At 66.1% G+C, this 57,671-nt stretch carries 49 protein-coding genes (1 of these 49 running past the window's edge); 24 read left to right on the top strand and 25 right to left on the bottom strand.

Annotation, left to right across the window (positions count from 1 at the left end; translation table 11 throughout):
* From AB4Y63_RS08035 to AB4Y63_RS08025, 3 genes are all read right to left on the bottom strand, one after another.
* A protein-coding gene (locus tag AB4Y63_RS08035; protein ID WP_441790531.1) for a glycosyltransferase 87 family protein crosses the window boundary here: on the bottom strand, positions 1-242 show its beginning. Its footprint begins 1,066 nt before the window's first position; the window shows 242 of its 1,308 coding nt (coding positions 1-242); the start codon lies at positions 240-242; the stop codon falls past the left edge of the window.
* 270 nt (positions 243-512) lie between these two features.
* Complete coding sequence (locus tag AB4Y63_RS08030) at positions 513-4,193, bottom strand: DEAD/DEAH box helicase (RefSeq protein ID WP_441790530.1); 3,681 nt, start codon at positions 4,191-4,193, stop codon at positions 513-515.
* 84 nt (positions 4,194-4,277) lie between these two features.
* Positions 4,278-5,303, bottom strand: coding sequence for an acyltransferase family protein (locus AB4Y63_RS08025; protein ID WP_441790529.1), 1,026 nt, complete (start codon positions 5,301-5,303; stop codon positions 4,278-4,280).
* Positions 5,304-5,406: 103 nt separating this feature from the next.
* On the opposite strand from AB4Y63_RS08025, the gene AB4Y63_RS08020 reads away from it, so the two are divergent.
* Positions 5,407-6,051, top strand: a complete 645-nt coding sequence (locus tag AB4Y63_RS08020; RefSeq protein ID WP_441790528.1) for a VOC family protein — start codon at positions 5,407-5,409, stop codon at positions 6,049-6,051.
* A gap of 54 nt (positions 6,052-6,105) precedes the next feature.
* A complete protein-coding gene (locus AB4Y63_RS08015; RefSeq protein ID WP_441790527.1) occupies positions 6,106-8,289 on the top strand; it encodes an ATP-dependent Clp protease ATP-binding subunit in 2,184 nt (727 codons plus the stop codon).
* A 12-nt stretch (positions 8,290-8,301) separates the two neighbouring features.
* On the opposite strand, the gene AB4Y63_RS08010 is transcribed toward AB4Y63_RS08015, so the two are convergent.
* From AB4Y63_RS08010 to AB4Y63_RS07985, 6 genes are read right to left on the bottom strand one after another with little or no spacing between them, the layout of a single operon-like run.
* Positions 8,302-8,844, bottom strand: a complete 543-nt coding sequence (locus AB4Y63_RS08010) for a phage tail protein (RefSeq protein WP_441790526.1) — start codon at positions 8,842-8,844, stop codon at positions 8,302-8,304.
* 36 nt (positions 8,845-8,880) lie between these two features.
* Positions 8,881-9,378, bottom strand: a complete 498-nt coding sequence (locus tag AB4Y63_RS08005) for a phage tail protein (RefSeq protein WP_441790525.1) — start codon at positions 9,376-9,378, stop codon at positions 8,881-8,883.
* A gap of 35 nt (positions 9,379-9,413) precedes the next feature.
* A complete protein-coding gene (locus AB4Y63_RS08000) occupies positions 9,414-9,938 on the bottom strand; it encodes a phage tail protein (protein WP_441790524.1) in 525 nt (174 codons plus the stop codon).
* A gap of 5 nt (positions 9,939-9,943) precedes the next feature.
* Positions 9,944-10,252, bottom strand: a complete 309-nt coding sequence (locus AB4Y63_RS07995; protein WP_441790523.1) for a DUF6916 family protein — start codon at positions 10,250-10,252, stop codon at positions 9,944-9,946.
* Positions 10,249-10,755: a GNAT family N-acetyltransferase gene (locus tag AB4Y63_RS07990; protein WP_441790522.1), complete on the bottom strand. Its 507-nt coding sequence runs from the start codon at positions 10,753-10,755 to the stop codon at positions 10,249-10,251. The genes AB4Y63_RS07995 and AB4Y63_RS07990 overlap by 4 nt, the downstream gene beginning before the upstream one ends.
* Positions 10,755-11,183 (bottom strand): DUF6916 family protein, encoded by a 429-nt coding sequence (locus AB4Y63_RS07985; protein WP_441790521.1) that lies wholly within the window; start codon positions 11,181-11,183, stop codon positions 10,755-10,757. Before AB4Y63_RS07985 ends, AB4Y63_RS07990 begins: the two co-directional genes overlap by 1 nt.
* Positions 11,184-11,312: 129 nt before the next feature.
* On the opposite strand from AB4Y63_RS07985, the gene AB4Y63_RS07980 reads away from it, so the two are divergent.
* Positions 11,313-16,892, top strand: a complete 5,580-nt coding sequence (locus tag AB4Y63_RS07980) for a beta strand repeat-containing protein (RefSeq protein WP_441790520.1) — start codon at positions 11,313-11,315, stop codon at positions 16,890-16,892.
* Positions 16,893-17,072: 180 nt separating this feature from the next.
* Positions 17,073-18,122: a zinc-dependent alcohol dehydrogenase family protein gene (locus tag AB4Y63_RS07975; protein ID WP_441790519.1), complete on the top strand. Its 1,050-nt coding sequence runs from the start codon at positions 17,073-17,075 to the stop codon at positions 18,120-18,122.
* A gap of 216 nt (positions 18,123-18,338) precedes the next feature.
* Here AB4Y63_RS07975 and AB4Y63_RS07970 read toward each other — a convergent pair whose 3' ends face one another.
* Positions 18,339-18,932, bottom strand: coding sequence for a nitroreductase family protein (locus tag AB4Y63_RS07970; protein ID WP_441790518.1), 594 nt, complete (start codon positions 18,930-18,932; stop codon positions 18,339-18,341).
* A gap of 239 nt (positions 18,933-19,171) precedes the next feature.
* On the opposite strand from AB4Y63_RS07970, the gene AB4Y63_RS07965 reads away from it, so the two are divergent.
* The gene (locus AB4Y63_RS07965; protein ID WP_441790517.1) at positions 19,172-19,741 is read left to right on the top strand and encodes a hypothetical protein; all 570 of its coding nucleotides are present in this window, start codon (positions 19,172-19,174) and stop codon (positions 19,739-19,741) included.
* A 153-nt stretch (positions 19,742-19,894) separates the two neighbouring features.
* Here the strand turns inward: AB4Y63_RS07965 and AB4Y63_RS07960 are convergent, their stop codons facing one another.
* From AB4Y63_RS07960 to AB4Y63_RS07945, 4 genes are all read right to left on the bottom strand, one after another.
* Complete coding sequence (locus AB4Y63_RS07960; protein ID WP_441790516.1) at positions 19,895-21,592, bottom strand: long-chain-fatty-acid--CoA ligase; 1,698 nt, start codon at positions 21,590-21,592, stop codon at positions 19,895-19,897.
* A gap of 121 nt (positions 21,593-21,713) precedes the next feature.
* Positions 21,714-22,784 (bottom strand): threonine aldolase family protein, encoded by a 1,071-nt coding sequence (locus AB4Y63_RS07955; RefSeq protein ID WP_441790515.1) that lies wholly within the window; start codon positions 22,782-22,784, stop codon positions 21,714-21,716.
* 119 nt (positions 22,785-22,903) lie between these two features.
* Positions 22,904-24,088 carry an ABC transporter permease gene (locus tag AB4Y63_RS07950; RefSeq protein WP_441790514.1) on the bottom strand — a complete coding sequence of 395 codons (1,185 nt, stop codon included), beginning with the start codon at positions 24,086-24,088 and terminating at the stop codon, positions 22,904-22,906.
* Positions 24,085-24,981 (bottom strand): ABC transporter ATP-binding protein, encoded by an 897-nt coding sequence (locus tag AB4Y63_RS07945; protein WP_441790513.1) that lies wholly within the window; start codon positions 24,979-24,981, stop codon positions 24,085-24,087. The genes AB4Y63_RS07950 and AB4Y63_RS07945 overlap by 4 nt, the downstream gene beginning before the upstream one ends.
* 237 nt (positions 24,982-25,218) lie before the next feature.
* On the opposite strand from AB4Y63_RS07945, the gene AB4Y63_RS07940 reads away from it, so the two are divergent.
* Positions 25,219-27,021, top strand: coding sequence for a hypothetical protein (locus tag AB4Y63_RS07940; RefSeq protein WP_441790512.1), 1,803 nt, complete (start codon positions 25,219-25,221; stop codon positions 27,019-27,021).
* 217 nt (positions 27,022-27,238) lie between these two features.
* Here AB4Y63_RS07940 and AB4Y63_RS07935 read toward each other — a convergent pair whose 3' ends face one another.
* Complete coding sequence (locus AB4Y63_RS07935) at positions 27,239-28,105, bottom strand: helix-turn-helix domain-containing protein (RefSeq protein ID WP_441790511.1); 867 nt, start codon at positions 28,103-28,105, stop codon at positions 27,239-27,241.
* Between the two features lie 90 nt (positions 28,106-28,195).
* On the opposite strand from AB4Y63_RS07935, the gene AB4Y63_RS07930 reads away from it, so the two are divergent.
* Together AB4Y63_RS07930 and AB4Y63_RS07925 are read left to right on the top strand one after the other, a co-directional pair.
* A complete protein-coding gene (locus AB4Y63_RS07930) occupies positions 28,196-31,720 on the top strand; it encodes a DUF5107 domain-containing protein (protein WP_441790510.1) in 3,525 nt (1,174 codons plus the stop codon).
* Between the two features lie 145 nt (positions 31,721-31,865).
* Positions 31,866-32,819, top strand: a complete 954-nt coding sequence (locus AB4Y63_RS07925; protein WP_441790509.1) for a hypothetical protein — start codon at positions 31,866-31,868, stop codon at positions 32,817-32,819.
* A 563-nt stretch (positions 32,820-33,382) separates the two neighbouring features.
* On the opposite strand, the gene AB4Y63_RS07920 is transcribed toward AB4Y63_RS07925, so the two are convergent.
* The gene (locus tag AB4Y63_RS07920) at positions 33,383-34,318 is read right to left on the bottom strand and encodes an aldose 1-epimerase family protein (RefSeq protein WP_441790508.1); all 936 of its coding nucleotides are present in this window, start codon (positions 34,316-34,318) and stop codon (positions 33,383-33,385) included.
* 140 nt (positions 34,319-34,458) lie between these two features.
* Here AB4Y63_RS07920 and AB4Y63_RS07915 point away from each other — a divergent pair, with 140 nt between their 5' ends.
* Entirely contained in the window at positions 34,459-34,995 is a 537-nt protein-coding gene (locus tag AB4Y63_RS07915; RefSeq protein ID WP_441790507.1) for an EXPERA domain-containing protein, read from the top strand.
* Positions 34,996-35,177: 182 nt separating this feature from the next.
* Here AB4Y63_RS07915 and AB4Y63_RS07910 read toward each other — a convergent pair whose 3' ends face one another.
* Positions 35,178-36,542: a carboxypeptidase regulatory-like domain-containing protein gene (locus AB4Y63_RS07910; RefSeq protein ID WP_441790506.1), complete on the bottom strand. Its 1,365-nt coding sequence runs from the start codon at positions 36,540-36,542 to the stop codon at positions 35,178-35,180.
* 308 nt (positions 36,543-36,850) lie between these two features.
* Here AB4Y63_RS07910 and AB4Y63_RS07905 point away from each other — a divergent pair, with 308 nt between their 5' ends.
* A complete protein-coding gene (locus tag AB4Y63_RS07905) occupies positions 36,851-38,410 on the top strand; it encodes an acyl-CoA synthetase (protein WP_441790505.1) in 1,560 nt (519 codons plus the stop codon).
* Positions 38,411-38,456: 46 nt separating this feature from the next.
* Here the strand turns inward: AB4Y63_RS07905 and AB4Y63_RS07900 are convergent, their stop codons facing one another.
* Complete coding sequence (locus AB4Y63_RS07900; RefSeq protein WP_441790504.1) at positions 38,457-38,948, bottom strand: MarR family winged helix-turn-helix transcriptional regulator; 492 nt, start codon at positions 38,946-38,948, stop codon at positions 38,457-38,459.
* Between the two features lie 151 nt (positions 38,949-39,099).
* On the opposite strand from AB4Y63_RS07900, the gene AB4Y63_RS07895 reads away from it, so the two are divergent.
* The 10 genes from AB4Y63_RS07895 to AB4Y63_RS07850 all read left to right on the top strand — a co-directional run bounded on the left by AB4Y63_RS07895 (position 39,100) and on the right by AB4Y63_RS07850 (position 46,426).
* Entirely contained in the window at positions 39,100-40,041 is a 942-nt protein-coding gene (locus tag AB4Y63_RS07895; protein ID WP_441790503.1) for an SDR family oxidoreductase, read from the top strand.
* 2 nt (positions 40,042-40,043) lie between these two features.
* Entirely contained in the window at positions 40,044-40,928 is an 885-nt protein-coding gene (locus AB4Y63_RS07890) for an amidohydrolase family protein (RefSeq protein ID WP_441790502.1), read from the top strand.
* On the top strand, positions 40,928-42,130 hold the full coding sequence (locus AB4Y63_RS07885) for an acyl-CoA dehydrogenase family protein (protein ID WP_441790501.1): 1,203 nt from the start codon (positions 40,928-40,930) through the stop codon (positions 42,128-42,130). Before AB4Y63_RS07890 ends, AB4Y63_RS07885 begins: the two co-directional genes overlap by 1 nt.
* A 116-nt stretch (positions 42,131-42,246) precedes the next feature.
* Positions 42,247-42,702 carry a MaoC family dehydratase gene (locus tag AB4Y63_RS07880; protein WP_441790500.1) on the top strand — a complete coding sequence of 152 codons (456 nt, stop codon included), beginning with the start codon at positions 42,247-42,249 and terminating at the stop codon, positions 42,700-42,702.
* Positions 42,703-42,776: 74 nt separating this feature from the next.
* Positions 42,777-43,283: a DUF3237 domain-containing protein gene (locus AB4Y63_RS07875; RefSeq protein ID WP_441790499.1), complete on the top strand. Its 507-nt coding sequence runs from the start codon at positions 42,777-42,779 to the stop codon at positions 43,281-43,283.
* Between the two features lie 156 nt (positions 43,284-43,439).
* Positions 43,440-43,793 carry a PadR family transcriptional regulator gene (locus tag AB4Y63_RS07870; RefSeq protein WP_441790498.1) on the top strand — a complete coding sequence of 118 codons (354 nt, stop codon included), beginning with the start codon at positions 43,440-43,442 and terminating at the stop codon, positions 43,791-43,793.
* Complete coding sequence (locus AB4Y63_RS07865) at positions 43,790-44,548, top strand: hypothetical protein (protein ID WP_441790497.1); 759 nt, start codon at positions 43,790-43,792, stop codon at positions 44,546-44,548. Before AB4Y63_RS07870 ends, AB4Y63_RS07865 begins: the two co-directional genes overlap by 4 nt.
* The gene (locus AB4Y63_RS07860; protein WP_441790496.1) at positions 44,545-45,105 is read left to right on the top strand and encodes a hypothetical protein; all 561 of its coding nucleotides are present in this window, start codon (positions 44,545-44,547) and stop codon (positions 45,103-45,105) included. Before AB4Y63_RS07865 ends, AB4Y63_RS07860 begins: the two co-directional genes overlap by 4 nt.
* A 57-nt stretch (positions 45,106-45,162) precedes the next feature.
* On the top strand, positions 45,163-45,765 hold the full coding sequence (locus AB4Y63_RS07855; RefSeq protein ID WP_441790495.1) for a hypothetical protein: 603 nt from the start codon (positions 45,163-45,165) through the stop codon (positions 45,763-45,765).
* A gap of 76 nt (positions 45,766-45,841) precedes the next feature.
* Positions 45,842-46,426 (top strand): hypothetical protein, encoded by a 585-nt coding sequence (locus AB4Y63_RS07850; protein ID WP_441790494.1) that lies wholly within the window; start codon positions 45,842-45,844, stop codon positions 46,424-46,426.
* Between the two features lie 10 nt (positions 46,427-46,436).
* Here AB4Y63_RS07850 and AB4Y63_RS07845 read toward each other — a convergent pair whose 3' ends face one another.
* Entirely contained in the window at positions 46,437-47,021 is a 585-nt protein-coding gene (locus tag AB4Y63_RS07845; protein ID WP_441790756.1) for a helix-turn-helix domain-containing protein, read from the bottom strand.
* A gap of 146 nt (positions 47,022-47,167) precedes the next feature.
* Here AB4Y63_RS07845 and speB point away from each other — a divergent pair, with 146 nt between their 5' ends.
* Both speB and AB4Y63_RS07835 read left to right on the top strand, forming a co-directional pair.
* Positions 47,168-48,121, top strand: coding sequence for an agmatinase (gene speB / locus AB4Y63_RS07840; RefSeq protein ID WP_441790493.1), 954 nt, complete (start codon positions 47,168-47,170; stop codon positions 48,119-48,121).
* Between the two features lie 202 nt (positions 48,122-48,323).
* Positions 48,324-49,124 (top strand): DUF805 domain-containing protein, encoded by an 801-nt coding sequence (locus tag AB4Y63_RS07835; RefSeq protein ID WP_441790492.1) that lies wholly within the window; start codon positions 48,324-48,326, stop codon positions 49,122-49,124.
* A 113-nt stretch (positions 49,125-49,237) separates the two neighbouring features.
* On the opposite strand, the gene AB4Y63_RS07830 is transcribed toward AB4Y63_RS07835, so the two are convergent.
* The 6 genes from AB4Y63_RS07830 to AB4Y63_RS07805 all read right to left on the bottom strand — a co-directional run bounded on the left by AB4Y63_RS07830 (position 49,238) and on the right by AB4Y63_RS07805 (position 55,501).
* Complete coding sequence (locus tag AB4Y63_RS07830; protein WP_441790755.1) at positions 49,238-49,885, bottom strand: SDR family NAD(P)-dependent oxidoreductase; 648 nt, start codon at positions 49,883-49,885, stop codon at positions 49,238-49,240.
* Positions 49,886-49,967: 82 nt separating this feature from the next.
* Positions 49,968-51,386, bottom strand: a complete 1,419-nt coding sequence (locus tag AB4Y63_RS07825; protein WP_441790491.1) for a DUF6421 family protein — start codon at positions 51,384-51,386, stop codon at positions 49,968-49,970.
* Between the two features lie 185 nt (positions 51,387-51,571).
* Complete coding sequence (locus tag AB4Y63_RS07820) at positions 51,572-52,420, bottom strand: SDR family NAD(P)-dependent oxidoreductase (protein ID WP_441790490.1); 849 nt, start codon at positions 52,418-52,420, stop codon at positions 51,572-51,574.
* Positions 52,417-53,145, bottom strand: coding sequence for an SDR family NAD(P)-dependent oxidoreductase (locus AB4Y63_RS07815; RefSeq protein ID WP_441790489.1), 729 nt, complete (start codon positions 53,143-53,145; stop codon positions 52,417-52,419). The genes AB4Y63_RS07820 and AB4Y63_RS07815 overlap by 4 nt, the downstream gene beginning before the upstream one ends.
* A gap of 16 nt (positions 53,146-53,161) precedes the next feature.
* Complete coding sequence (locus AB4Y63_RS07810) at positions 53,162-54,529, bottom strand: MFS transporter (protein WP_441790488.1); 1,368 nt, start codon at positions 54,527-54,529, stop codon at positions 53,162-53,164.
* Positions 54,530-54,577: 48 nt separating this feature from the next.
* Positions 54,578-55,501, bottom strand: a complete 924-nt coding sequence (locus tag AB4Y63_RS07805) for an alpha/beta hydrolase (RefSeq protein WP_441790487.1) — start codon at positions 55,499-55,501, stop codon at positions 54,578-54,580.
* Positions 55,502-55,640: 139 nt separating this feature from the next.
* On the opposite strand from AB4Y63_RS07805, the gene AB4Y63_RS07800 reads away from it, so the two are divergent.
* Both AB4Y63_RS07800 and AB4Y63_RS07795 read left to right on the top strand, forming a co-directional pair.
* Entirely contained in the window at positions 55,641-56,570 is a 930-nt protein-coding gene (locus tag AB4Y63_RS07800; RefSeq protein ID WP_441790486.1) for a LysR family transcriptional regulator, read from the top strand.
* A gap of 50 nt (positions 56,571-56,620) precedes the next feature.
* The gene (locus AB4Y63_RS07795; protein WP_441790485.1) at positions 56,621-57,352 is read left to right on the top strand and encodes a DNA alkylation repair protein; all 732 of its coding nucleotides are present in this window, start codon (positions 56,621-56,623) and stop codon (positions 57,350-57,352) included.
* The last annotated feature ends 319 nt before the right edge of the window (positions 57,353-57,671 follow it).

The following is a 57,671-nucleotide window of genomic DNA, read 5'->3' as shown; positions in this document are numbered from 1 at the left end:
CAGGCGAGATCAAGGCCGGGCCAGAGCTGGCTGGTCAGGCCTTCCTCGGCCCAGGTGCGATAGAGCGGAAGGTCGCCCAGCGCACCGCCGATGAGAATTGTCGGAAGCAGCGCGAGCAGAAAGATCAGGTGCAGCAGCAGAAACCCGACCAGGAGGGTGCGCGGCCGGGTCAGCCACGCCCGGCGTTGTGACGTGAGCGTTGACGCAACGCGCCGATCGACATCCTCGAGAAAAGCTGACAACACCCACGCCCTCTGCAGCTGGTCACAACTCGCCATCGACCCCCGCAATGGAGGTCGGCGTCCCTCGGCAGCTTAGAAAACAACGGTGGGAGGAACACGATTCGCAACCGACATTTCAGGTCTCAAAACTGAGAGTGCTCTCAGTTGGGGATTCCGTCAACGGGCGCGCGTCTTCGGCGCCGAGCTTGACACGTGCGGTCGAGTTACCCTGTTCTGCTGGGCAAACTCGACCGGAACGCTCAAACTCGGCGATCGCGCGGGGCCGAAAGGTCAGGCCAACAGCTCCCGGATGTCCGCGGCGCTGAGGCCGGTTCCGCTCACCGCGCCATCCGTCATCACGCTCTCGAACAGCTGCGCTTTCGTCGCCTTGAGCGCCATCACCTTTTCTTCGATGGTGTCCTTCGAGACCATCCGGTAGACCATCACGTTCTTGGTCTGGCCGATGCGGTGCGCGCGGTCGACGGCCTGCGCCTCGGTGGCCGGGTTCCACCAGGGGTCGAGCAGGATGCAGTAGTCGGCCTCGGTGAGGTTGAGTCCGAAACCGCCGGCTTTCAAACTGATCAAGAAGACCGAGGTGTCGCCATTCTTGAAGTCGGCGATGGTCTTCGCCCGGTTGCGGGTCTTGCCGTCGAGGTAGGAGTACGAGATTCCCGCCGCGTCGAGACGGTCACGCGCCTTGCCGAGATACTGCGTGAACTGGCTGAAAATGAGGGTGCGGTGCCCCTCGGCCACGACATCCTCAAGCAACTCCATCAGCGCGTCGAGCTTGGTCGACGGCACATCGGAGTACTTCTCGTCGTACAGGCTCGCGTCGAGGCTGAGCTGACGCAGCATGGTGAGCGACCGGAAGATCTCGAACCGGTTGGCGTTCATGTCCTCGATCAGGCCGAGCACCTTCTGCCGTTCGCGCTGCAGGTGCATCTGGTACACCTTGCGGTGCTTCGGGTGCAGCTCAAGCTCGAGCACCTGCTCCTGCTTCGCGGGCAGATCCTTGGCGACCTGGTCTTTGGTGCGACGCAGCATGAACGGCCGGATGCGGCGGCGCAGCTGCGCGAGACGCTCGGAGTCGGCGTCTCTCTCGATCGGTTTTTGGTAGTACTCGGCGAAGCGCGACGGGCTCGGGAACAGGCCAGGAGCGGTGATCGAGGTGAGCGACCAGAATTCCATCAGGTTGTTTTCGAGCGGGGTGCCGGTGATCGCCAGTTTGAAGGGGGCCTTGAGCCGCCGGGCGCAGAGGTGCGCGCGCGACTGGTGGTTCTTCACGAACTGGGCTTCGTCGAGCAGCAGCCCGGCCCAGTCGATGGCGTTGTACTCCTCGAAATCGAGGCGGAACAGCGTGTAGGAGGTGATCACGACATCTGCGCTGGCGGCGGATGCGGCAAGATCTGCCGAGCGCTTGGCCGACGTCTCGGTGATGGCCACGACGCGCAGATCCGGCGCGAACTTCGCGCATTCGGCCGCCCAGTTCGAGACGACACTGGTCGGCGCGACGACGAGGAACGGGGCAGGGGCGGTCTTCTGCTCCCGCTGCCGGTCGCGGGCGTGTGCGATCAGAGCGATCGCCTGCAGGGTCTTGCCGAGCCCCATGTCGTCGGCGAGGATGCCGCCGAGTTGGTTGTCGTAGAGAAAGCTGAGCCAGTCGAAACCGCTCTGCTGGTATTCGCGCAGGGTCGCGTTCACGCACTCCGGTAGCTTCTGGGCGGCGACTTGGGTCGCATCCGTCAGCCCTTCGACGGCCTGCCGCCAGGCCGAGGCCTGCGCGGCGACGAGACCGAGTTCTTGCAGTTCAACCCAGAGGTCGGTCTGGAACCGGCTGATTCCGAGCGAGCTGGAGTGCGAGTCCTGCAGCCCGCGCGCCTCTTCGATTAGCCGGCGCAGCTGCGCGAACTCCGGACGGTCGAGACTGAACCAGGTGCCGCTGCCGAGAATGAGCAGTTCTTGCTCGGTCGCCAGCGCCCGGAACAGGTCGTCGAACGGAATCTCCTCGCCCTCGATCGACACGGTCACCGCGAGGTCGAACCAGTCGCGGTCGTCGGGGCGTTCGGTGGTGGCCAGGCTGATCACCGGGGCTTCGTCGGCCTCCCGGTATTGGGGGCCGTCGCCCGGCAGCTGCACGAGTACCTGGCCGGATGCGCTCAGTTCGGCCGCCGTTCCGGCCAAGAACTCGATCATCCGCGCGCCGGTCAGGGTGCTGCGCTCGGCGAGCCGGGGCCGGCCGCCGCTCTGTTCGAAGAGCGAGTCGAACGGGGCGAGCACCATGGCTAGTTCGCGCAGGATCTCAGCCTCGTGCGCCGGGTCGCGGTAGTTGGCGTCGGATTCCGGGGCGCGGAGGCGGAGCCGCGGACCGGGATTGGCCGGAGCGGCTTGGAGCGCGGGTGCAGACAACGCGTCGGCGTCGGCGGACGGCTCTGCGGCGACCTCTGCCTGGGGTGTGGCGTACTGCCAGCTCCAGCTGAGCGCGATGCCGGCATCCTTCGTGTGCTCGAGGTCGAGCGAGAGAAACGGGCGAGCCGTTGCGGGCAACTCGAACGAGCCGTCGCTGCTGGTCAACTCGAGCTGACGGCGCAGAAACGGGTAGTAGTCGGCCAAGAATGCCGGTTCGTCCTCGCCTGGAACCACGATGTTCTCGGGGGCGGAGAGAAGCCGACGCAGGGGAGTGTCGAGCTGTGTGGCCAGCGGGGCAAGGGTGATCCGGGCACCGGTCGCAGGGCCGGTCGACGGAGTGCCGGAGCGTCGTGCCCCGCCACGAGTCGACCGGGTCGAAGCGCGCGGCGGGCGACCGGTATCCGGCAGCTGCCAGGCGAAAACACCGTGCGCCGGTTCGCCGATGAAACCGAAACTGAGTGGTTCGCGGTCGGGATCGGTCGAGGTCGAGTCGGCACCGGAATTAGCGTCCGCGGCATCCGCGGCATCCGCGGCATCCGCGGCATCCGCGTTGTCGGCCCCGGTCAATCGAAGTGCCGGTGCCAGTTCGAGTCCGGTGGCCCGGCGGGTCAGATCGAGGGCGACGGTCGCCGGTTCGGTCAGAAGCGTGATCGGCTCCTGACCGGGCGTCGTCGAAATCAGTGGAAGGCCGCTGCGGTGCGCGTCGCCGAGCAGCTCCCAGAGGGCGCGGCTGCCGAACCCGTCGAGGTGCATCCACTGGTCGATGTGCACGAAATAGCTTTGCCCGGCCGAGTAGAGCGCGTAGAGCGCGCCGAGAATCTTCTGGTGCTCGGGGTTATACGTGCCGCGGGCGTAGCTGAGGTTGGTCCAGTTCAGGTTTCCGCGAATCCAGGCGCCCTTCTTTCCCATCACCATCGGGCGGATGCCGAGCCGGTACGTCGACGGACCGGGCGTCATCCGGCTCGAACGCGTCGCCTCAAGCACCTCGAACTGCAGCGCGAGCGGGGTGCTCGTTGTCGCGGCCGGATTACGGGTCGGCTGGGCTAGCGGGGCGAGCTGGCGTTGCCACGCCGGAATGGCGGGGGTGCTCGCCGCGGCGGCACCGCGCGAGGCCGCGCCGGCTTTGGCGTTGGCCGACGAGGAGGGGCCGGATGTCCTAGCGCCGGTCTCTGGGTCGCCGCCCTCGAAATCGGGCACCAGGGCGGGGAACGAGACGCCTCGGCGGGCGGGGGAACCGCCGGCCATGCCGTCGCCGTCGGCGAGGTCAGCGACGTCCGGGCGGCGCGCCACGATCAGCACCGCCGCCACATGCTTGCAGTTTCGGCCGACCGGGCAGCTGCAGACCGCCGAGACATTCATCACGGCGCCCGACATGCTCACCGCGAAGGAGACGGTCACCGAATAGGGGGTGTCGGTCGAGCCGGCCACACGACCGAGCAGTCGCGTGCCCGATTCCGGCCACACCATCTCGACCACGTTTCCGTTGCGCGCGTAACGCTCACCGCGTGAGAAAACCTGACTGCCGACGAGGCGGGCGATCTCGTGAGTGCTGAGAAGTGGGGTCATAGAGTGCGCAGATTCCAAACGTGACGGTCTTTCATTCTCGCACGCGGCATCCGTCGGGAAGCTGGCAGTGGGTGGGGGCGTTGGCTACTCCCGACGCGAAGCGCGCGGGCGACGAGAGAGCGGGCCGACGCGGGCCACCCCGGTCAGCCAGGGGGAAGCGGATGTCCGAAGGGCCGCGACACCGATCACCCACGGTACGACGAGCGTTACGAGAAAGACGATCCAGCTTGAAACGGGCGGCACGAACTGCCGCATGAGCCACAGAACGAGAGGATGCAACAGCACAACGGCGAGTCCGGCGTAGGCCAGCCGGGTCGCCCCCGCGTTGAGCCACCAGTCGAGACCGGAATGGCGCGAGGCCGCCACCCGCGCGAAGAGGCTCTCGGCCACCAGGACCAGCCCGAACGAGATCGCGACGGCCGTGAGCACGCTCACGACCGGGATGCCGTAGTCGCCTTGCTTGATGTCCAGCGGGGCAGAAATCTTGCTCGCCACGAGAACGATGCTGATGACGAGGAGCACAACCCCGACCAGGCCGGGCCTCGCAATGCGCGCTCGCAGCAGACGAGCCAGAGTGCCGAGCATCAGAAAAATGAGACAGGGGAGCGCGTTACCGATTGAGAGCGGCGTGTGGGCGAGCACATCGCCGAACAGAGAGCCGCAGATCGAGCCGGCGATTGCGACAGCCCAGACGATCGCTCGGGGCAGCACCCACAGGATGCGCAGCAACATGACCGTGGCGAACAGCGCCGACACGAACCAGAAGGTTATATATGGCAGCGCCGACCGCTCACCGACGAATGGACCGAGCAGACGGATGGCCGTCGTCGACTCTCGCGTGGCATCCAGCGGCACAAAGACGAGGGCGATGAGAATCCACCACGCGACGTATGGCCGAGCGAGGGTGCGTGTTCTGGCACGGAGCTCGACCACGACCGGCCGATCCGCCGACCAGAAGTAGCCGGCGAGAAAGAAGAACAGCGGAACGTGCCAGCTGTAGACGAGCGGGCGCACCACGGGGATGGCCAAGGAATGGCCGGCGACGACGGCGGCCACACCGAGCACGCGCACGGCGTCGATCGCTCCGGAACGCGCGCCAGACTCTGTCACGTTCAGTTCTCCCTGCTTGAGCCCACTGTGATCACTTGCGTCGTCGATGCGAGCCTAGTTCGGCACCCTTCCGCGGCTCAATGCCTCCTGTTAGGGTCCGTACATGTCTCAGCCGATCTCCGATTCCGAGTTCTCCGCTGCCGCGGGCGTCACTGATTGGCGCGTTCTTTACTGGGGAGCGAAAGCGCTCTTCGAAACCGGCGACTTCGCCACCGGTGCTCGCTTCGTCACGGCAATTGCCGAGCTCGCGGCCGAGATGGGTCACGATCCGCTCGTCGATCTTCGGCCGGATACGGTCACCGTTCAGGTGATCACCGTCGGGGTTGGCCTCAGCGATCTGGACATCGATCTCGCTCGTCGAATCTCCGAGGCCGCCGCGGAGCTGGGATTGCGCTCTGACCCGTCAGCCGTACAACACGTGCAAATCGCTTTTGACGCGGCGGATCCGGAGCCGGTGATGGATTTCTGGAGCGCGGCGCTTGGCTACGTTCCCGTCGGTGGCGGAAATCTTCTGGAACCCAACCTGATCGGCCCGACTCTGTGGTTTCAGGAGAAGCGACACGTGCCGCCACGCAATCGCATCCACCTGGATGTCTCGCTGCCGCATGACCAGGCTCAGGCACGCATCGAGGCCGTGCTCGCCGCCGGCGGGCGCCTCCTCGGCGATCGGAACGCGCCGGCCTTCACCTCTCTCATCGACCCGGAAGGCAACGTCGTCGACATCGCGACGTGGCAGGGGCGCGACTGAGTCGATAGCTTGGAGTCAGCCGCACGGGCTGTGCTCGACCTTGGAGGACTTGACATGCAAGCTGGACAACAACCGCCCCAGGAAGACGCGAAAACCGCCCTCGAGCAATACGGTGTGAACCTCACTGAGATCGCGCGCAGCGGCAAGCTCGACCCGGTGATCGGTCGTGACGCCGAGATTCGCCGCGTCAGCCAGGTGCTGACCCGCCGCACCAAGAACAACCCGGTGCTGATCGGCGAACCCGGTGTCGGCAAGACCGCCGTCGTCGAGGGGCTGGCCCAGCGCATCGTCGCCGGCGACGTGGCCGAGTCGCTCAAAGGCAAGCAACTGGTCGCCCTCGACCTGGCCGCGCTCGTGGCCGGAGCGAAGTACCGCGGCGAGTTCGAGGAACGCCTGAAGGCCGTGCTCAAGGAGATCGACGAGGCCGACGGCCAGATCATTACTTTCGTCGATGAACTGCACACCCTGATGGGCGCCGGTGGCGGCGAGGGCTCGGTCGCTGCTGCGAACATGCTCAAGCCCATGCTCGCCCGCGGCGAACTGCGCCTCATCGGCGCCACGACGCTCAACGAGTACCGTGAGTTCATTGAGAAGGATGCCGCGCTCGAGCGCCGCTTCCAGCCGGTGTTCGTGGGGGAGCCGTCGGTCGAGGACACGGTCGCCATTCTGCGCGGACTCAAGGAGCGCTACGAAGCGCACCACAAAGTGACGATCGCCGACGCGGCGCTCGTGGCCGCAGCATCCCTCTCGAACCGCTACATCACCGCCCGGCAGCTGCCCGACAAGGCCATTGACCTGATCGACGAGGCGGCCAGCCGTCTGCGCATGGAGATCGATTCCGCCCCGGTGGAGATCGATGAACTGCGCCGCAGCGTCGACCGGCTGAAGCTCGAAGAACTGGCGCTGAAGAAGGAGAAGGACGACGCCTCGAAGGCCCGTCTGGCCAAGCTGCGCGAAGACCTCGTCGAGCGAGAGAGAAACCTCTTGGAGCTGCAGACGCGCTGGGACAAAGAGCGGTCCTTGCTGAACCGGGTCGGCGAGCTGAGGGAGAAGCTCGACGCCGCACGCGGCGAGGCCGACCGTGCCCAGCGGGAGGGCAACTTGGAGAAGGCGTCCCGTCTGCTCTACGGCGACATCCCGGTGATCGAACGTGAGTTGACCGAGGCAGAGATGGCTGAGTCGACCGGGCCGCGCATGGTGAACGAACAGGTCACCTCCGAAGACATCGCCGCTGTTGTGGCCATGTGGACCGGCATCCCGGTGGGACGCCTGCTGCAGGGCGAGACCGAGAAGCTGCTCAACCTCGAGGGGGAGCTCGGCCACCGGCTGATCGGGCAGAAGAAAGCCGTGCGCGCGGTCGCCGACGCGGTGCGCCGCAGCCGGGCCGGCATCTCGGACCCCGACCGGCCGACCGGATCATTCCTCTTTCTCGGCCCGACCGGCGTCGGCAAGACCGAGCTGGCCAAGGCGCTCGCCGAATTTTTGTTCGACGACGAAAAAGCCATGGTGCGCATCGACATGAGCGAGTACGGCGAGAAATTCTCCGTCTCGCGCCTGGTCGGCGCCCCTCCCGGCTACATCGGCTACGAGCAGGGCGGCCAGTTGACCGAGGCCGTGCGCCGTCGCCCCTACTCGGTGATCCTGTTCGACGAGGTCGAGAAGGCGCACCCCGAGGTGTTCGATGTGCTGTTGCAGGTGCTTGACGACGGCCGGCTGACGGATGGCCAGGGTCGCACCGTCGACTTCCGCAACACGATTCTGGTGCTCACCTCGAACCTCGGCTCGCAGTACCTGGTCGACACAACCTTGACTCCCGAGGAGAAAGAGGAGGCCGTGCGCGCACTCGTGCGGCAGTCCTTCAAGCCGGAGTTCGTGAACCGGCTCGACGACATCGTCGTCTTCTCCGCCCTGTCGAAAGACGACCTCGGCCAGATCGTCGAGCTCTACATCGACCGGCTGCAGACCCGGCTCAGCGACCGCCGACTCGAACTGGCCGTCACGCCGGATGCGCGCGCGTGGCTGGCCGAGCGCGGCTACGACCCGATTTATGGGGCGCGTCCGCTTCGCCGCCTGATGCAGCAGGAGATCGACGATCACCTGGCGCGGGCGTTGCTCTCCGGAGCCGTGCACGACGGTGACGTGGTGCGGGTGGATCTGGCGCCTGACGGGGATTCGCTCACCGTCGCATCCGCCGGTCGGCCGGCGGATGAGTCCGAGGAGATTCCCGACGAAATGTAGACCGGCCGAGGCCTAACCGCGCGGCGGAAACACTCCTTGCATCGCGATGATGAAGTTGATTGCGAGGTAGGGCGGAAGGTTGTTGTGCGGCTCGTTGCTTCCGGTGAGCGCCAACGCGCTTGGACTCATCTGCGCCGCGGCGCCTGGAGCCAGGGGGGAGGGAGCGAACGAGTTTTCCGTCGTCCGGCCGTATCGCGGTTGCGCCCAGAGCGCGCCCGCGGGCGAGCTGGTGTTGCCCGGTGTGTTCAGCGCCTTGAGAATATGCGTGTGCTGCGGGATCTCAGTCTGAAGAAGACTCACCGCCGCTACCCCGCCTTCCTCGCCGAGAAGCCGGTCGCTCAACCCTGAACCCTGCCCCTGGCCCAGCGGCATCACGCCTTGAAGATTGGGCAGAGCGAAAGTCGACCGTCCGTCCCCGCCGTAATAGGTGCCGAGCAGCGAGAAGAGGGCGGTGTTCTGCGAAATCGGCAGGAGCTGGCCGTTGCAGAGGGCCCACCCTGGAGGAGCAAAGTTGAAGGCGACGGGCCGGATTTCAGCGACGAATGGATCAGCCATAGAAGGTCACTCTCTCAGCGGTGATGGTGGGCATGGTCAGTTTCGGCTCGGGAAAATGCCCTGCAGGGCTATTGCGAAATTCAGGGTGAAGTACGGCGGCATATTCGGATGCGCTTGGCCGCCTCCCGTTGAGCCCGACCCGGCCGGGTCCATCGCTGTCGACGCGCCCGCGGCGGTGAACGCTGGTTTCACCGGGGCGGCCAGAAACCCGCCGTTGGGATCGGTGCGGGTGGCCGATTTCGCCGCCGTGACCGGGTGCGTGTGCGCAGGGAGCTGCCCGACGGTCAGCGTGGTCGCCTCTTCGCCCCCCAGTTGCCCGATCTGAAACCCGCTTCCGAAGTGCATCGGCATTCTGCCGCGCAGGTCGGGCAAGGCGAAGGTGGTTTGACCATTGCCGCCGTAGTTCGTACCGAGCAGGGAGAAGAGCGCCTGGTTCTGATTGATCGGGAGGAGCTGTCCGTCGCACGGTGCCCAGCCCCGGGGGGCGAAGTTGAACGACAGCAACCGAATTTCACCCATGTACGGGGTGCCCATGTGGTCTCGCTTTCTGAGCTCGGGGGACGATGTGGTTAGGACTGCGAGGGGAAAATGCCGAACAGCGAGATGATGAAGCTCAGCCCCAGGAACGGCGGCATGTTCTCGTGGGGTTGGCCTCCGCCGGTTCCGCCGACGGCCTCAGGGGCGAGGGGGAATGCCGTCACCGCACCACCGACCTTGTTGTACGGGGCGTCGGGCCAGGAGGCCGAGACGACTCCGGCGGCGGACGTCGACGAGGCCAGCGCCGCTGATGCCATCGGCGTGTGGCTGTGTGGGGGGATCTGCTCTGGCGACAGAGTGATGGTTTCGACGCCGCCCTTGTCGCTCAGCCGGTAGGTGCTTCCGCCGGGCCTCGTGCCCTGATGCATCGGAATCCGGCCCTGCAGATCGGGCAAGGCGAACGTCTCCTGCCCGTCGCCGCCGTAGGTGGTGCCGATGAGGTTGAAGAGCGTGTCGTTCTCGGAGATCGGCATCAGTTGGCCGTTGCAGTACGCCCACCCGGCCGGGGCGAAGTTGCCGCCGAACAGTCGAATTTCGCCGATATAGGGTTGCGACATGGCGATCAGCCTTCCTGCAGGGTGAAGTGGGCGTCGTAGATGATGCCGAGCAGTTCGGCGCGAACGGGCACGATGAACAGTGCGTGCGCCTCCAGGCCGTCGGTCTCGAAGATGTAGGTGCCTTGGCCGAGGGGGGTGTTTGCGTTGCCCCGAAAGCTGAGTGAATAGGACTGCCACCCGCCGGAGGTGAGGAGGGGGCTGCACTCCACGAGTTCCAGCTCGACGGTGCCCTCCGGTTCGACCGCGGCGGCAAATGTCGCCCCGACGCGGAAGGCGAACTCCGGGTAGCTCGGCAAGAAGGGCGCCTCACTCACGCGGCCACCCCCGAAGCGCTCGGTGCACGGCGCCGCATGGTGAGGTAACCGCCCGCCGCTTCCGTGGCACTGAAACCGAGCCGCGCATAGAGCCGGGTCACTCGCTCATTGAGTTCCCAGACCGAGAGTTCGACCGTCCGGCCAGACGAGTCGGCCTGCTCGAGCAACGCAGTCAATACTGCCGTGCCGATTCCCCGGCTCTGATGTGCGCTCTCCACCGTGATGTCGATGAGGCGGATGCCGTCGGGCTGGTTAGCGGTGACGATCCTGCCGACGGGATCGGCGCCGTCGAGGATGATCTCGTGCCGACCGGCAGGGAAGCGGGTGGCGAACATGGCGGCCTGCGCGGTGAATTGGAGGTCGATGAGAGCCTGCACCGCGGCATCCGCCCCGGGGAGCTGTGCGAAATCCGCGGCCCGCGAATCGGCGAAAAGACGGCGAATCAGCGGTTCATCGGCCGGAGTCGCTTCACGGAGCGTGACCTGGTGTGGCGCGAGCGGCATCAGGCCTGCCGGTTGACGAGCGCCTGCAGGGTGCGGGTCTTCGCCTCAGCGTTGACCGGCGAGACGAACAACTCGGTCATCGGCACCCCGGTGCGACTGATGCGGTAGATGCCGGATTCGAATCGGGGATCCTTCGATTCGAAGAGCAGATTGAACCGGTCTTCGTCGTCGGGCTTGACCACCGGGGCAAGATCATCGACTGAGGCCAAGGTGACCGGAAACGAGCCGGCCGACGACACCGCGGTGAAGACCTGGCCAACGGAGCCCACGAAAATAGAACGCGCAGGGATCGCCGGCGGCTGGAACGAAGCGGCCAGAGCGGAGAGCGAAGCGCCGACGCGACCCGGGTTCGCGGCGATGGTGACGGCTGTGAGGCCGAGCGTTCCGAGGCCCAGAGCAACCGCTGCACGGCGGGACACATCCGGCACGGCAGAACCTCCATGAATTCAGGCGAACATTGCGAACACCGTCAGGAATCATATTCGATGGCGAAGTGCACCAACCACCCCCACTTTGGGGAGTTTGTTCGGTGCGCATGTCTGCGAAGCTGGCAGGCGATGATCTCGCTGACCGCTCCCTCGCGCCGTTCCCGTCTCCTGGCCGCGTTCGTCGCGCTCGGACTTGTCGCCTCCGGTTCCCTGCTGGAAGCGGTGCCCGCCTACGCGGCCCCGATGTCGATCACGGTCACCTCGACCACCGATGTCGACCACACCGCGACCTGTGCCACGGTCAGTGCGCTTGATTCGCCGGTCACGTTGCGCACGGCCCTCTGCTACGCCAACCAGCAGACCAACCCGGTCACAATTACCCTGACGAACCCGACCTACCAGCTTGCCTATGGGCCACTGCTCATCGGAACCAAGTCGGGCGCTGACATCACGGTTCGGGCCGGCGCCGGCGTGACTCCGAACATCATCGGCAACGGCCTCCTCCAGGTCATGACCCTCGACCCCTTTGCCGACGGCTCGAAGCCGGTCGGAAACGTGACCGTCAGCTTGACCGGGCTCACCATTCGCGGCGGGGTCGACAACCTGTACGGCGGCGGTGGAATCAGCGGTGGCTCGTACTTTCCGGATGTCGCCAAGGACACCTTGACGATCACCGACACCACGATCACGGGCAACCGCGCCAACACCACACCGGATGGCCCGACTTGGAACCCGGGCGGCGGCATCCAGTTCATGGGCGGCTCGCTGAACATCGTGAACTCGACGATCAGCAACAACTCCTCGGGCAGCAGCCCCGGCGGTGGGGTTGCCTACCAGGGCGTCGGCATCGCGGGTGAGGGCCTGACCATTACCGACTCGACCTTCAGCGGAAATAGCTCAGCGTCAACCGATAGCTCGGCGAACGGCGGTGGCGCCCTTGCCGTCGACGATGTCGGTGGGCTCGCCACGATGGCGATCAGCGGCACCACGTTCTCCGGCAACTCGGTGACCGGTGGCGTGCACGAAGCCGTCGGCTCAGCAATCTGGCAGCGCAGCGGCACGCTTTCGCTCAACAAATCAACGATCAGCGGCAACTCCATCACTGGCTCGGCGGGCGCCGGCGCCGTGCAAATCGACGGCGGTGCGTTCACCGCTCACTACAACCGCATCATCGGCAACACTGGTTCGGCAGGGCTCGCGAGTGCGGCCACTTCGGCGCTGACGATCAATGCGAAGAACAACTGGTGGGGTTGTGTCGCCGGCCCCGACGCACCCTGCAATGCCGTGAAGCTCGCAACGGGAACGGTTGCCTCCATTGCCTCTCCGTACCTCACACTGACCGCGGCAGCGGCGACCACTCCGCTGATCCATCCGGCCAAGACGACAGCTGTCACCGCATCGATGCTGACGAACTCAGCCGGGACTGCGATCCTGCCCACCGACCTCAGTGCCTTCGCCGGTGCGCCGGTCACCTGGGGCAACGCGCTACCGAGCGGCGCCACCATCACGCCGAACCTGACGACACTGGTCAACGGCACAACCAGCGCGACCTTCAACGCGGCGACCACGGAGGGCCCCGGCTCGGTGCGGGCGAACTTGGATGGCGCGGTGGCGACAGCAAATCTGGAGATTCGCACGCAGCCGGCGATCACGAGCGGCGCATCCGCCAACGCTGTGGTCGGGGCCGCCACCACTCTCAATCTGGTGACCACCACCGGATTCCCGAAGCCGGGCATCACTTTCACCGGTGATCTGCCCGACGGTGTGGCCATTACTGACGCAGGCACCGGAATCGCGACCCTGACCGGAACTCCCGCAGCGGGAGAAGGCGGTGACTACCCGATCACGGTCAAGGCCGACAACGGGGTGGGCACGGCGCCCACGAAGAACGTCACAGTGCATGTCGCCGAAGCGCCCGGCATCGGCAGTGCGGCGAGCACGAGCTTCACCGTCGGGCAAAGCGGGAGCTTCACGGTGACGACCGGTGGGTTCCCCGTGGTTTCGGCCATCGGCACCTCTGGTGCGCTGCCGAGCGGCGTCACGTTCACGACACATGCCGACGGCACAGGAACCCTGTCCGGCACTCCGGATGCCGGCACCGGCGGAACCTACCCGCTCACCTTCACGGCCAACAACGGCACCAACCCCAGCGCGACGCAGAACTTCGTGCTGACAGTTATCGAGCCGGTTTCGATCAGCACGCAGCCGACGGCGGTGCGTGCAGTGGCGGGAGACACCGCGAGCTTCACCGCGGCCGCTACCGGTTTCCCCGCTCCGACGGTGAAATGGCAGGTATCCACCGATGCCGGGGCGACGTTTACCGACGTGCCGGGGGCAACTGCGGCCACGCTGAGTTTCGCCACCACGCAGTCGGACAACGGCAACCGCTATCGAGCCGTCTTCGCGAACGGCACGACGGCAACGACTTCGGCGGTCAAATTGACTGTCGGGACGCCGCCCGCCATCACGACTGCGGCCTCCGGCACCTTCACCGTGGACGGGACCAGCCAGACCTTCGACGTCACCAGCACCGGCACTCCTGCCGCGGCGCTCACCGTGACCGGCGCGCCGGCTTGGCTCACCCTCGTCGATGCCGGCGACGGCACTGCGGTGCTGAAGGGCAAGCCGCCGGTCGGCAGTGGCACCGCTTCGCTGCCGCTCACGATCACCGCGGCCAACGGCTTCGGCACCGCCGCCACTCAGTCGTTCACTCTCACGATCACCGAGGCGCCGCGATTCACCAGTGCCGCCCAGGCGACGTTTGCGGTCGGAACGTCTTCACCCTTCACCGTGACGACCTCCGGCTCCCCGACCGTGGGGAGTGTTGCACAGACCGGGACGTTGCCGACCGGCATGACCTTCACGGACAACCTCGATGGAACCGCGACAATCGACGGCACACCGGCCGTCGGCCAGGGGGGCGAGTATGAGTTGACGTTCACGGTGGACAACGGCATCGCGCCGAACGCCGTACAAACCTTCGCCCTGACGGTCACGGAAGCGCCGCTGATCACCACGAACCCGGCCGATGCAGCACAGATCGTCGGTGCCCCGGTCAGCTTCACCGCGGCAGCGGGTGGATTCCCCGTACCGACCGTGCAATGGCAAGTTGCGACGGACGCGGGCGGAGCATTCAGCGACCTCGCCGGAAAGACGTCGCGCACACTCACTTTCACCGCCGCTCAAGCCCAGGACGGCCACCGGTACCGCGCTGTGTTCCGCAGCGACAGCGGCGTGGCAACCACGACCGAAGCCAGCCTCGCGGTCGGCACCGTTCCCGAGATCACGAGTGCCGCAGCGGCCACGTTCGCCCTGAATGGCGGGGGCCAATTCTTCACTTTCGAGGCATCGGGAGTTCCGGCGGCCAGGTTCAGCCTCGGCGGCTCGGTGCCGGCCTGGCTCACCTTGACCGACCCTGGCAACGGCACGGCCTCCTTGGCGGGCACACCACCAGCAGGATCATCCGGATCCCACACGTTCAACGTCCAAGCGAGCAACCGGTTCGGCGATGCGGCGACCCAGTCGTTCACGCTCACGGTGAGCGCGGCGCCGCTGATCACGAGCAGCCCGTCGGCCACCTTCGCTGTCGGCTCGACCGACACCTTCACCGTCACGACCACTCCCGGATTCCCGTCGACGACAGTCATCGCGATGTCCGGGGTCCTCCCGGAGGGGCTGACGTTCGATGACCTCGGCGACGGAACCGCCACCGTGACCGGAAAGCCGGTAGTCGCGGCCGGCAAGAGCTACCCACTCACCTTCACCGCGAGCAACACGGCCGGTTCGACGACCCAGCCGTTCACCCTCGTGGTGAACGAGCCGTCGACATTCACCACCGGAACGAGTGCGGCATTCACCGTCGGCACGCCGGGCAGCTTCACCGTCAAGACCGGGGGCGGCTACCCAGCCGTCGGTTCGATCACCGCCGTTTCGACCGGCGCGGCGCTGCCCACCGACCTGACACTCGACGACAACGGCGATGGAACGGCGACGCTCAGCGGCATAGCCCCGGCCGGCTCTGGCGGCGCCTACACGCTGCAACTGACCGGTGTCAGCGGTGTCTCGCCTGACGCGACCCAGACGCTCACCGTGACGGTCACCGAGGCGGCCGTCATCGTGACGAACCCGTCGTCAACCACGGTGACCGCCGGCGGCACCGCCACCTTCACCGTCGCCGCGACCGGCTATCCGGCCCCGACCGTGAAGTGGCAGGCCTCGATCGACGGTGGCTCGCACTACACGGATGTCCCCGGTGCGACCGCCGCAACACTCAGCTTCACCGCGAGCCAGCCCCAGAACGGCACGCTCTACCGGGCCGTATTCTCGAACGGAACCACCGACGCGACGACGACTCCTGCCCTGTTGACAGTCGGGACACCACCGGCCGTGACCAGTGCTGCATCCGCCACATTCCTCGTCGACGGATCGGTGCAGACTTTCACCGCCACCTCGACGGGCAGCCCGAGCGCGGACCTGGCCCTGAGCGGAGACGTGCCGAACTGGCTCAGTTTCACCGACATGGGCGACGGCACGGCCACCTTGACCGGCACGCCCCCAGTCGGGAGCGGCGGCGACTACGTGATGACCCTGACCGCGGCCAACACGTTCCTGCCGGATGCCACCCAGACGTTCACCCTCACGGTTGCCGAGGCGCCCACGATCACGAGCGCGGCGGACACCCTGTTCGAGGTCGGAGATGCTGCCAGCTTCTCGATTGAGACAGATGCCGGATTCCCGACCGTCACCACGCTCGGCGTCACCGGAACCGTGCCCGGCGGTCTCGTCTTCACCGACAACGGCGATGGCACGGCCGAACTGGCCGGAACCCCGGCGGCCGGCACCGGTGGTATCCACACGCTCACCGTGACAGCGGGGAATGCGGGCGGGGCATCCGTCAGTCAGACCCTCACCGTGACGATTGAAGAGACCCCGCACTTCACGAGCGACGCAGCGGCGACCTTCACCCACGGCATCACCGGTTCGGTCACGGTGAAGACAAGCGGCGGATTCCCGTCGGCGACGAGCATCACGGTGGCCGGTGAGCTGCCGGACGGCCTGACCTTCACCGACAACGGCGACGGTACGGCGACGCTTCAGGGCACCACGATGTCTGCAGTGGGAGCGCATGAGGTGACGCTGACCGCGGGCAACGGGGTGGGCACGGATGCCACCCAGACGTTCACGCTGACGGTCGTTGCGGCTGCGGCGGTTCCGCTGCCAATTGTTGTCCCGGAGAGCGACGGCTCGTTGGCCGGAGTTCCTGGTGAAGCGAAGCCGGGGCAGAAGCTGACGGTGACGGCCGATGGCTTCGCCGCCGACGCGCCGATCACGTTTGGGATCTATTCGACCCCGCGCCAGCTGGCGACAGCGACGGCAGACGCATCGGGGAGCGCGACGGTCTCGCTTACCCTCCCGGCCGACCTGGTCGGCGAGCACACGATTGTGGCCTCGGGCCTCGACAGTGCGGGACATCCGCGTTTCGTCACGAAGACCATCACGATCACGCAGGCTGCGGTGGATCCGGGGACCGGTCCCGGAACCGATCCGGCTGGTCCCGGCGGAACCCCGAGCGTTCCGGGTGGAACATCGACGTCGCCGCTCGCCGGAACCGGTGTGAGTGACGGGCTGCCACTGCTCGGCATGCTCGCCGTGTTCCTGCTGGTGGCTGGGGCGTTCGTTCTCGGCCGTCGTCGTCGCATCCGCTCGTAGCTCGCATCTCGTTGGTCGAGGAGGTCGCCCGCGGCCGTCTCGAGACCTCGTGAGCCGGCCTCCAGACGCGACCACGTTCAGAGATCGGCTCGCCGGGTCTCGAGACGCGGCCTCCTGCGTCGGCTGCTCCTCGACCAACGATGCTTTCGGGCGGCCGGGCGCGCGGGTTAGGCTCGGAACATGCGTGCAACAGTGATTTACGGTGAACGAGACATCCGCCTCGACGAGGTAGCAGAACCGAAACTTTCGACCGGCGGTGACGCCATCGTGCGCGTCGTTGCCGCGTGCGTGTGCGGTTCCGACCTCTGGCCTTACCGGGGCGTGACGCCGACGACCGAGCCGCACCGCATCGGCCACGAGTTCGTCGGAATCGTGCAGGAGATCGGACCCGATGTGCAGACTGTCGCCGTCGGCGACTTCGTGATCGCACCCTTTTACTCCTGCGACAACACCTGCATCAACTGCCGAAACGGCGTCAGCACCTCCTGCCTGAACGGCGGCTGGTGGGGCTCAGACGACAAGCTCGGCGGCTTCGCGGATGGCGCCCAGGGCGAGCTCGTGCGCGTACCGTTTGCCGATGGAACGCTGGTCGCCACCCCGCAGATGCCGGATGCCGAGCAGGTTCCCGGTCTGCTGACCCTGGCCGACGTGATGGGAACCGGCCACCATGCCGCCGTCTCGGCCGGGGTCACCCTCGGAAGCTCCGTCGTCGTCGTCGGTGACGGCGCGGTTGGGCTCTGCGCGATTATCGCGGCCAAGCGGCTGGGCGCCTCCCGCATCGTTGCAATGTCGCGGCATGCCGACCGGCAGGCGCTCGCGCGCGAGTTCGGCGCCACCGACATCGTGGAGGAGCGCGGCGACGCCGGGGTCGATCGCATCCGCGAGATTTTCGATGGCATCGGCGCGGACTGCGTGCTCGAATGTGTCGGAACGAAGGAGTCGATGGATCAGGCGATCCGTTCGGCCCGTCCGGGTGGGATGGTCGGCTATGTGGGAGCGCCGAACGGTGGCCCAGAGCTGCCGGTGCGCCCGCTGTTCAACCGCAACGTGGGCGTGAACGGCGGCGTCGCACCCGTGCGCGGCTACATCGAGGAGCTTCTGCCCGACGTATTGTCGGGGGAGATTCAGCCGGGGCGTGTCTTCGACCTGCAGCTGCCACTGGCGGATGTCGCCGAGGCGTACGCGGCGATGGACGAGCGTCGGGCGATCAAGGTGTTGTTGCGCCCGTAGTCGTCTCGGCGGCCACGGCTCTCGGGGCCCGACCGTGACAATTTTCGTTGGTCGAGGAGCAGCCGACGGAGGAGGCCGCGTCTCGAGACCCGGCGAGCCGAACTCTGAACGTGGTTGCGTCCCGAGGCCGGCTCGCGAGGTCTCGAGACGCGTGCTCGCAAGCTCGCGCGCTCCTCGACCAACGAGATGGGGGTAGCCGACGTGGGTCGGAGTGACCTAGTCGTTCGCGAGCAGAAGCTCGGCGAGCGGCTTGCGGACGCGCGGCGTCGACTCACGCTCGAGAATCTCGGGGGACATCGTGGCGACATCCGCCAGCTTGCCGAGTGCGATGACCGAGACGACGGTCTGCTTCTCGCTCAAACCGAAGGCTTCGGCGATGGCCGCGGCGTCGAAGCCGCCCATCTGGTGGGTGTGCACACCCTCGTGCTGCGCCTGCACCGAGAGGTGGGCGACGGCCTGGCCGAGGTCGTAGGAGGCCCAGGGGTTGTCCTGCTCCGGCTTCATCGTGGCGTCGGCCACGTTGGCGATCAGCACGGATGCGCTGTCGGCCCAGCTTTTGTTGAAGCCGGTCAGCAGGTCGTGAATCTTTGCGAAGCTGTCGGTTCCGCGGCGGGTGACGATGAAGCGGGCCGGCTGCATGTTCGCGGCGGAGGGAGCCCAGCGGGCGGCCTCGAGCACGGTGGTCAGTGTGGCCTCGTCGATGACGGCGGTGGCGTCGTAGCCGCGCGGGCTCCAACGCTCGGCCAGCGTAGTCAGCAGTGGCGCGTCGGTGTCGGCGAAACGGTTGACGGTGTCAGTGATGAGTGTCATGGGTGTGGTTCTTTCCTCGCGTGGACTGATGGTGCGGGGCGACTCTGACCCAGGGGATACAACCTGTTCGAGGGATAAATATTCCGAAGCTATACATTCTTGAAGAATTCGCCCGGCAGCGAGGCCTCAGCCGTGGACCGCAGGTGCAGAGCGAAGTACCGTGTACGGCATGCGAGCCATTGCGGGGACTTCACCTCGCGTAACCGGCGATGAAGCAATCGCCGACGAAGCAGCCAGCGATGAATGACGCCGGCGCCGACGAGTCGCGTTCCCTGCCGCCGGGCCACCGATGGACGGGGCCGGTCGCAGCGAACGCCGCGAAACCCGTCGCCGTTGTGGCACGGGTGTATCGCACCGAGTATGCGATCTATGGGACCGTGCTCGTCAGCGCGCTGATCGCGGTGGGCTGGAAGTTCAACACCGACTGGGAGGTGCTGGTCTTCACAGTGGGCACGATCGGGGTGTTCTGGCTGTCCCATATCTACTCGGGCGTCGTCGCGCGCGAGGAGACGAGCGGCCCCCGCTGGAAGGCGATCAGCGTCGCCGCGTACCGGTCGGCCCAGCATTCGGTGGGCATGGTCGTCGCGATGCTGCTGCCGGCGTTCTTTCTGCTGCTTGCCGTGATCGGCTGGCTCGATGAGTACGTGGCCTATTACATCGCGCTCTGGGTGGGCGTGGCGATTCTCGCGGTTCTCGGCTACGTGAACTCCACTCGGCGCGGGCAGGGCTGGGGGCTCCGCCTGCTGAGTGCGGCAGTGACGTCGGCGCTCGGGCTGGCCGTGATCTGGTTGAGCACTCTCGTGCACTGAGTTCCATTCGTTGGTCGAGGAGCGCGCGAGCGAAGCGAGCCCGCGTCTCGAGACCTCGTGAGCTGACGTTCAAACGCGGGCACGTCAAGGATCGGCTCGCGGGATCTCGAGACGCGGCCGACTCCGTCGGGCGCTCCTCGATCAACGAGTTCGTCAGTCCGATGTGCGCGTCAGCTGCTCCCGCACCTGTCGGCGCAACACTTTGCCGATCAGCGAATGCGGCAACTCGTCGAGCTGCACGATCTTGCGCGGCACCTTGTAGGCGGAGAGCAGCCCGCGGCAGTGCAGGCGCAACGCCTCGACGTCGAGCGCGGCACCCGGCACGAGCACGACGGCCGCCGTGACATCCTCGCCGCCGGCCGCACTCGGGATGCCCACCACGGCGGAGTCCGCGATCGACGGATGCGTCGACAGGGCTTCCTCGACCTCGGACGGCGCAACGTTGAAGCCGCCGGTGATGATGAGTTCCTTCATCCGGTCGACGATGGTGATGAAGCCGTCGGCAGAGACGCGCACGATGTCGCCTGTGCGCAACCAGCCGTCGGCGAGCAGCACGGATGCCGTCTCGTCTTGGCGGTTCCAATAGCCCGAGAACACCTGCGGTCCGCGAATGAGCAGTTCGCCCTCTTCGTCGAACCCGCGGTCGACGCTCGAATCGTCGGGGTCGGCAACCCGAATCTCAGTGCTCGGGAACGGCACCCCGACGGTGCCGGGGCGTCGGCTCGGCCCGATCGGGTTTCCGGCGGCAACCGGTGACGTCTCGGTCATGCCGTAGCCCTCGACGAGCAGGCCACCGGTGGCGGCCTCCCAGCGGTCCACCGTCGCGACCGGCAGATTCATGGCGCCGGAGATGGCGAAGCGGATGCTGTCCAGGCTGATTTTGCGCTCGGCCGCAGCCCGCACGAGGCGGTCGTAGATCGGCGGAACCGCGGGCAGGAACGTCGGCGGGGTGGTGCGCGCGGCATCCAGCACCAAACCAGGGTCGAACTTGGGAAAGAGCACCAGCCGGGCGCCCATGCTCATCGCGAAGGTGAGGCAGAGGGTGAGGCCGTAGGCGTGGAACATGGGCAGAACCGCGTAGAAAACTTCTTTGCCGTGCTGGAGGCCGGGCACCCACGCCGCGCCCTGCAAGGCGTTCGCGTGCAGATTGAAGTGGGTGAGGATGGCGCCCTTCGGCGATCCGGTGGTGCCGCTCGTGTACTGAAGCACCGCGATGTCGGTGACCGCCGGGCGCGGGTGGGAGCGGCGCAGCGGCCGGGAGGTGACGAGGGTGTCCCAGCTGATCGCACCCTTGCTCAGTTTGGAGGAGGTGAGCGCGGTTCGGGCGGTGCGTGCCTTCTTGATGGGCAGGCGCAGCGCGAGACGTTTGCCGAACGGCATGGCCCGGGTGACGTCGACCGAGATCGTGGCGCGCACGGCAACGTCGCTCGGAAATGCCAGCACGGTGTCGACGACCTTGTCCCAGACGATGGCGACGCGGGCGCCGTGATCCTCGAACTGGTGCCGCAGCTCGCGCGGCGTGTAGAGCGGGTTGTGCTCGACGACTATGGCACCGAGGCGCAGCACCGCATAGAACGCGACGATGTGCTGCGGGCTGTTCGGCAGCACAATGGCGACCCGGTCACCGGCTTTCACGCCGAGTTTCGCGAGGCCGTTCGCAACCCGGGAGATCTGCTCGCCGAGCAGGCTATAGCTGGTGGTCGCGCCGAAGAAATCGAGGGCGATGGCCGACTTGTAGGTCTTCACCGCGGCATCCATCATGTCGATGAGGGAGCCGGTTGGCATTTCGATCGTCGCCGGGACTCCCGTTGCATAGGACGCCAGCCACGGTTTGCTTGCGAAGACGTTCATCGTCGGTACTCCTCAACTAGCTGCGCGGACGCACAGGTCTCAAATCGCGAGAGCGGCCGAATGGCCGCTTCGCGTCTCGTGAAGCGGCCATCTGCCCGCTTTCGCGAGGTGAGGGCGACGATCATGGGGCCGAGAGCTCCCGGCGCAAGGCAGCGATGAACGCATCGATATCATCTTCGCTGGTGTCGAAGCCGCACATCCAACGCACTTCGCGAGTGGCCGGGTTCCAGTCGTAGAACCGGAACGACTCGCGCAGGCGATCGGCGACCCCGGCGGGCAGGATGGCGAAGACCGCGTTGGACTGCGTGGCCTGCGTGAACGAGAGGCCGTGCAGTGAACCGTCAGCGAGGCCGGCTTCGAGAGCGCTGCGCAAGCGCTGCGCCATCTCGTTGGCGTGGCCGGCGTTCTTCAGATAGAGGTCGCCCTCAAGCAGAGCGATGAACTGGGCCGAGACGAAGCGCATCTTCGAGGAGAGCTGCATATTGAGCTTGCGCAGGTACTTCAGGCCGGTGGATGCGGCGGGGTTCAGCACCACGATGCACTCGCCGAGCATCATGCCGTTCTTGGTGCCGCCGAAGCTCAGCACGTCGACGCCGGCGTCGCGCGTGAAGGCGCGGAACGGCACGCCGAGGCTGGCCGCCGCGTTCGAGATGCGCGCACCATCCATGTGCAGGCTCATGCCGTGCGCGTGAGCGTAATCGGCGATTGCCCGCACTTCGTCGGGCGTGTACGCGGTGCCGAGCTCGGTGGTCTGCGTGATCGACACGACGAGCGGCTGTGCGCGGTGTTCGTCGCCCCAGCCCCAGGCTTCCTGGGCGATGAGTTCGGGGGTGAGCTTGCCGTCGGGCGTCGCGACGGCGAGCAGTTTGAGGCCGCCGACGCGCTCGGGGGCGCCGCCCTCATCGGAGTTGATGTGCGCGGTCGTCGCGCAGATGACCGCACCCCAGCGCGGAACCATCGACTGCAGTCCGGTGACGTTGGCGCCGGTTCCGTTGAACACCGGGAAAGCTTCGACGCCCTCACCGAAGTGGCTGACGAAGACCTCGTTGAGCCGGGCCGTGTAGACATCGTCGCCATAAGCGATCTGATGTGCGCCGTTCGCGGTGGCGATGGCCTCAAGAATCTGCGGGTGGATGCCCGAGTAGTTATCGGATGCGAAGCCGCGGGACGTCAGGTCATGGAGTTGGGTCACTTCTCTATCCTCCCGCACATCGGCACGGCGATTCTATGCGTGGGTTGCATGAAATCTGCGGGGAACCGACCCGCGACGCAGCATCCGCTTGTCAGCGTGCGCGGATGCTGCGGATCGGGTTAACCGCGCAACGCCTCCTTGAGGGTGACCCGGCCGCCCATGCGCAGCAGCGAGTTCGAGTAGATGCGGGAACCGAGCACGATCACGACGAGAGTCGTCGCAATGAGGATGAGAAGGGAGAGCAACGGCTCCCACCATTCGGCCGCGCCGAGGAAGATGCGCATCGGCATTCCGACCGGGGCGCTGAACGGAACGTAGGACATGATCGTCATCACCGTCGGATTGTCGTTGAAGAAGATGACCAGAAAATAGGGCAGCATCACGAGCATCATCACGGGGGAGGTGACCGAGCCGACATCCTCTTGCCTCGACACCATCGAGGCGGTCGCGGCGTAGAGGGCGGCGAGCAGCACGAAACCGAACGCGAAGAACACGGCGAACCAGACGACCGACGGTCCGAGGTCGGCCAGCAGCACGCGTTGGCCGGTGAAGGCCATGGCACTGGAGATCAGTATTCCGATCAGAGCGATCTGGGCGAACGCCATGATGCTGTTGCCCACGATCTTGCCCGCCAGAAGTGCGCGCACCGGGATGGCCGACATGAGAATTTCGACGACCCGGGTCTGCTTTTCTTCGACCACGCTCTGCGCGATGGTGGTTCCGAAAGTCATCGCGGAGACGAAGAACACCAGCCCGAAGCCGATGGCGACGAGGTAGCTCATGAAGCCGTTCTGGCTGGGCGGCTCGAGTAGTTCGACGCCGGGGCTGACGCTGAGCGCACCCATCACCCCGCTCGGTGCCGAGTCGAGGGCGATCACTGCGATGTCGAGCGGGGAGCCCGCGGCTGTGGCCGGCACGATCGCCGCGTCTACCGAACCGTCGCGCACCAGCGCCTCGGCGTCGGCAACGCTCTCGGCCGGCACCGCTTCGAGGGCGGGGTTCGTCGCGATCACGTCGGCGGCCGAACCGACGACGGCCACCTTCGGCAGCGTGGGGTTGGCGCTGGCGATTCCGCCCGCGACGACGGAGCCGACGGCGAGCAGCAGCAGGATTCCGGTGGAGATCAGAAACGCCTTGCTGCGGATGCGCGCCATGATCTCGCGGGTCGAGACAAGCCAAATGCTCTGACCGAGGCTGGGGGCGGGGCGTGTGGTGCGGGGGCGGATGCCGGTGCTGGAGGCGCTGGCGTTGTTGCTGCTGCTGCCGTTGACGTTGTCGGTCGTGGTGGCCGGGGTGGCGTTCATCGAACGACCTCCTTGAAGATGGTGGCGAGCGACGGGCGTTGGGGGCCGAACGAGGTTACGCCTCCCCGGCCGAGGGCCAGAGAGAGAACCGACTGGCTAGCGGCATCCGTCTCGGCGTGGAAGACGGCGAAGCCGCCGACGACGTGAACGACCTCGATGCCGGACACGTGGTGGATCCAGTCGGCGTCGTCGGCAACCTGAATCTCGAAGAGCGGGGTGCTGAACTGCTCGCGGAGCGCTTCGCTGTGGCCGGCGGCGCGGATCTGACCGTCGGCGATGATGACCAGATCGTCGCAGAGCCGTTCGACGATATCGAGCTGGTGTGAGGAGAAGAGCACCGGAACGCCGCTGGCCGCGTAGTCCTTGAGCACACCCTGCACGGCTTCGACGGCCATCGGGTCGAGGCCGGAAAACGGTTCGTCGAGCACGAGAAACTCGGGGTCGTGCACGAGCGCCGCGGCGATCTGGGCACGCTGCTGGTTGCCGAGGGAAAGCGCTTCGACCGCGTCGCCGGCGCGCTCGCCGAGGCCGAGACGCTCGAGAAGTTCGGCCGTGTTGCGGCGGGCTTCTGCGGGGCTGAGACCGTGCAGGCGGGCCAAGTAGACGAGCTGCTCGGCGACTTTCATCTTGGGGTAGAGGCCACGCTCCTCGGGCATGTAGCCGAATCGGCGGCGGTCGCCGGCGGTGAGCGGAACGCCGTCGAGCAGCACAGAGCCGGCGTCCGGGCCGGCATCGGCCTCCAGCACACCGAGAATGATGCGCATCGTGGTGGTCTTGCCCGCCCCGTTTCCCCCAACGAATCCGGTCATTCGCCCGTTGCCGACGGTAAAGCTCACGTCGCGCAGCACGTGGCGATTGCCATAGTGCTTGTTGATGTTTCTGATCTCCAGCATGAGTTCCCCTTCATCTGCCGATGACCTCAGGCTAGCGAGTGGGCCGGGGGTCGGGCATCCGTCGCGGGGCTGACCCATGCGCGGGCGGTGTGGCTAACTCCTGCAATCCTGCCGGGTGGCAGAAAAGTTCCGCATGATTCCGGGGGTGGTGACGCTCGACATCCGGGATTGCAGGAGTTAGCCACGGGGCGCGGGGACGAGGGCCGGTAGGTTGGAGCGGAACCGGGGGGAACGCGTATGGGGAGTGACGGTAATTCAGACGACGGCGAGCGGCACGACGGCAGTACGCACGACGGCCGTCCCAGCGACTCCAGCCCGCAGCCGAACACGGATCACGCGACGGATGCCGACGGCGACGTGACGACACCGCGCACGTCGGCCGCAGCACGGCTCGACCGCCCCGGGGCAATCTTGCCCGGGCGCACGGTCGGCCAGTCGTTCACCAAGGCGCTCGCCGTCGGAGCGCTGCTCGGCAGCGGGATCGGGCTGGTCAGCGGTCTAGTTCTCGGCGCGACCGAGATGGGCGGCGGTGGGGCAATTTTCACGCTGATGGTGGGGCTGGCCGGCGCTCTAATCGGAGTATTCGTGGGCCTGGCCTGCGGGTGTGGTGCGGCGCTCGCCGTGCTCGCCGCGGTCTGGCTCGGTGCGACTGGCCGATCGGTGAAGAGCGTGGCTGGCGCCGTCGGCGCCGTTCTCAGCGTTCTCTCCGTCGCCGCCATCGTCGAGGGCAACGGTCGGCCCATCCTGACGGGGGGTCTGGCGTTCGGGGCGGCGGGTGCATTTCTCATGCTGGCGGCCGCAGCGGCGGCTGCGCTCAGCATCAGCGTTCTCGATTCAGAGCCGCGGCGAGCGGCAGCGGTGTCGACCGCGCGGGCACCTCAGTCCTCAACGACAGCGCAGGCATCGCCAGCAACGACGGCATCGACCGCGGCATCGACCGGCGTCGCAGGAGACCCCGGCCCGGATCTTCGCCGGGGACCGCCTCCGATTCCCCAGCGTCCGAGCCGCGACAATGCCGGTGTGCCTGAACCGATCGCGGGCCAGGGATTGGGATCGAACGATCCCATCGTCGTGGCACCCGATGCCGGACACGGTGAACGCACGCGCTCCCTCAACCGAGCGCGGCATTTGCGTAGCGTGGCTGTGGTTCTCGGCGTCCTCGGCTTAATTTCTGTGCCGTGGATGCTGCTGGTACTGGGGTCGGTGTTCGGCGGGGCAATCGAACAGTTTCCCGAGCGAGTTGCGGCCTGGTACGTGGCACAATCCTTCGTTGCCGCAGCGATTCCTGCCGGTGCGCTCGGCTTCGCCGTGGCGTCAAGCATCGCCGGACGACGGGCGAGACAGGCCGGCGCGAGCGACGTCGACCTCACGCCGACGTCGGGCGGTGTCGCGGTGCTGACCGGCTGCATTCTCGCTGTGACCTTGCTCTGCGGGATGGCGCTCCTCGGCGCGGTGTCGGAGTCACGGGACGCCGCCGCTGAGCAGCAATCGTGGCACAACCTCGACGGCCCTCCCGACTACCAGGAGCAGCAGCAGTCACTTCCCCAACCCGCCGAGGTTGTCCCCGACGAGTCGGCCACGCAATTGAGCGTCATCGAGGTCGAGGCGGGCATGCAGACACTGCTCGATGTCGCCGTGGCTGCCGCCGGCCCGTCAGCGGTCTGGACGATTTCGAACGGTGACGGCACGAGCAGTGCACTCAGCGAGACGCCCGCGGATGCGCCGGCCATCGTGACCGTCGAGACCTCCGCCAACAACGCAGGGATGTCGTACATCTATCCCGACGTGAGTTTCACCACCGGGGTGATCACCGACACGTCAAGCGACGAGCATGACCGTGAGATCACCGACGGAAACGTCGCGGCGGCGGAGCGGATCGTTGCGGCGTGGGAGGCGCTCGGGTACAACGAAGACAGCGGACTCGGCGGCAACATCGACCTCGCCGGGGGAGTCGATCTCCCGGCCACGAGCCTCCACGTGCGCTACTCGTTCGGCCTGGTCACGCTCGTGCGGGTCGGCCAATGCCTTCCGGTGGGGTGACCAACCGCCATCCTCCCGGCGCGTTTGTGTGGCTAACTCAGGAAATCCTGCTGTGCGGCAGAAAAGTGCCGCGTGATTCTGCGGGTGCTTGCGCCTGACATCCGGAATTGCAGGAGTTAACCACCGACGTGACGGGCAACAGCCACCGCCACCGCCGCCACCGCCACCGCGCCGGGCCGCCGCACCCGCCGCCGCCTACACAGGAGAGCGAAGCGAGTCACCCCTTACGCTGCGCCCGGTACTGCTGTGCCGTCGTGCCGTGCACCGCACGAAACTGACGCGAAAAATAGAACGGGTCGGCGTAGCCGATGCCCTCGGCAATGCGAGCGACGGGCAGGTCTGTGGTGTCGAGAAGCTCGCGTGCCCGAGCCATCCGTAACTGGGTTTGGTACTGCAGAACCGGCAGGCCGACCTGCGTGCGAAACAGCGTCGCGAAATGCGACGGGCTGAGCCGGGCCATTCCCGCGAGCTCGGTCACGGTGACCCGGTCGGACAGGTTGCTGCGCAGGTAGCTCTTGGCGCGGTCGATGACCGTGGTCTGCGCGGTCGGGGCGCCGGCCCCCGAGGTGAGCAGTGCCAGCAGATGCCAGGCGGCACCGGATGCCGCGAGCAGGTTCGCGGAGCCGAGGTCACGTTCCATCTGCTGCACGACGTCTTCGACCAGCGTGACCAGGCGGTAGACGTTGCTGACCGTGCGCACGGGTGACGCGACGGTGAATTCCGAGGCGGCCAGGAACTCCGACACGTCACTGCCGTTCAGGTGCAACCACCACACCGTCCACGGATCGTCCTGTTCGCTCCCGTAGGCGTGAGGCACCTCCGGCGGCAGCACGAGTACCTGACCCTTCTCGATCGCATGCGTGACGCCGTCGAGCGTGCACCAGCCCGTGCCCGAGGTGCAGACAATGATCACCGCCTGGTCGATGGGCTCAATCCGCTGCAATCCATGGGAACGAGCCTCGGGAAAGTAGCCGCAGTCCGTGACCAGCAGATGACGGGTGCCCGGCTGCTGCAGCGCCTCCCTGACACGGGGTCGGGGCAGCACAAACAGGCGTTGTCCGGGGAAACCGTCGGCGATGACCATCCGCCTAGCATTCCAGAAATCAGCGTTTTGTCCATTTCTTCCGACAGATCGACCATTCCCCGGCCCCGAACCGGCTTTTAGGGTTTCGATATGCAGAATGAACTTCACGAGGCAGCGCGCGACAGCGCCACGCCTGACGCCGCCTGTGACGCCGCCCCTGACGCCACACTCGACGCTGTGCTCCCTGAAGCGATCTCCACCATCCAGCTCCCCGCCGTGCCGACCGAGCTGCAGGATGCCGGCGTCGCCTGCTGGAGCGAACCGCTGGTGATCGACACCTACCTGCCACTCGCCCCGGACGCCCTTCCCGCCTTTCTTGAGCAGCGCGTGTACCAGGGCTCCAGCGGCCGGGTCTATCCGCTCCCGTTCCACGAGCGCATCAGCCAGACCAAGACTCCGCACGCCTGGCAGGCCGTGCACCTGGAGAACCAGTGGGTGCGCCTGGTGATCCTGCCCGAGCTCGGCGGACGCATCCACATCGGCTACGACAAGGTCGCCGACTACGACTTCTTCTATCGCAACAACGTCATCAAGCCGGCCCTCGTCGGGCTGGCCGGCCCGTGGATCTCCGGCGGTATCGAGTTCAACTGGCCGCAACATCACCGCCCGGCCACCTTCCTGCCGACCGAATTCGAAATCGAGCACGAAGCCGACGGCGCCGTCACGGTCTGGTGCTCCGACCACGACCCCTTCACCCGGATGAAGGGCATGCACGGCATCCGGCTGCGGCCCACCAGCGCGGCGATCGAGGCCCGCGTGCGCCTCTACAACCGCACTGACGAAACCCAGACCTTCCTCTGGTGGGCCAACGTGGCTGCGGCCGTCGACGACGACTACCAGGCGTTCTTTCCCACGGATGTGCGCCAGATCGCCGATCACGCCAAGCGGGCAACGGCCAGCTACCCGGCGGTCGAGGGCCGCTACTACGGCGTCGATTACCCGGCCCAGAAGACCGAGGCGACGCCCGACGGCGACCGGCTCGACTGGTACCGCAACATCCCGGTGCCCACGTCGTACATGGTGACCGACACGCAAGACGACTTCTTCGGCGGTTACGACCACGGCCGCGGCGCTGGGTTCGTCTATTGGGCCGACCGGCACATTGCGCCGGGCAAGAAGATGTGGACCTGGGGCAACGCCCCCTTCGGCCACGCCTGGGATGCCAGTCTCACCGACACCGACGGCCCCTACATTGAGCTGATGGCCGGGGCATTCACCGACAACCAGCCCGACTTCTCCTACCTCGCCCCCGGGGAGACCAAGACCTTCAGTCAGTACTGGTACCCGATTCACGGGATCGGACCGGCTCACCAGGCCACCAACCGGGTCGCGGTCAGCCTCGAGGTGACGCCGGGAGCAGCATCCGCGGCATCCGCGGCGTCCGCAGCCTCTGACGCCGAGCGAACAACCGTCATCGCGATCGGCGTCGCCGTCGCCGAGGACCTGGCTGGATGCGTCGTCGAACTCCGCAGCGACGCCGACGGCATCCTGAGCAGCACGACGCATGACCTCGCCCCCGGCCTGCCGCTGCTGCAGACCCTGACCGAAGCCGGCAGTCACGAGGCGACGGCGCTGACCCTCACCGTGAGCCACGCGGGAACCGAGTTGATCAGCTGGCGCCCCCGCGCGGATGCGTCCAACGACGCAGAAATCGCCGGCGCCGCCACCGAGCCGCCGCTGCCCACCGAGATCGAATCGATCGACGAACTCTTCTTCACCGGGCAGTACCTGCACCAGTACCGTCACGCCAACCGGTTCCCGGAACCGTACTGGCGCGAGGCGCTGCGCCGCGACCCGCATGACGTGCGCTCGAACATCGCCCTCGCCGAGCGCCTGCTCTGGGCCGGTGCCGAGGCCGAAGCCGAGCAGCTGCTGCGCACGGCCATCGACCGACTGGTCTCCCGGGTCTCCAACCCCGCCGACGGCGAAGCGCACTACCGCCTCGGCGTTCTGCTCGAGCGGCAGGGCCGTGACGCGGAAGCCGAGGGGTACCTGGCCAAAGCGACCTGGAACTCGGCCTGGCGGGTGCCCGCCCACTACGCCCTCGCCCGCGTGAAAACCCGGGCCGGCAGCTTCAGCGCCGCCGAATCCGATCTGCGCGAGGTCTTGCGGCTCGACGGCTCGCACCTGCAGGCCGCCGATCTGCTCGCCGCGGTGCTTCGCCGGTTGGGCCGCGAGACCGAGGCGACCGCGCGGGTGGCGGCGACCCTGGCCATCGATCCGCTCGACCAGTGGGCGCGCGACCTGGCCGGCCTGCCGGTCACCGCCGACGCCCCCACCCTGCTCGACGTCGCCCTCGACTACGCCCGGGCGGGACTGATCGACGACGCGCTGCGGGTGCTGGACGCCGCAGCCGCCGCATCCGCCGCCACGGCTCTCGGCCAGGTGCAGGTTGGTCCGCTGGTTCAGTACCACCGCGCCGCCCTGCTTGACGCCCAGGCGCTGCCCGAGCAGGCTGCCGCAGCGCGTGCGTCGGCCCAGAGCGTCAACGCCGAGTTCTGCCAGGCGTCGCGCGCAGACGACATCCGGGTGCTCACCGCGGCCCTCGCTGCCGACCCCGCCGACGCCCTCGCCGCCACCCTGCTCGGCAACTGGCACTACGACAAGCGCAACTACGCGACCGCGATCGGATATTGGGAGCAGGCTGTTCAGACCGAGGGGGCAACGGATGCCGCACGGCCCGACACCGCCCAGCCCGACACCGCTCTGCTCGATACCACTCTGCCGAACTCCGGCTCGTCGTCGAGCCGCATCCAGGTGATGGCTCAGCGCAACCTCGGCATCGCCGCCTACAACGTGCGGGGTGACGGCCCGGCCGCCCGCGCTCACTATCGGGCTGCCCGAGCCGTCGCTCCCACCGACGCCAAGTTGCTCTACGAAGCCGACCAGCTGGCCGCTCGACTCGGCGATTCAGCAGCCGAACGGCTGCGGCTCCTGGCCGGGCAGATCGACCTGGTCTCCTCCCGCGACGACCTCACGGTTGTCTACGCCAACCTGCTCACCGCGACGGGCGACCCGGCTGCGGCGCGCGATCTGCTCGCCGCGCGCGCGTTCCAGCCATGGGAAGGCGGTGAAGGGCAGGCCCTTGCCGCCTGGGATGCCGCGCATCTCGCCCTGGCCGAGACGGCAGTGGCCGACGGCGACGCCCCGCAGGCAGTGCGACTGATCGAAGACGCCCTGCTGAGCCCGGCCTCGCTCGGTGAGGCGCGGCATCCGCTCGCGAATTCAGCGCGATTGCACTTGCAGCTCGGGGATGCGCTGGCCGCGGCCGGTGACGCAACGGGCGCCGACGCGGCCTGGGGTCGTTCGGCCTCGTTCCGCGGCGACTTCGTGCAGATGAACGTGCAACCGTTCAGCACGCAGACCTTCTACTCGGTGCTCGCCTTGGCGCGACTCGGCCGGCACGACGAGGTCGAGGCGCTCAGCGCGGGGCTCGCCGATTATGTCGACGAGTTGTCGACGACCCGGGCCACGATCGACTACTTCGCCACCTCCCTGCCCACGATGCTGCTCTTCACCGACGACCCCCAGGCCGCCAGGGAAGCCGACATTGCACTTATGCGTGAGCAGCTTCATAAACTTGGCAGCTTGCTGCCCAAGACGGTCGCCCTGTGACGGCCACTCGACGGGAACGCGTTCTGGCGGAACGTGGCGACGCCCGGTCTGACCGTGACCACTGTGGTCATTCGGCAAATGCGCTCGGGCGATCGCTCGATCGGGCTCCCTGCGTGATCGCGTGTGTGACTGAGCGAGTCACGGCGTGAACTGGGAGGTGGCCGGTCAGGGACTGCGCTGCACCGTTGACGCAGAGCACGGTGGGCGCATCGTCAGTCTTCGGTCTGACCAAGCAGAGTGGCTTGCGCCCAGCTATCCGAGCGACCAGCCAGGCCTCGGCGCGCCGTTCGTCCACGCAGGAATGGGCGGGTGGGACGAGGTTGCTCCGTCAGTGCAAGCCGATGCTCTGCCCGACGGAACGTCCGTTCCCGACCACGGCGACCTGTGGAATGTGCCCTGGGTCGTCGAGTCGGCGTCGGCCGACGCGCTCGTCATGGCCGTCGAACTCACCAGCCTGCCGGTCACGGTGCGGCGCACCATCCGGGCGACGGATCCCGGGCTGCGGTTCGAATACACCGCGACGACCGACGCGATGGGGGAGTACCCGCTGTTGTGGTGTGCGCATCCGCAGTTCAGCGCCGGCCCGCACGCGACGCTGACGCTGGGTCTCGCCGGGCGCGAGATCAGGCCGGAGCTGGTCGAGGAGTATCCGAACGGCGGGGCTCGGCTGGAGTTCCCGGTGCGGACGCTGCACGGCATGCTCTCCCCGGAAACCTCGGTCAAGGCATTCCTGCCGCCCGGCGTCACGGCGGATTCCGCAACCCTGAATCTCGGCGGAGAGCAGTCGTTGCGGCTGAGCTGGGATCCGACCGCACTTCCGTATCTCGGCCTGTTCTGGGACAACGGCGAGTTTGCTGCGGATCCTGTGCTGGCGATTGAGCCCGCGACGGGGTGGGGCGACTCGCTCTCGCAGGCCGTGGCATCCGGTCAAATCATGTCGGTCTCGGCCGCGGCGCCGATGCGCTGGCACCTCGACCTCGCGGCCATCCCTGCAGTACCTTCAGTGCCGGAGTGGCTAATTCAGGAAATCCTGCCGACGGGCAAATCTGGGCCGCGTGATTCCGGGGCTTCTGTCGCGCACCATCCGGGGATTGCCTGAGTTAGCCCCCGAACGAACTCGGCAACTTCGAGCGGATGCGGGTGGTCGCGTAGGCCAGGCGCCGAGGGAGGGTGTGGCTAACTCCGGTAATCCTGCCGGCCAGAAGATTTGGGCCGCGTGATTCCGGGGCTTCTGTCGCGCACCATCCGGGATTACCTGAGTTAGCCCCCGAATGCACACGGGAGTGTGGAGCGGATGTGGGTGGCCGGGGAGACCAGCCGGCCGGGGAACGTGTGGCTAATTCAGGAGATCCTGCCGGCGGGCGGATACTGGCCGCGTGATTCCGGGGCTTCTGTCGCGCGGCATCCGGGATTGCCTGAGCTAGCCACCGAACGGGCACCGGACCGGCAACCCTCGCCGAGATTGAGACTTGCGGTCGAGTTGCCCAGGTAGAACAGGGCAACTCGACCGGAACGCGCAAACTCGGTGCAGACCGGCGACCGGCAGACCGGCAACCCTCGCCGAGATTGAGACTTGCGGTCGAGTTGCCCAGGTAGAACAGAGCAACTCGACCGGAACGCGCAAACTCGGTGCAGACCGGCGACCGGCGACCGGCGAAAAGCCTAGATCGCGGCGATCGTCCAGCCGACCGAGGCGAGCTGACCCGGCTTCAGCATGATCAGGTCGGTTCCCGAATTGAACGCGTCGGGCGGGCAGGTCATCGGCTCAACGGCGAGGCTCCCGCGGTTGAAGGCGGGGTCGGGCTGGTCGGCCGTGTACAGCTGTACCCAGCGGCAGCCGGTGCTCCAGCGCATCGCGACACCGGTACCGGATGGCGCAGTCAGCCGCACCTCGGCGATGCCATCCTCGTCGCGGCTCAGACCGGTGAAGGCGTGGTCGATCATGGTGCCGCCGACGACGCGGGGTGTGCGGAAGTCGAGCGCGCCGTCTCCCTCGGTGGCGACATCCGCCAGCCCGATCGGAATCAGCCGCTCATCGGTGACGGTGAGCACGCGCTCGGCGGGCAGGGTGAGCGTCCAGTCGTCGACGGTGCCCTCGCCCGCGATCAGGTACGGGTGCGGGCCGGTGCCGTAGGGCGCGGAATCCGGGCCGACATTGCGGGCCATCATCGTGGTGCGGAGTCCGTCGGCGTCGAGCGTGTATTCGACCCGCAGCTGCAGGCGGTAGGGGTAGCCGGTCTGAGGCTCAATAGTCGAGGCGAGCACGACGCGCGACGGCGAATCCGCCGACGGCTCCTCGAGCGCGATGAAGTCGAGCCAGCCGGCGAGTCCGTGCAGGGCGTGCCCGCGATCCGGCTCGGTGAGGCTCAGCTGGTGGGTGACGCCGTCCTGCGTGTAGCGTCCGTCGACGATCCGGTTCGGCCAGGGGGCGAGGATGGCGCCGCGAAACCCGGGGCGCACCTCGTTGGCGTCGAACGGCACGATCAGGTCGCGCCCGGCGTGCGTGAGTGTGCGCAGGGTCGCGCCGACACTTGCGACGGTGGCGGTGTAGTCACCGAAGGAGAGCTCGAACTGGGTGCCGGAAAGCGGAATCGTCATCTGTCAATTCTGCCGGTGATTCGGCAGGCCGGTGACGCATCTGCGCGCCGAGTCGGCGGCAGCGCAGGGCCGATGCCTGACATGGGTCAGACTATCCCGGCGGGTTGCGGCGTGGCGAACCCGGACTAATGTGATCTGGCATGCAGCCCCCTGCGCCGAGTCCCGTTCAGCCGACGACCCTCGCGCCGTCGCTGCGGCTCCGCGATCGACCCATCGACATCCTTCTCATCGCGCTCTTCTCGGCCTTCACGGTCACCTCGTTGATCAGCGATCTGCTGCCCACGCTCGGCGTCGACATCTCAGCTCCGTCGAGCAACTTCTTCGTGAACTCGAACTGGTGGTACGCCCACGACACCGATCCACTGTTCGCGCATCCGCCGGTCTGGATGCGCATCGTCACCGGTCTGTCGGCGTTCCTCTATATGCCGTTCTACATCGTGCTCGTCGTCTCGCTCGTCCGCGGCTGGAACTGGATTCAGCTGCCCAGCGTGATCTACGCGACGATGATCGCCTCAATCACGGGGATCATCGTGTTCGGTGTCGAGTTCTTCGGCGAGGCGCAATGGCGCACACCCAACCCGGTCAAGTTTCTGGCATTCAACCTGCCCTACGTGCTGGTGCCGATCCTGTTGCTCGTGCGGATGCGCAAACCGCTGCCGTTCGCGCGTCGGTTCTAGCGGTCGTCACGCGCTCGCGGCACGCGCTCGCGGCACGCGCTCGCGGCCCACGCGTGCGCTCAGAACGTCGCTCCGGATGCTGGTGGGCGACGATTCGAGCGCACGCGTGGGAATTTCACGCGCCTAGGCACGCAAAAGGGGGCCCGGCCAAATGGCCGGGCCCCCTTTTGTACTACGAGTGGTTAGACGTGCGCGCGACGGCGACGCACGGCAACCAGCGCGCCACCGAGCAGCAGAAGCAGCGCGGAAGCGGTGATCGGTACAACAGCGTTAGAACCGGTCTCGGCGAGCACTGCAGAGACACTGATCGCAACGCTCGACACGGTGCCGGTGAACTGCCCGACGACGACGAGCGTGTGCGAACCAGCGGCCAGCTGACCGAGCACCTTGGCGCTCAGGGTGACCTGTGCGACGCCGTTCACGACCGGGAAGGTGCCGACACTGATCGGCGACGAGTACAGGAAGACGTCAACGAAGTCGTCACTTCCGGCGAACGGCACGTTGGCGGTGTAGCTCTTGGTCGGGTCCAGGGCGCCAGCCGGCAGGCCGACGGAGGTCTGGGACGCCGGCGTGGAGCCGTTGGCCTCAAGGAATGCGGCGAGCTCGGAGGAGTTGGCGACCGGCGGGGCTGCGATCGGCAGCTGCGGGGCGTCGGTGAAGGCGGGCTCGGAGTATCCGTCAGCGAAGCCGTCGAGGTGGCCGATGGCCTGCACCCAGATTCGCTTGTTCACGATGTCGGCGGTCACCGGCAGCGTCGATGCGTTGGCACCCTCGATGTCGCCCGAGTTCTGAGCGTAGGGTCCGACGGCGCCCCACGCGTAGCTGAACGTGGTGCCTGCAGGCCAGCCAGCCGTGACAGCGGTGAGCGTGCTGCCAACGGCGTGGGTGCCGGTGATCGTGACGGTGCCGGCGGTCAGGTTGGCCAGGAGCTCGACCGACACGGTGACGTCTGCGTCAGTGATCGGGGCAGCAATGACCTTTGTTCCGTAGCCCTCTGCTGAAATGGTCAGCGAAAGGTCAGCGCTCGGGTCGAGGCGCTCAAACGTGAAGTTTCCTTCTGCGTCAGGCTCGGTCTGCCACGGCGAGGATCCCGCAATGCCGGAGAGCACAATGGTGGGGGCGAAGGCCGGGTTGGCGTCCTTGGCCGTGACCACGCCGCTGATCGAGTACGTCGCGGGTGCTTCGGGCTCGTCGGCAAAGAGGGTAGTCGGGCCGAGGTCAATGTCTGCGCTCGGCATGGACACCGTGGCGACCACGGCTTGGTATCCCTCTGCGTCAAGCGTCACGCTGAGTGTGCCCGGCTCCACCGACAGGGAGAATACGCCGTTCGCATCGGTGAGGGTCGACGGACCGCCTTCGACCGTGACGTCGGCTCCTTCCAGGGGTGCGTCAGTGTCCTGGGCGAGGACTGACCCGGTCAGGGTATAGGTGGTGACCTGCACGGCCGATGCGGGCGCGGCGGCCGCGAGGGAGAGCCCGCCGACCATGGCGAGGCTCACACCCAGGGCGGCAAGGCGGCGCAGGCCGCTGATGGGAGTTTTTTTCACGTTTCTCGATACCTCAGACTTTGGTCATCATGGAAGAAATTCAGGAAGTGGAGGACCGAGTCGCACACGGCCAGGGCGCCCCCGCGGGCCGATGGGTTGGTGAACGAAGATATCTCCAGCCGAAGGCTAGCGGTCGGCCGGTCGCGACGCGCCGCGGCGCCCCGTAGTGGGGGTGGGCAATGTGCGATTTTGCTTAGATCATTGACTTTTTCAATTATTAACTTTACGTTGTAGATTCCACTGTGCGCCGTCGTGCACGCGGCGTTGTCTGATGGTGCCAATGAGGCCACAAGCGTGAAGGGTTTCGGATGTCGAACCAAGGACTGGGGTCATGGATCGATCGCCGCCGCATCAAGTCGGCGGAGGCGACCGCACTCGTCTTCGGTGAAAACACACTCACCTATGCGGATCTCGCCGACCGGATCGACCGTCTGGCCAACGCGCTGGCCGTGCGCGGCGTCACCGCGGGTTCCCGCGTGGCCTACCTCGGCGAGAATCACCCTGCGTTTCTCGAAACACTCTTCGCAGTCGCGAACCTCGGCGCCATTTTCGTGCCCCTCAATTCGCGCCTTGCCGCTCCTGAGATCAATTTCGCACTGGCCGATTCCGGCGCGAGCGTGTTGATCCACGCGCAAGCGCTCTCCGTGCTCGCCGTCGGCGGCGCCGCAGATTCCGCCGTCGACCATCGCATCGTCATCGGTGAAAAGGGCGAGGAGCCGCTGCAGGTCGTTCCCGACACCCACGACGTGTGGCCAGAGACGTTCGACGACATCGTGGCGGAGGCATCCGCAGAACGGCGAACCGCCGAGGTCTCGCTCGACGATCCGGCGATGATTCTCTACACCTCCGGCACCACCGGCCGGCCGAAGGGAGCACTGCTCACGCACGGCAACCTCACCTGGAACTGCTTCAACGTGATCGTCGATTACGACATCGTCAGCACGGATGTCTCGATCATGATTTCGCCGATGTTCCATGTCGCGTCACTCGGCATGGGGGTGCTGCCGACGCTGCTCAAGGGCGGAACGGTCGTGCTCGAGCCTCGGTTCGACCCCGCGCGCACCCTGGCTTTGATCGCCCAGCACCGCGCCACGATGATCAGCGGAGTGCCGACGACCTTTCAGATGCTCTGCGAGCACCCCGACTGGGAGACAACCGACATCTCATCGCTGCACAAGCTCACCTGCGGGGGCTCCCCTGTTCCACTGCGCGTGCTCGAGGCCTATGAGGAACGCGGTCTGGCCTTCTCGGGCGGATACGGAATGACGGAGACCGCGCCGGGCGCCACGAGCCTCGCGCCCGCCCGGAGTCGCGACAAGGCCGGATCGGCCGGGTTGCCGCACTTCTTCACCGAACTGCGGATCGTCGGCGACGACGGCTCGCTCGTCGATGTCGGCACCGTCGGCGAGATCCAGCTGCGCGGCCCCAACGTCATCGCCGAATACTGGCACCGGCCGGAGGCGAGCCGTGACGCGTACGCCGACGGGGAGTGGTTTCGCTCGGGCGATCTCGGCTCTCTCGACGCCGACGGCTATCTGTTCATTGCCGATCGGCTCAAGGACATGATTATTTCCGGCGGCGAGAACATCTACCCGGCCGAGATCGAACAGTTGATCGGCACTCTGGATGCCGTCAGCGCCGTTGCCGTGATCGGCCTGCCCGACGACACCTGGGGCGAAGTGCCCTGCGCCGTCGTGACGCTGCGGCCGGGGATGCAACTCGAGCTGGCCGACATCCGTTCGCTGCTCGAGGGCCGTCTCGCGCGCTACAAGATTCCGAAGCGCCTGGTCGTCATGGATGAGCTGCCGCGCACCGCGAGCGGCAAGGTTCGAAAGGCGGACCTGCGCGCGCGCTACGCGAGAGGTTGACCGCGGCTGGAGAGGTGCCGTCGGGGTGCCGCGCCATGTGGCGCGTCTACTCGAAGGCGACGCGTGTCAGCAGGTCGCGCAGCTGTTCGCGCTCTGCCGTGCTGAGCGCGGCAAGTGATTGTTCCTCTGCCGTGCGCACGGCTTGCCTGGCTTCGTCATACAGCGCCTCGCCGGCCGGTGTGGCGCTGATTCCCTTCGACCGGCGATCGCGGGGGTCGGCCACTCGGGCGACGAGATCGCGCTGCTCGAGCTGATCGACCAGTGCCACGATCTGGCTGGGGTCGAGGCTGAGAAACTCGGCCATCTCCCGTTGCGACGGCGCTAGGCCGCTGCAGGCGAGAGCAAGCACTGAGTAGGAGCGGACCTTCAGCTCGAGCGGGGCGAGCAAGGTATTCGCCCGGCCCGTACCCACCGACCGAGCGCGTGCGGTGAGGAATTCGATCTCATCGGTGAGATCGGAGGCCAGCAGCCGTGACGGAGTACTGGGCGCCGAGCCAGAGCGCACTGCCGGGGCCGGCGGGATGGGTAGCGCGTGCACGAGACCTCACAATATGGATGGACTTATTAATCATTGACATTTTCAAGTATTTACGTTGTCATTGATCTAAATCAAGTGTTCACTACGAATCACCGCAGAGCAACCCGCACACGTCGGGGGGCCGCGCACCGTCACCCCGAGGAGTCTGGCCATGCTGCTGGCAGAAAAAGTCGCGATCGTCACCGGAAGCGGTCGGGGCCTCGGCCTCGCCTACGCCCAGGAGCTTGCCCGTCAGGGCGCGGCAGTCGTCGTGAACGACGTCGATGCCGCGGTGGCCGAGCAGGCCGTCGCAAGCATTGAAGCGGCCGGCGGCCGCGCCGTGGCCGTGGTGGCTCCGGTCGGCAGCTCCGAAACCGCGCAGCAGCTCGTTGACGCGGCGGTCGGGAACTTCGGTCGCCTCGACATCCTGGTGACCAACGCCGGCGTGCTGCGCGACACCGTGCTCTGGAAGATGAGCGACGACGACTTCGACGCCGTCATCAACGTGCACCTGCGCGGCACCTTCACCTGCGTGCGCGCCGCAGCCATCCGTTTCCGGGAGCAGGGCGAAGGCGGGCGCATCATCTGCATCGGCTCGCCGACCGGGCAGCGCGGCAACTTCGGCCAGACCAACTACGCGGCGGCCAAGGCCGGCATCGTGGGCATGGTGCGCACCTGGGCACTCGAGCTGGCCCGCGCCAACGTCACCGTCAATGCCGTGATTCCGGTGGCCGCCACCGCGATGACCGAGACGGTTCCCTTCTTCCAGAAGGCCGTCGAAGCCGACAAAAGGGGCGAACCGATGCCCGCGTTCTTCCGCCACGACCTCGGTTTCGGCACCTCAGACGACGTCGCCGGACTGGTTTCCTTCCTCGCCTCCGACGCCGCCTCGCTGATTTCCGGCCAGGCCATCGGCGTCGGCGGCGACCGCGTGCAGCTCTGGTCGCACCCCGAGCCCGTCGTCACCGAATACAAGACGGGCGGTTGGGCGGCTGACGATCTGGCCGCAACCTTCTTCGACCAGTTCGGCGAGAAATTGCAGACCGTCGGCGAGAACTTTCCGCCGCTGCCCGCTGAACTGCAGCCCGAGGCGCCGGCCGGCGGAGCGCGCTAGCCATGGTCTACCAGCTGGGTCTCGATCTGCCGAACGTGGTCGCGATCGACACTCACGTTCACATTGAGATCGACGATCACGGGCACAACGCCCTGCCGCCCACGCTGGTCGACGCTGCGAGCAAATACTTCAAGGCCGATACGAAACGGCCCGGCCTCGATGAGATCGCCGAGATCTACCGCGAACGCCAGATGGCCGCAGTGGTCTTCACGGTCGACGCCGAGATCGCGCTCGGACACGCGCCGAACAGCAGCGAAGAGATCGCGCGCGGTGCGGCACGCAACAACGATGCGCTGATTCCGTTCGGTTCGGTTGATCCGAACCGGGCGGATGCCGCGGATCGCGTGCGCCGTCTGGTCGACGACTTCGGCGTGCGCGGGTTCAAGTTCCACCCGACGGTGCAGAACTTCGACCCCAGCTCTCCGGAGTTCTACCCGCTCTACGAGACGCTGCAGTCGCTCGGCCTGCCGGTGATCTTCCACACCGGCCAGACCGGGATCGGCTCCGGACTGCCCGGCGGGTTCGGCCTCAAACTGCGCTTGTCGAACCCGATGCTGCTCGACGACGTGGCCGCCGATTTTCCCCAGTTGCAGATCGTGATGGCGCATCCGTCGGTGCCCTGGCAAGACGAAGCGCTCGCCGTGGCCACCCACAAGGCCAACGTCTGGATCGACCTGTCGGGCTGGTCTCCCAAGTACTTTCCCGAGAACCTGGTGCGGCACGCGAACTCGTTGCTGCAGGACAAGGTGCTCTTCGGCTCCGACTTTCCGCTGATCACCCCCGACCGGTGGCTGGCCGACTTCGCCGCGCTCACGATCAAAGACGCGGTGCGCCCGAAGATTCTGAAGGAGAACGCCGTGCGCCTCTTGGGTCTGCGGGCCGGTTGATGTCCCCGCACGCTTCCTCGGCTCCGGTGTCGGACCTTCGCCGGCCGGACGCCGACCCGTATGGGTTTGCCCAGCTGCTCAGCGACGCCGAGCGCGCCGTGCTGGCTCGGTTGCGGGGTGTGCTCGACTCGCAGGTGCAACCGCTGCTGGCCGACTACTGGGAGCGCGGCGAGTTTCCGCACCAGGTCATCGCCCCGCTGATCGATCTTGACCTGATGGCGCCGCCCGAATTCAATGGGGCGACGCCTCGCGGCCTCTATGCGGGATTTCGCAATTTCGAGCTGGCCAAGACGGATGCCTCGATCGCGACGTTCTACAACGCGCAGTCCGGGCTGTTCCGCACGGCGATCAACCGGGGCGGGAGCGCCGAACAAGCAGCGCGCTGGGACCCACTCGTGCGCTCATTCGGGCTCACGGGTGTCTTCGCACTGACCGAGCCCGATCACGGTTCCGATATCGCCGGCGGCCTGGAAACCAGCGCCCGCCGGGTCGGCGACGGCTGGGTGCTGAGCGGCCGGAAGCGGTGGATCGGCGGCGCCGACACCGCCGAGTATCTCGCCGTCTTCGCGCGCGATGAGGCTGACCGCAAGGTCAAGGCATTTCTCGTGCGGCGGGATGCCCCCGGCGTCACGTTGACGAAGATCGAGCGCAAGACCGCGCTGCGCATCATGCAGAACTTCGACGTGACGCTCAACGACGTGCAGGTCGCCGAAGAGTTTCGCCTGCAGAACGTGAACTCCTTCGCCGACGTAGCGGCGATGCTCGGACGGATGCGCTCCGACGTCGCCTGGATCGCAACCGGCGTGCAGGCCGGAGCCTACGAAGCCGCGGTGAACTATGTGGCCAGACGCGAGCAATTCGGCCGGCCACTCGCCAGCTTTCAGCTCATTCAGGAGAAGTTGGCCGTCATGCTGGCCAACGTCACTGCGTGCCTCGCGCTCGTCGTGCGCCTCACCGAGCGGCAAGACGCCGGCGAGTTCCGGGACGAGGACTCGGCGCTGGCCAAGATGTTCACCGGCCTGCGGCTGCGCGAGACGGTGGCCCTGGCCCGCGAGGTCGTCGGCGGCAATGGCATCACCCTCGACACCGATGTCGCCCGGTTTCACGCCGATGCCGAGGCGATCTACACCTATGAGGGCACGCACGAGATCAACGCGCTCGTTCTCGGCCGGGCCATCACCGGGATCGGCGCGTTTCGCTAGAGCGTGCCGCCTCGACCGGCTGGCGGCTTGACCGGCCGGGCCAGGCGCATCCGTCACCTCACTCCAATTTCGACACTTCTCCGTCCGCTTCATCCAACCCACAGCAAAGGAACACCATGGCTACCACCACCGTCAGCTTCGACGAACTGACCGCTCTCGAAGGCCGCGAACTCGGCTACACCGACTACCGCGAGGTCACCCAGCAGCAGATCAACACCTTCGCGGATGCGACGGATGACCACCAGTGGATCCACACCGACCCCGTTCGCGCTGCTGACGGCCCGTTCGGTGCGCCGATCGCCCACGGCTTTCTGACCCTGTCGCTGGCCATCCCGTTTTGGACCGAGCTGCTCGACGTGACCGGTGTGGCCACCAAGGTCAACTACGGCCTCGACAAGGTGCGCTTTCCGGCGCCGGTGAAGGTGGGCTCGCGCATCCGGATGAGCGCCACCATCGCGACGGTGACCGAGATTCCCGGCGGCGTGCAGATCGGCGTCGACCAGGCGATCGAGATCGAGGGCGGCACGAAGCCGGCCGTCGTTGCGCACGGGCTGTACCGCTTCTACGCGTAAGTGCTCACCCAGTCGCTCACTCACCGGCTCACTCAATCACCGGTTCACTCAAACGCTCGAAAGGAAGCTCAGCGATGAATGCAATTGACCACGCAGCCCAGGAGAAGGCCGTGCTCGGTGCAACCGGCGACTCGGTGTCGCTGCGATTCGCCCTGACGATCGTCGCCGAGATCGCGCCGGAGATTCTGCTCCAGAAGCGCGACCGCGAGTCGACGATCTTCTATCCGATCACCGGCGGCCGGGTCAGCGGCGATGTCGTCGGAACGGTGCTTCCGGGCGGCGGGGACTGGGCGACCGCGCGCTCGGACCAGACCATGAACGTGGAGGCGCGCTATCAGTTCGCCACGGAATCGGGCGCGATCGTCGACGTCTTCAACGTGGGAGTGCTGCGGCACTGCGACCCGGACGCCGCGGTCATCGACTACTTCGTCACCGCGCCCGTGTTCCGCACCGCGGAGCCGAGGCTGCAGTGGCTGACCCGGTCGGCGTTCGTCGGCAACGCCCGCGAACTCGGTGGCGACATCGTGATCGACGTCTACGAGGTCGTCACGGATGCTGAGGAGCGCACGCACGCTGGGTGAACGCATGCACGCTGTGGTTCAGCTGTGGAGGCATCCGTATCGCCGGGAGCGACGCGGGTGCCCACAGCTGAACCGCAGCGACGCTGCGAAAGGCGGAATTGCCTGGTTGAGAAACTGCCTCTTGTTTAAAGGAACCTATCTTCCTATAGTTTTCTCATGGCTCGACGACGTCCTGGAACACTGCTCCCCCTCGAACTCAACATCTTGGAGGCCGGGCTGGCTTTGCATGCTGCAGATGGCGACTTCTACGGATTCGCGCTGGCCCGCCAGCTCTCAGGGCGTGCTGACGGATCCGGGCTGACCTCCCACGGCACCCTCTACAAGGCACTCGCCCGCATGACCGAGGCTGGCCTGTTGCAGACCGAGTGGGAGGATGCGGCCATTGCCGAGGCCGATGGCCGGCCGCGCCGACGCCTCTATCGGGTCACCGGTGAGGGCGAGATCGCATTCCGCCGGGCGAGTGCGGATGCCCCCGCGGCAGTGATGCTGGGGCGAACGGCCTTCGCGTGAGCGCCTCACGCACGCTCGAGTACCACCGCTCGGTGAGCCGAGTGGCGAAGTGGTGCGCGTGGTACACGCGGGGACTCTCCCCGACGGTGGCCGAGGCCCGTCGCGAAGAGATCGCATCCGATCTCTATGAGCACGGTGCTTTCGCCGACGAGATCGACCTCCCGCCGCGTCGGCTCGCACGCGCGATCCTGCTTCGCGCCGCGCTCGGCGCTCCCGCCGACCTGTCCTGGCGCCGAAACCAGACGCGCCCTGCCACCACTGCTGAGGGTGCGCTGGCTCAGGCGCTCGCCCGAGGCAAGCTGCCGGTGTTCGCCTACCTCATCTCGGCCGTGCTGTTTGTCTGGGGCGGCTTCGTCGTCACCCGCGTTGCAGTCTCGATGATGCGGGGTGAGTGGTGGCCGCAGAGCGATCTGGCGGCATCCGTGGTGCTGTCGAGCATGGCCTGCGGATGCGGGCTGCTGCTCCTGCGGCGCGCGCGCACGCGGTCGATCGGCGCACTCTGGTTGATGTTCGCCGTCTATGGCTTGGTTCGATACGGCGGGAAGGCGCTCGTCTATGCCAGTGCCACCTATTCTCACCTCGTCTTTACCGTGCCGGGCTGGAACACCTTGAACTTGGGTGTGATCGTCGGGCTGATGATCTTCTTTCTGGCGATGGCGATCTGGTGGTGGCCGAGCACATCCGTGCCACCGCCGACAACGTCGGCACTGCCAACGACACTTTCTGCACCGGCGAATGGGGAACAGGCCGCATGAAAGTACTGGGGGGAGCAGGCCGGCCGAGGTTCAGCGCGGTCGTGGCAATCGTGGGGATGACGATTGCCGGATTTTCGGTGGCCATGCTCGGGGCGGGAGCACTTCTCACCTCGGGCAGCGCTGAACTCGAAAGTTCGCGGAACGCGAGTGCAGGGCCGGCGTCTCCGGACACCGCATCCGCCGCACCGAGCGCGCCCGCCGCACCGAGCGGGCCAGACACCATGGAGGAGGCGCTGAATCAACCGTCGACCCCGCTGGTGACAGATCCGAAGGCGGTCGTCGACACGGACGCCGAACGGATCAGGTTCTCCGGCTTCGAAAAGGAGTGCATGCGAAGCAAGGGCTTCGACTGGAGGGATGCGGCGGTCGACCCGTTGCTCTCCAGCGAGGCTCCGCCCGGCAGCGTCAGCCGGACCGCAGGGCAGGAACCCGCCGAACTCGCGGCAGTGAACGACGCTCTCTTCGGTTCGACCGGCCAGGGCGACACCTACCGCTGGGAAGAAGCAGGCTGCCACGGCTATGCAGTGCATATGACAGGCAATGACGGCAACCACTAAGCACCAACCGGGCAGTCGTTGACGACTCGCGTCAGATTCTGAAGGGAACACGAAATCATGGGATACAAGAGAGCAGCGTTCACGACCGGGCTCACCCTGGGCTCCGTTGTGCTGGCCGCGGTAGCCCTGGGGCTGGGCGCCGCTTCCGGAAACGGTGACGCGGCATCCGACGTGTTGTCGTCGACGTCGACGTCGTCACCGAATCCGTCCCCGTCCGCGACCCTCGTGATCACGGAGCCCCTGGCTCCAGCAACCCCCGCACCGACCGCGACGCCGGGGGCGGAGGCGGTACCTGCGATTCCAGGAGCACCTGCGGTACCGGTGCCCCTGCCGGCGCCGCTGGTCATCGACCCGATGTCGGCGTCGTACAACCCGTACACCGACCCCAATAGCCCCGATTTCGTCTCGGAGTCTGACAAGAAGACCTGGCTGGCGTTGCAACAGGTCATTCGACAGTGCATGGCGGACAAAGGCTTCGAGTACCTGAACTGGGAGTGGTGGATGGGCGGCGACCCGCAGCCGAAGAACCTCAGCTATGACGCTGGCATCGCGTGGATCGTCGGGATGTACGGCGACGCGTATATGAATCCGACGGGCAACTGGGAAGAAAGCGGTTGCTCCGGCTACGCGCTGCACGTCACCGGCGACACCACTCACTAACCCACGCCGTTACAGGCCGCCGAATGCACGGTCACACCCGACTTCGTCGCAGCACGACCGACAAGGAATGAAGAGAATGAGAAGAAGACTGACGGGCATCCTCGCGTTCGGGGGAATCGGCATTGCTGTTGCGGCCAGCGTCTCGCTGGGAATTGGCGCCTTTGCGACAGAGTCTGGGCCGGGCGTGGATGCCGTGGCGACGCACGCAGCGAGCGCGACGGTCGAGAATCAGACGGATGCGTCAGCGGCGGCGGCTCCGTCGGCAGCGGCGACCCCGTTGCCAACAGTCGCTGCCGGACCGGGCGATCCGCTCTCAACGCCACCCGCAGCGCCCTCGACCGATTCGAGCGCAGCACCCGCGGACCAAGCAGGCGCAGGGCCTGTCGTGCTGACCGAGCGCCAGCAATGGCTCGTCTTCCAGGATGCGGTGCGCCAGTGCATGGCCGGCGAAGGTCAGGAATACCTCTACTTCGAGTGGTGGAACCCGGCCTACCAACAGGAGATCGGCGTGAACCTGGCGATGCCCCCTGGCCTGTCGACAGACGAGAAAGCGAGCTGGGAGCTGACGCTCAACGGCAACACGGGTGGCGGTGCTGACTATCACTGGGAAGATGCCGGCTGCTGGGGAATCACCGTGCAGCAGTTCGGCAACACGCACTAGCCCGGCGTGGTTAGCTCGAGCCGCTCCAGGCGGCCGGAACGATCGTCCAGATGACTTCGGTCTCGGCGGTCGACTCGTTCACCCAAGTATGCGGTTCTCGGCCGGCGATGGTCGTCGTGTCGCCCGCGGAGAGGTTGAGGGTTTGGTTGGCAAATCGAATGGATAGCTCGCCCGTCAATACATGCACGACCTCGACATCGCAGTTAATCGTATAGAGCTCGGTTGCGCCCGAGGAGTTCGGGTGCAAGGTCGAACGCAACACCTGCACCCCGGCCTCAGCGCGGGGAGTGAGCAGGCGCTCGATCGCGCCACTCCCGCCCATGTTGATCAAGGGGGCATCCGCGAGGGCGATGACCTCATTCGTCGGCGGCTCAAAGAGCGAGCCGACCGGAAGCGACAGAACCTGGCAGAGCGTCACGAGGGTGCTGACGCTCGGCGACGTTTCGTCACGCTCGATTCGGCTGATGAAGCCCTTCGTGAGGTCCGTGGCCTCAGCGACCTGCGCGATCGTGAGGCCTTGCGCCAGTCGAGTCGCGCGCAGTTTCGCGCCGATGGCGAGCGGCTCGCTCGATGGTGCCGGACGCAGTGGTCGCACAAGTTCCCCCAGCGGGTCGGTGGCTGTCCATTCACGAGTGATCGACATCCCAACAAGAGTATCTTCACTCGAAGAGTTGCTTGCTAAGCTTACTTTGTTGTCTCTGAGTAATCTTTTGTCTATCTGTCAGCGTCGAGAGTAGTTCTATGTCTTCCTCATCGTTTGTTGGTCCCACCGATTCAAGCAAGACTCCGCGCTACGCCGGGATCGCGACCTTTTCGCTCCTGCCGCGCCTCGAAGATGTGGACCGCGCAGACATCGCCGTCGTCGGGATCCCCTTCGATGGCGGAGTGAGCTACCGTCCAGGTGCTCGTTTCGGCCCGTCGCATGTGCGCGAGGCCTCGCGGCTGCTGCGTCCTTACAATCCGGTGCAAGACATTGAGCCGTACGCCACGCAGCAGGTGGTTGACGCCGGCGACATCGCGGCCAATCCGTTCAATCTCGAGGCCGCCGTCGCCGAGATCGAAGCGGGCGCGCACGCCCTCACCGAGCAAGGGATGCGGTTGGTCGTCATCGGCGGCGACCACACGATCGCCTTGCCGCTGCTGCGCAACGTCGTCGCCGAGCACGGACCGGTCGCAGTCATCCATTTCGATGCGCACCTCGATACCTGGGACACCTACTTCGGTGCGCCGGTGACTCATGGCACTCCATTCCGACGCGCGTCGGAAGAGGGCCTGATCGACCAGACCGCGAGCATCCATGTGGGAACGCGTGGGCCGCTGTATGGGCGCGAGGATCTCCGCGATGATGAGCGTCTGGGATTTGCCGTGATCGGCGCCCACGAATTCGAAACTGACGGGGTCACGGCGATCATCGAGCGCGTGCGGAAGCGTGTCGGCGACCGCCCGCTCTACGTGAGCATCGACATCGATGTTCTCGATCCGGCGCACGCCCCGGGAACCGGCACTCCCGAAGCGGGAGGCTTGACCAGCCGCGAGCTGCTGGCCGTGATTCGCAGCCTGGCCTCGCTCAACATCGTCGGCGCCGACGTCGTCGAGGTTGCGCCCGCCTACGATCACGCCCAGATCACCGCTGTCGCGGCATCCCACGTCGTGTACGAACTCATCTCGGCGATGGCCCCGCGCGCGTCGGTCTGAATGCGTCCGACTGATCCGTGCGAGCTGAGCGGCAAGCGAACTTCTGGGCCTGGTCTGGGCCTGTGGCCGCATTCGTTTTCGCTGCAGCACAGGGCGGGGTGGCAACGACGGACGACAGTTCGCCGTCGCTAGAGTTTGGTGGCCCGCATCGTTGATGATGGCGCCAGCGAGCAGACGCGGGCACAGGGCGGAGAGGCGCAGGATGACCGAGGCCACGTCCAACGTTCCCGCCGGCTGGTACATCGATCCTGAGGGCAGCGCTCAGCTGCGCTGGTGGGACGGGTCCGCCTGGACGAGCCACTACACACCGAATGTCGTGGCGGATGCACCGGCGCAGCAGACTGTGCGTGTTGCGGCAGCGGAGGTTCCTGCGCGACAGACGCAGGATGCGTATGGCCAGTTTGGGTCTGGGCAGTCCAACTGGACCCAGCCTGCGTACGACCAGTCGGCAAGCGGGCAGGGCGCGCAGGAACAATCCACGTTCGGCCAGTCCAGGTTTGGTCAGTCCACCGCGTACGGCCAGTCCGCTTTTGGACAGCCGACCAACGGGTATTCCCCTTTCGGCCAGTCGACCGCTGGGCAGGGTGCCTACGGCCAGACGAACCACGGGTACGCGCAGCGACCCATCACCGCTGCACCGCGGCTGACTTTCGGTGAATCGATTGTCACGGTCTTTCGCAAGTACGCCGATTTCAGCGGGGTCGCCAGTCGCTCCGAGTATTGGTGGTGGTACCTGTTCTCGACTGTGGTGACGATGCTTCTCTACGTGCCGATGTACTCCACCGATCCAGCGATCATGCTCCCGGCGTCACTCGTCATGCTCGTCTGGGCGCTGGGCACATTCCTGCCGCGTTTCGCCGTCACCGTGCGCCGTCTTCGCGATACCGGTCGCTCGTGGCTCTATTTGTTGTGGGGCTTCATCCCCTTCGGAGGCATCGTTCTCATCGTTTTCTTCTGCCAGGCATCGACCGGCTATGCCGGCGGTGGCGCGGGTCGTCGGTGATCGAGCTTGTCGAGATCTCAGAGGTCGACCTGCACCCGTGACTCGGGTTCAGAAATTGGGTCGTCGGGTCTCGACAGGCTCGACCAACGGGACAGGCTCGACCAACGGGGCAGCTATTCGCCGAGCCGCACCCGCGTGTTGTTGACGGATGCCGCATCCGTGTTCCAGAGGCCGACGACGTGGGTGGCCAGCTCGGCTTCCAGGCCCTCGAGCCCACGCACCACGAAGATGACCGCGGCCGCATCGGGGGCGGTCTTCGCGAATCCCTGCCCGACCGCGCGGGTCCACGTTTCGGCTGCCGCTTTCGCCGCGGCGTAGTTCGCTCCGCCGGGAGCCGGCTTGTCGACCGACGTGCTCGACACGATCGCGAGCCGGCCGGCCGGCGAGGCCAGCAGGTCGGCGTTGAACGCCCGCGTCGTGTTGCGGAGCGTCGTGATGACGTTGCGGTGCAAGAAATCCCAGTCGTCGTCGCTCTGGCCGGCGAGACCGCCGCCACCGCGCCATCCGCCCACCAGGTGAATCAATCCGTCGACGCCGCCATGCCCGTGCTCGGCTGCCCGGTCTCGAATCTCCGACGCCAGAGCCGTGACGGCCGCGAAGTCGGACAGGTCGCAGACGCGCGTGATAGCGCCGGGAACGTCGGCCGCGAAGGTGGCCAAACGTTCTGCGTTCGAGCCGACGGCTATCACCCTGGCTCCGGAAGCCCGAAGCGCGGTCGCCACCGCGACCCCGGCCGCGCTGGTCGCACCGGCAATGAGCACGGTGCGACCAGCGACGGTCGAGGCAGCGGTCGAGGCTGCAGCCGTCGAGTCAGGCGACCCGCCAGCTTTCCCCTCGGCGTTGTTAGTCACGAGCGGTGATGCCCTGGGTCGACTCGATGACCGTCTTCATCTTCTTGTCGAGCGCCTCGAAGAACATCGACAGTGGGAACTCGTCGTCCATCACCAGGTCGGTGTAGCCCTTCGGCGGACCGGCAAGCACCTCAATCGGGAGCCCGCGCGCCCAGACCGAGGCCGGGTTCGGCGTGAGCGTCTCGGCGATCATGTCGTAGGCGGCCAGCCAGTGCGCCTTCTTCGGGCGGTCAATCGACTTCCAGTACAGCTCGTCGATCTGGGCGCCGAGCGCGATGACGACATCCGGAACGGCGTCCCAGTCGAAGTCGAGCTTGGTGTCGGTCCAGTGCAGCACGTGGTGCTGGTGCATCCACGCGAACAGCAGCTGCCCGCCGAGGCCGTCGTAGTTGCGCACCCGGCTGCCGGTGATCGAGAACCGGAAGATCCGGTCGAAGATCACGCCGTACTGCACGAGCTTGGCGTGCTTGCGCGCCTCGGGGCTCGCGTTCTCGTCGCGCTCGATCTTCACCGATTCGCGGAATGCGGTGAGGTCGCAGCGCAGTTCTTCGAGCGAGTAGAGGAAGAACGGCATCCGCTGCTTGATCATGAACGGGTCGAACGGCAGGTCGCCGCGCATGTGCGTGCGGTCGTGGATGAGGTCCCACATGACGAACATTTCTTCGGTCAGGTGCTGGTCATCGAGCAGTACCGCCGCGTCTTCGGGCAGTTCGAGACGGGTGATCTCGGCCGCCGCTCGCACGACCCGACGGTACCGTGCGGCTTCGCGATCCTGGAAGATCGCGCCCCAGGTGAAGGTCGGAATCTCCCGCATCGCCACGGTCTCGGGAAAGAGCACGGCCGAGTTGGTGTCGTAGCCGGCCGTGAAATCGAGAAAACGAATCGGCACGAACAGCTTGTTCGTGTACTCCTCTTCGAGTTCGGCGATGAATTCGGGCCAGATGACCTCGATCAGCACGGCCTCGACGAAACGGTTCGTGCTGCCGTTCTGGGTGTACATCGGAAACACGACGAGGTGACGGATGCCGTCGGCACGGTGCTGCTGCGGCTGGAAGGCCATCAGCGAGTCGAAGAAGTCGGGCATGCCGAAGCGCGGAGACTCCTCTGATCCGGTGGCCCAGCGGGTGAAGTCCGCGACGAGCGCGCTGAGGTAGCCGGCATCGTGCGGGAACAGCGAGGCGAGTTCCTCGATGGCCTGGGTCAGCGTGGTGACCTGGGCCGTGGCATCCGTGTGGTCTGCCGGGTCGGGGATCGAGCCATCCTGGGTCTGAATGGCCTGCAGGGCCGTCGCGGCGTTCTTCAGGCGGAGCCAGGCGGGATGAGTTTCGACGTCGGCGGCCAGGTCGATGGTGCGGGCGTCTTCGACAACCTCGGGCTCACCGACCAGTGCAGATGCAATGTAATTCGACATGGGAACCTCCCGTCCTCGTTGATTGGCCGCAGTTGCAGCAAAGAGTGGCGCAGAAACTGCGCCACTCTTCAGGCTAGCGAGGGATGTCCAGCGTTTTCTTGCAGGCGTCTGCAGGAAAGCTGCGTCAGCCGCGCGTGGACGCGTCTTCTCGTCGGCTGCTGCCCGCCAAACGCCGTGCGCTCGCCCTACGCCTGCGGCTGACGGCTTGCGATCGTTCCGGTCTTGCGGCCAATAAACGAATAGATGCCGCCGCCGATCATTCCGCCATCGACCACGAGGTCGGTGGCAGTGATGAACGACGCGTTCGGCCCAAGCAAGAAAACCGCGGCGTCTGCTATTTCTTCAGGAGCTGCGCCTCGCCCGAGAGGCGTCATTTCCCGATTGCCCTCGTAGAACGCCGCGGCTTGGGTGGCGTCGTAGACGGCATTTGCGCCCATCGCCATCGCCGTGTCGACAAGCCCGGGGCAGATGGTGTTCACACGGATTCCCCGAGGCGCCAGCTCGATGGCTGCCGCCTGGGCGAGTCCGCGCACCGCCCATTTGCTTGCTGTGTACGCCGCGCTGAAGTAGCCGGTGAGGCCCGCCGTCGATGAAACATTGACGATCGCCCCGCCATCCTCCATCACATCAGCCAGGGCGCGGATGGCCAGAAAGCCGCCGGTCAGGTTGACTCGAAGGACGTGATCCCATTCCTGCAAAGTGGTCTCGGTCACCGTCTTTCGGAGCGTTATCCCTGCATTGTTGAGGAGGCCGGCAAGCGGCCGATCTGTTGACTCAATCGCGCTGAGCGCGCGATCCCAGGTCTGCTGCTCGGCCACGTCTCCCTCGAGCGGGACGAGCAGCGCGCCCGGGCACAGCCCGGCGCGCAGCTCATCCCAGTCAGCAGAATCGTCGGGAATCTGGTCGACGGCGATGACCGAAGCCCCCAGCGAGAGAAGCAGACGAACCGCGGCGGCACCCTGGCCACGCGCAGCGCCGGTCACCACGCAGGCCCGGCTGCCCCAATACGCTTCCGGAGTCTGTCGATCGGTCACGACGAGGCGATCCCACCGTCAACAAGCAGCACCTGTCCGGTGATATAGGAAGACTCGTCCGAGGCAAGATAAGCGATGGTCTGCGCGACCTCGCGAGTTTCTCCGAGGCGCCCCAGCGGTGAGCGCGCGGTAAACGCAGCCATCTGATCGGGATCCGCATGCATCCAAGCGCTCATCGGTGTGTCGATGTAGCCGGGGGCCACCCCGTTGACACGGATGCCCAATGGACCCCATTCGAGTGCGAGGCACGCGGTGAGATGCGCCACCCCCGCCTTCGCTGAGGCATAGTCGGCGCAGTTTGGTCTCGCTTTCACGCCCGCGTAGCTGGAGAGATTGATGATGCTTCCCGAACCCTGCACCGCCATATGGCGGGCCGCGGCTTGGGCGCCAAAGAATGTTGCTGTGAGATTGACACCGACGGTGCGCTGCCATTCCTCGACCTCGAGTTCCAGCGACGCCGTGCGGTTCAGCATCCCCGCATTGTTGATCCACACGTCGATTCGCCCGAATTCAGCGACGATTTCGTCGACGACAGCCCGGAGATTCTCTGTCTCTGTCACATCGACACGACGATAGGTGATTCCGGGGTGAAGCGCAGCCGGCGACGGCGAGCGGTCGATCCCAATGACCACCGCGCCGCGCCGCACGAGTTCCGCGCACGTGGCGGAGCCGATGCCGCCGGATGCGCCGGTGATGGCGACGACTTTGCCGGTGAGGCTATCCACTGGTGCTGCAGGCATATTAACGAATCCGCTTCGGGATGGACGTGCTCAGCTCGCCGATTTGGCTGAGGCTGAGGCCCTTGGTTTCTCGGATGAGGAGCCCGGCAACGACCGCGAGGAGGCCAAGGAAGGCGACCCACACTGAGAAGACCCACGAGATGCCGAGCGATGTCAGCCAGGTGTTGAGATAGGGCGCTGTTCCACCGAATATCGCCACCGACAGCGAGCTGAGGAAGCCGACGCCGAGCGCTCGGTGTTTGGTGGGCACCTGCTCGGCGATGATGGCGGGATAAATTGAGGCGATGATGGCCCACACGGCGAGACCGAGGCCCTGCGAGACGAACAAGGTCCACGGTTGGTCAGACAAAACCATGTTGACCGGGAACACGACCACCATCACGAGAATGCCGTAGGCCACGACCATGGGCTTGCGGCCGAATCTGTCGGCCAGATGTCCGAAGAACGGCAGCAGGCACAGTACGACGACCTGCGCGAGAAGGCTCGCAACGAAAGCACCATTCGGGTCCATGCCGTGCCGAGAGATCGCGAAGCTGGGCGCGAACGTGACCCAGGTGTAATAGGCCGCATTCGATGCTGCCGACAGCATGACAACCTTGGCAACGATCAACGCAATCTCGCGCCCGGAGAGCCTGGCCGACTTCGCGGATGCCGCGATGGTTTCAGATTCAGATTCATTCTTTTGCGCGGTGAAGACCGGTGATTCTTCGGCGGAGCGACGGAGGTAGAGCGCGTAGACGCCGAGGAGTGCGCCGATCGCGAAGCCGATCCGCCATCCGAAGTCCATCATCTGCTGGTCAGCGAAAATCGCGGTGAGGATGACGCCGGTGAACGTTGCGCCCATCACACCGACGGTGACGCTGATGAACACAGAGCTCGACCACAAACCCCGGTGTTTGGCCGGCGAGATCTCGGCCACGTAGGTGTACGAGACGCCGGATTCACCGCCGTGCGCCAGCCCCTGCAGCAACCGCGCGAAGAGCAACAGGGCCGAAGCCCAGACTCCGGCGGTCTCGTAGTTGGGAATCACTGCGATCAGCAGGCTTGCGGCGGCCATCGTGATCATCGTCAGAATGAGTGTTGACTTGCGACCGATCCGGTCGCCCAGCTTGCCGAACACGATGCCGCCGATGGGCCGGGCCACGAAACCAACAGCGAAGACGGCGAGTGTGGAGAGCAACGCCGAAGTCGGGTCGCCCGCCTCGAAGAAGTTTGCCGCCAGATAGACGGCGAACGTAGCGTAGAGGGTCCAGTCGAACCACTCAAGAACATTGCCCATGACGGCGGCTCGGAGCGACTTCAACCGCCATCGCAGTTCCTCCTTCGACATCTTCTCGGGTGCGGGGGATTCGGTCAGCAGGGAACTCATGGTCACTCCTTCGTGATCTTTCTGGTTGGGGAGAGCTAGTGGTGCGGTTTAGAGGTGGGTGGCGAACCACTCGGCCGCCGCCGCACTTGTTATGTCGAAATGCTGTTGGTAGACGGAGTAGTGACCGCCGTCGACAAGAAGCAGCTTCTTGGGTTCGCGGGCTCGCTGGTACGCGTCAAGCTGCATATCCGTCGGCGTTTGGAGGTCGGCTGTTGCGAGAATCATGAGCAATGGCGTGGGGCCGATGCGAGAGATCCAGCTGGCCGGCTCGTAGCTCCGGGCCGATTCGAGCGAACGCAGCGTTACTTCATTGCGCCACTCTGGCGTGCGCTTCGACTCGGCCATCATGTAGTCGTAGGAGTCGGCGCCCGGGTAGGCGACGTTTGCGCCCTCCGGGCCGACCGTCTGCATCGTCGCCGGGGCGGCTCCGTTGAGCCGGGCGAGGCGGTCGGCGTGAAAGGTCGCGCGGAGGGTGGCCAGCATCTCCGGATGTGTCTTGCGCAAGCCCGATTCGTAGCCGCTGATCGTGGGCGCTTGGCTCACGACGCAGCGTACCCGGCTGTCGGTCCCTGCAACGACGAGAACGTGTCCGCCGCTGTAGCTGCTTCCCCAGATTCCCATTCGGGTGGAGTCGACTTCTGCGCGTGAACCGAGATATGTGATCGCGGTTCGGTAGTCCTCGACCTGCCACGCGGGGTCGATCTCCTGACGCGGGGTTCCTCCGCTCTTGCCGAGCCGGCGGAAATCGAACGTCAGGCAGACGATGCCCCGCCGGGCGATGCATCGGGCGTAGTCTTCCAGGTCGCCACCCGCAACCATTCCCCAGCCATGCGCCAGTACGACACCAGGCGAGGACGCGCTCCGCTCGGACGGCATGTAGAGAGTTCCTCGAATGAGATCGCCGGCAAGCCCGAACTCCACGGACTGTGTGGTGAGCTGAGGCTCAGATTCGGCGCTGCGCGTGGGGATCACCGGGACTTCTTCCTTGAGGCCTGAATGTGTTGGAGAGCGCAAACTCAAGCGCTATCAATAGGGTCAACCATTCAATAATCATGATCAAGGAGAGAAACTTGGTCCATCATCCAATATTCTTGGTCAATGGGAGGTGGGAATGGAAACACGAAAACTTGACTGTTTCATCGCCGTCGCTCGCGACCTGCATTTTGGGCGCGCAGCTGAGCGGCTCTACATGAATCAATCAACTTTGTCAGAGTCGATCAGGTCGTTGGAACGTGAGATCGGCGGAACGCTTTTCGAGCGCACCAGCCGGCGCGTCGCGCTCACTCCCCTCGGCGATGCTCTGCTGAGGGAGATGGAACCGGCGCTGATCGCGCTCAACGGCTCGCTTCAGGAAGCGCAGCGACGCGCTCGCGGCGACAAGTTCGAACTTACCGTCGGCTATTTGGGCGGCGGTTTCTACGAGCTCAACGGTCCGATGGTCAGTGAATTTGAGCGCTTCCGTCCCGACGTGAAGATGCTGTTTCTCGAGCTGAGCTACCTCGATCAGATTGCCGCGATCTCAGATGGCACGGTTGACGTCGCCCTGGTCCGTCTCCCCGTTGGCCTACCCGACCTGCGCCGGGGAGCGATCCTGTTTCAAGACCCTCGGATGCTCGCGGTGCCGGCCGGACATCGTCTCGCGCAGTCGGGGCTTGTGGATCCCGAGGAGCTTCAATACGAACGAATGGTTCGTCTCCCGCCCGGAGCGGCAACCCCGGCGTGGAGTGCCTACCATTTTCCCCTGGCGACACCGTCGGGAGCTCCGATTCCGGCGGGCCCGATCATTCGCACCGTGCGGGAGGGCCTTGCCGCGGTTGAAGCCGGGCAGGGTGTCATGACAATGACCTGGCGGGCCCAGAACTACTTTCGCCAACCCGGAGTGACCTTCGTGGAGCTTGATCTCCCGCCGATTCAAAGCGCATTGGTCACACGAGCTGCCGATCATCGACCGATTCTCACTGACCTCGAAAACGCTGCCCGCAAGGCCGCGGCACGTATGGGAACGCTTCAACCTCAGGGTGAAGACCGGGTGACTGCCTAGCCCGGCTTGGCCAGACCCTGAGCCAGGCGACGCCGGCCTAGACTCGCGAAATGAGCAGTGCAGAGCAGGTGCAGTCGGCGTTGGCCGAGGTGTCGAATCCCGTCGACGCGATCGGTGCGGCCCGGTACTTCAAGTCCGGTCCGGGCGAGTATGGCGAGGGAGATGTCTTTATCGGGGTGCGCGTGCCGGCCCTGCGCCAGGCAATCAAACCGTTCGCCCAGCTGCCGCCTGGCGAGGTGCAACTGCTTCTCGACAGCCCGGTGCACGAGCACCGTCTGGCGGCCGTCCTGATTCTGGCCGGCCAGTTTCAGCGGGCGAGCAAGCCGCGAACGTTCGATGCTGGTGAGCGCACCCGGCTGTCCGACTTCTATCTGGCCGCGGTTCGCGCGGGCCGGGTCAACAATTGGGATCTCGTCGACTCGTCAGCTCCCACTTTGCTCGGCGACTTTCTCTTTGACCGAGACCGCGGAGTGCTCTTCGAGCTCGCGGCCAGCGACATCCTCTGGGAACGGCGCGCGGGGATGATTGCGACGCAGGGCCTCATCGGGCGGGGCGATGCGTCGACGACGCTCGAGCTGGCATCCGTTCTCCTCCCCGATCGCGCCGACCTGATGCAGAAGGCGGTCGGCTGGATGCTGCGCGAGGTGGGCAAACGGGTGGACCGGGCGCTGCTGCTCCAGTTTCTCGATGCGCATGCGGCCGAGATGGGGCGCACGGCGCTCAGCTATGCGACCGAGCATCTCGCGCCGGAGCTGCGCGCGGAGTATCGCGCGCGGAAGTGACGCTGATCTGGGCCGGTGGTCGAGCTTGTCGAGACCTCTGCCAGCCGATCCGTCAACCCAGGCCGTGTTTCTAACGTCGGAGATTCTGACGAATTCGGGCTTTTCGAGCCCGAGAATCCCCGGATTCTCAAAATTCTCCGCAGTTGCGAACGCGCCCGCCGGGTCGCCGACTAGCTGTACTGCCCAGGGACGTTGGTTGACTCGGTGTGACGACTCGCTGTAGTCATTGACGAAAGGGTGAGGGTCTCCGGTTCACAGTGGTGTTGCTTAGACATTCACTAAAACCAGGAGACCCTCATGTCCCACGCTAATGCTGCGC

Source organism: Leifsonia sp. YAF41 (assembly GCF_052113185.1).
Taxonomy (GTDB): domain Bacteria; phylum Actinomycetota; class Actinomycetes; order Actinomycetales; family Microbacteriaceae; genus Cryobacterium.
The sequence above is the reverse complement of the archived record's forward strand: the minus strand, read 5'-3'. Positions and strand labels throughout refer to the sequence as shown.

Bases quoted from the DNA above. Each gene is read 5' to 3' on its own strand.
- AB4Y63_RS08030 (WP_441790530.1), bottom strand. From the start codon at position 4,193: ATGACCCCACTTCTCAGCACTCACGAGATCGCCCGCCTCGTCGGCAGT.
- AB4Y63_RS08020 (WP_441790528.1), top strand. From the start codon at position 5,407: ATGTCTCAGCCGATCTCCGATTCCGAGTTCTCCGCTGCCGCGGGCGTC.
- AB4Y63_RS08015 (WP_441790527.1), top strand. From the start codon at position 6,106: ATGCAAGCTGGACAACAACCGCCCCAGGAAGACGCGAAAACCGCCCTC.
- AB4Y63_RS08010 (WP_441790526.1), bottom strand. From the start codon at position 8,844: ATGGCTGATCCATTCGTCGCTGAAATCCGGCCCGTCGCCTTCAACTTT.
- AB4Y63_RS08005 (WP_441790525.1), bottom strand. From the start codon at position 9,378: ATGGGCACCCCGTACATGGGTGAAATTCGGTTGCTGTCGTTCAACTTC.
- AB4Y63_RS08000 (WP_441790524.1), bottom strand. From the start codon at position 9,938: ATGTCGCAACCCTATATCGGCGAAATTCGACTGTTCGGCGGCAACTTC.
- AB4Y63_RS07990 (WP_441790522.1), bottom strand. From the start codon at position 10,755: ATGCCGCTCGCGCCACACCAGGTCACGCTCCGTGAAGCGACTCCGGCC.
- AB4Y63_RS07980 (WP_441790520.1), top strand. From the start codon at position 11,313: ATGATCTCGCTGACCGCTCCCTCGCGCCGTTCCCGTCTCCTGGCCGCG.
- AB4Y63_RS07975 (WP_441790519.1), top strand. From the start codon at position 17,073: ATGCGTGCAACAGTGATTTACGGTGAACGAGACATCCGCCTCGACGAG.
- AB4Y63_RS07970 (WP_441790518.1), bottom strand. From the start codon at position 18,932: ATGACACTCATCACTGACACCGTCAACCGTTTCGCCGACACCGACGCG.
- AB4Y63_RS07965 (WP_441790517.1), top strand. From the start codon at position 19,172: ATGAATGACGCCGGCGCCGACGAGTCGCGTTCCCTGCCGCCGGGCCAC.
- AB4Y63_RS07960 (WP_441790516.1), bottom strand. From the start codon at position 21,592: ATGAACGTCTTCGCAAGCAAACCGTGGCTGGCGTCCTATGCAACGGGA.
- AB4Y63_RS07950 (WP_441790514.1), bottom strand. From the start codon at position 24,088: ATGAACGCCACCCCGGCCACCACGACCGACAACGTCAACGGCAGCAGC.
- AB4Y63_RS07945 (WP_441790513.1), bottom strand. From the start codon at position 24,981: ATGCTGGAGATCAGAAACATCAACAAGCACTATGGCAATCGCCACGTG.
- AB4Y63_RS07940 (WP_441790512.1), top strand. From the start codon at position 25,219: ATGGGGAGTGACGGTAATTCAGACGACGGCGAGCGGCACGACGGCAGT.
- AB4Y63_RS07935 (WP_441790511.1), bottom strand. From the start codon at position 28,105: ATGGTCATCGCCGACGGTTTCCCCGGACAACGCCTGTTTGTGCTGCCC.
- AB4Y63_RS07930 (WP_441790510.1), top strand. From the start codon at position 28,196: ATGCAGAATGAACTTCACGAGGCAGCGCGCGACAGCGCCACGCCTGAC.
- AB4Y63_RS07920 (WP_441790508.1), bottom strand. From the start codon at position 34,318: ATGACGATTCCGCTTTCCGGCACCCAGTTCGAGCTCTCCTTCGGTGAC.
- AB4Y63_RS07915 (WP_441790507.1), top strand. From the start codon at position 34,459: ATGCAGCCCCCTGCGCCGAGTCCCGTTCAGCCGACGACCCTCGCGCCG.
- AB4Y63_RS07905 (WP_441790505.1), top strand. From the start codon at position 36,851: ATGTCGAACCAAGGACTGGGGTCATGGATCGATCGCCGCCGCATCAAG.
- AB4Y63_RS07895 (WP_441790503.1), top strand. From the start codon at position 39,100: ATGCTGCTGGCAGAAAAAGTCGCGATCGTCACCGGAAGCGGTCGGGGC.
- AB4Y63_RS07890 (WP_441790502.1), top strand. From the start codon at position 40,044: ATGGTCTACCAGCTGGGTCTCGATCTGCCGAACGTGGTCGCGATCGAC.
- AB4Y63_RS07885 (WP_441790501.1), top strand. From the start codon at position 40,928: ATGTCCCCGCACGCTTCCTCGGCTCCGGTGTCGGACCTTCGCCGGCCG.
- AB4Y63_RS07880 (WP_441790500.1), top strand. From the start codon at position 42,247: ATGGCTACCACCACCGTCAGCTTCGACGAACTGACCGCTCTCGAAGGC.
- AB4Y63_RS07875 (WP_441790499.1), top strand. From the start codon at position 42,777: ATGAATGCAATTGACCACGCAGCCCAGGAGAAGGCCGTGCTCGGTGCA.
- AB4Y63_RS07870 (WP_441790498.1), top strand. From the start codon at position 43,440: ATGGCTCGACGACGTCCTGGAACACTGCTCCCCCTCGAACTCAACATC.
- AB4Y63_RS07860 (WP_441790496.1), top strand. From the start codon at position 44,545: ATGAAAGTACTGGGGGGAGCAGGCCGGCCGAGGTTCAGCGCGGTCGTG.
- AB4Y63_RS07855 (WP_441790495.1), top strand. From the start codon at position 45,163: ATGGGATACAAGAGAGCAGCGTTCACGACCGGGCTCACCCTGGGCTCC.
- AB4Y63_RS07850 (WP_441790494.1), top strand. From the start codon at position 45,842: ATGAGAAGAAGACTGACGGGCATCCTCGCGTTCGGGGGAATCGGCATT.
- speB (WP_441790493.1), top strand. From the start codon at position 47,168: ATGTCTTCCTCATCGTTTGTTGGTCCCACCGATTCAAGCAAGACTCCG.
- AB4Y63_RS07835 (WP_441790492.1), top strand. From the start codon at position 48,324: ATGACCGAGGCCACGTCCAACGTTCCCGCCGGCTGGTACATCGATCCT.
- AB4Y63_RS07825 (WP_441790491.1), bottom strand. From the start codon at position 51,386: ATGTCGAATTACATTGCATCTGCACTGGTCGGTGAGCCCGAGGTTGTC.
- AB4Y63_RS07810 (WP_441790488.1), bottom strand. From the start codon at position 54,529: ATGAGTTCCCTGCTGACCGAATCCCCCGCACCCGAGAAGATGTCGAAG.
- AB4Y63_RS07800 (WP_441790486.1), top strand. From the start codon at position 55,641: ATGGAAACACGAAAACTTGACTGTTTCATCGCCGTCGCTCGCGACCTG.
- AB4Y63_RS07795 (WP_441790485.1), top strand. From the start codon at position 56,621: ATGAGCAGTGCAGAGCAGGTGCAGTCGGCGTTGGCCGAGGTGTCGAAT.